Source organism: Clostridium cuniculi (genome assembly GCF_004353185.1).
GTDB lineage: Bacteria > Bacillota > Clostridia > Clostridiales > Clostridiaceae > Clostridium > Clostridium cuniculi.
The window spans coordinates 1-57671 of record NZ_SMUS01000015.1; the positions used below are offsets into that span (position 1 = coordinate 1).

General features: G+C 26.8%; 55 protein-coding genes, 1 pseudogene, 2 riboswitches and 1 other annotated feature (1 of these 59 running past the window's edge). Of the genes and pseudogenes, 54 read left to right on the forward strand and 2 right to left on the reverse strand.

Annotated elements, in window-relative coordinates:
- The 46 genes from EJJ37_RS09210 to EJJ37_RS09435 all read left to right on the forward strand — a co-directional run.
- A partial coding sequence (locus tag EJJ37_RS09210) for a sensor histidine kinase (RefSeq protein ID WP_204596857.1) occupies positions 1-1479 on the forward strand: 1479 nt, incomplete at its 5' end.
- 334 nt (positions 1480-1813) lie between these two features.
- Positions 1814-2491, forward strand: a complete 678-nt coding sequence (locus EJJ37_RS09215; protein WP_133015289.1) for a response regulator transcription factor — start codon at positions 1814-1816, stop codon at positions 2489-2491.
- On the forward strand, positions 2484-3539 hold the full coding sequence (locus tag EJJ37_RS09220; protein ID WP_133015290.1) for a HAMP domain-containing sensor histidine kinase: 1056 nt from the start codon (positions 2484-2486) through the stop codon (positions 3537-3539). Before EJJ37_RS09215 ends, EJJ37_RS09220 begins: the two co-directional genes overlap by 8 nt.
- Before the next feature lie 141 nt (positions 3540-3680).
- Complete coding sequence (locus tag EJJ37_RS09225; protein ID WP_133015291.1) at positions 3681-5486, forward strand: ABC transporter ATP-binding protein; 1806 nt, start codon at positions 3681-3683, stop codon at positions 5484-5486.
- A complete protein-coding gene (locus tag EJJ37_RS09230) occupies positions 5486-7246 on the forward strand; it encodes an ABC transporter ATP-binding protein (protein ID WP_133015292.1) in 1761 nt (586 codons plus the stop codon). The genes EJJ37_RS09225 and EJJ37_RS09230 overlap by 1 nt, the downstream gene beginning before the upstream one ends.
- A 203-nt stretch (positions 7247-7449) precedes the next feature.
- Positions 7450-8211 (forward strand): hypothetical protein, encoded by a 762-nt coding sequence (locus EJJ37_RS09235; RefSeq protein WP_133015293.1) that lies wholly within the window; start codon positions 7450-7452, stop codon positions 8209-8211.
- 180 nt (positions 8212-8391) lie between these two features.
- Positions 8392-9069: a hypothetical protein gene (locus tag EJJ37_RS09240; RefSeq protein WP_133015294.1), complete on the forward strand. Its 678-nt coding sequence runs from the start codon at positions 8392-8394 to the stop codon at positions 9067-9069.
- A gap of 92 nt (positions 9070-9161) precedes the next feature.
- Positions 9162-9875 carry an RNA polymerase subunit sigma gene (locus EJJ37_RS09245; protein WP_338032261.1) on the forward strand — a complete coding sequence of 238 codons (714 nt, stop codon included), beginning with the start codon at positions 9162-9164 and terminating at the stop codon, positions 9873-9875.
- 4 nt (positions 9876-9879) lie between these two features.
- Entirely contained in the window at positions 9880-10743 is an 864-nt protein-coding gene (locus EJJ37_RS09250; RefSeq protein WP_133015295.1) for an anti-sigma factor domain-containing protein, read from the forward strand.
- A gap of 171 nt (positions 10744-10914) precedes the next feature.
- Positions 10915-11484: a 50S ribosomal protein L25 gene (locus EJJ37_RS09255; RefSeq protein WP_166484727.1), complete on the forward strand. Its 570-nt coding sequence runs from the start codon at positions 10915-10917 to the stop codon at positions 11482-11484.
- 182 nt (positions 11485-11666) lie between these two features.
- Positions 11667-12977, forward strand: coding sequence for an MATE family efflux transporter (locus EJJ37_RS09260; RefSeq protein ID WP_133015297.1), 1311 nt, complete (start codon positions 11667-11669; stop codon positions 12975-12977).
- A gap of 17 nt (positions 12978-12994) precedes the next feature.
- A complete protein-coding gene (locus tag EJJ37_RS09265) occupies positions 12995-13810 on the forward strand; it encodes a MerR family transcriptional regulator (RefSeq protein WP_133015298.1) in 816 nt (271 codons plus the stop codon).
- Positions 13811-14002: 192 nt separating this feature from the next.
- On the forward strand, positions 14003-14386 hold the full coding sequence (locus EJJ37_RS09270) for a MerR family transcriptional regulator (RefSeq protein ID WP_133015299.1): 384 nt from the start codon (positions 14003-14005) through the stop codon (positions 14384-14386).
- 167 nt (positions 14387-14553) lie between these two features.
- A complete protein-coding gene (locus EJJ37_RS09275) occupies positions 14554-15747 on the forward strand; it encodes an MFS transporter (RefSeq protein WP_133015300.1) in 1194 nt (397 codons plus the stop codon).
- A gap of 73 nt (positions 15748-15820) precedes the next feature.
- Positions 15821-17035, forward strand: a complete 1215-nt coding sequence (locus EJJ37_RS09280; protein WP_133015301.1) for an MFS transporter — start codon at positions 15821-15823, stop codon at positions 17033-17035.
- A gap of 131 nt (positions 17036-17166) precedes the next feature.
- Complete coding sequence (locus tag EJJ37_RS20670) at positions 17167-17760, forward strand: ABC transporter permease (protein ID WP_243124859.1); 594 nt, start codon at positions 17167-17169, stop codon at positions 17758-17760.
- Positions 17760-18656, forward strand: a complete 897-nt coding sequence (locus tag EJJ37_RS20675) for a glycine betaine ABC transporter substrate-binding protein (protein ID WP_338032262.1) — start codon at positions 17760-17762, stop codon at positions 18654-18656. The genes EJJ37_RS20670 and EJJ37_RS20675 overlap by 1 nt, the downstream gene beginning before the upstream one ends.
- Before the next feature lie 19 nt (positions 18657-18675).
- Complete coding sequence (locus tag EJJ37_RS09295) at positions 18676-19407, forward strand: ATP-binding cassette domain-containing protein (RefSeq protein WP_133015303.1); 732 nt, start codon at positions 18676-18678, stop codon at positions 19405-19407.
- A gap of 144 nt (positions 19408-19551) precedes the next feature.
- The gene (locus EJJ37_RS09300; protein ID WP_133015304.1) at positions 19552-19968 is read left to right on the forward strand and encodes a hypothetical protein; all 417 of its coding nucleotides are present in this window, start codon (positions 19552-19554) and stop codon (positions 19966-19968) included.
- A gap of 130 nt (positions 19969-20098) precedes the next feature.
- The gene (locus EJJ37_RS09305; RefSeq protein WP_133015305.1) at positions 20099-20566 is read left to right on the forward strand and encodes a hypothetical protein; all 468 of its coding nucleotides are present in this window, start codon (positions 20099-20101) and stop codon (positions 20564-20566) included.
- 89 nt (positions 20567-20655) lie between these two features.
- Positions 20656-20700, forward strand: a riboswitch (PreQ1 riboswitch).
- Between the two features lie 198 nt (positions 20701-20898).
- On the forward strand, positions 20899-21873 hold the full coding sequence (locus EJJ37_RS09310; protein ID WP_133015306.1) for a nucleoside hydrolase: 975 nt from the start codon (positions 20899-20901) through the stop codon (positions 21871-21873).
- Positions 21874-21903: 30 nt separating this feature from the next.
- A complete protein-coding gene (locus EJJ37_RS09315) occupies positions 21904-22458 on the forward strand; it encodes an ECF transporter S component (RefSeq protein ID WP_133015307.1) in 555 nt (184 codons plus the stop codon).
- 141 nt (positions 22459-22599) lie between these two features.
- On the forward strand, positions 22600-23070 hold the full coding sequence (locus EJJ37_RS09320) for a UPF0158 family protein (RefSeq protein ID WP_243124860.1): 471 nt from the start codon (positions 22600-22602) through the stop codon (positions 23068-23070).
- A gap of 672 nt (positions 23071-23742) precedes the next feature.
- Positions 23743-24201 (forward strand): hypothetical protein, encoded by a 459-nt coding sequence (locus EJJ37_RS09325; RefSeq protein WP_133015308.1) that lies wholly within the window; start codon positions 23743-23745, stop codon positions 24199-24201.
- 67 nt (positions 24202-24268) lie between these two features.
- Positions 24269-24949 carry a CPBP family intramembrane glutamic endopeptidase gene (locus tag EJJ37_RS09330; RefSeq protein WP_133015309.1) on the forward strand — a complete coding sequence of 227 codons (681 nt, stop codon included), beginning with the start codon at positions 24269-24271 and terminating at the stop codon, positions 24947-24949.
- A gap of 37 nt (positions 24950-24986) precedes the next feature.
- On the forward strand, positions 24987-25298 hold the full coding sequence (locus EJJ37_RS09335) for a heavy metal-binding domain-containing protein (protein WP_133015310.1): 312 nt from the start codon (positions 24987-24989) through the stop codon (positions 25296-25298).
- A gap of 632 nt (positions 25299-25930) precedes the next feature.
- Complete coding sequence (locus EJJ37_RS09340; RefSeq protein WP_133015311.1) at positions 25931-27184, forward strand: radical SAM/SPASM domain-containing protein; 1254 nt, start codon at positions 25931-25933, stop codon at positions 27182-27184.
- Between the two features lie 48 nt (positions 27185-27232).
- Positions 27233-28759 carry a chondroitinase-B domain-containing protein gene (locus EJJ37_RS09345; protein WP_133015312.1) on the forward strand — a complete coding sequence of 509 codons (1527 nt, stop codon included), beginning with the start codon at positions 27233-27235 and terminating at the stop codon, positions 28757-28759.
- A gap of 126 nt (positions 28760-28885) precedes the next feature.
- A complete protein-coding gene (locus tag EJJ37_RS09350) occupies positions 28886-29086 on the forward strand; it encodes a hypothetical protein (protein WP_133015313.1) in 201 nt (66 codons plus the stop codon).
- On the forward strand, positions 29067-32156 hold the full coding sequence (locus EJJ37_RS09355; RefSeq protein ID WP_133015314.1) for a Cna B-type domain-containing protein: 3090 nt from the start codon (positions 29067-29069) through the stop codon (positions 32154-32156). Before EJJ37_RS09350 ends, EJJ37_RS09355 begins: the two co-directional genes overlap by 20 nt.
- A 320-nt stretch (positions 32157-32476) precedes the next feature.
- Positions 32477-32887, forward strand: a complete 411-nt coding sequence (locus EJJ37_RS09360) for a peptide deformylase (protein WP_133015315.1) — start codon at positions 32477-32479, stop codon at positions 32885-32887.
- A gap of 61 nt (positions 32888-32948) precedes the next feature.
- On the forward strand, positions 32949-33578 hold the full coding sequence (locus EJJ37_RS09365; protein WP_133015316.1) for an NUDIX hydrolase N-terminal domain-containing protein: 630 nt from the start codon (positions 32949-32951) through the stop codon (positions 33576-33578).
- Positions 33579-33810: 232 nt separating this feature from the next.
- Positions 33811-33957, forward strand: coding sequence for a YezD family protein (locus EJJ37_RS09370; RefSeq protein ID WP_193553919.1), 147 nt, complete (start codon positions 33811-33813; stop codon positions 33955-33957).
- Between the two features lie 15 nt (positions 33958-33972).
- Positions 33973-34791, forward strand: a complete 819-nt coding sequence (locus EJJ37_RS09375) for an ABC transporter permease (RefSeq protein ID WP_204596858.1) — start codon at positions 33973-33975, stop codon at positions 34789-34791.
- 10 nt (positions 34792-34801) lie between these two features.
- Positions 34802-35575, forward strand: coding sequence for an ABC transporter ATP-binding protein (locus tag EJJ37_RS09380; RefSeq protein ID WP_133015318.1), 774 nt, complete (start codon positions 34802-34804; stop codon positions 35573-35575).
- A 128-nt stretch (positions 35576-35703) separates the two neighbouring features.
- Positions 35704-36696, forward strand: coding sequence for an ABC transporter substrate-binding protein (locus tag EJJ37_RS09385; RefSeq protein ID WP_133015319.1), 993 nt, complete (start codon positions 35704-35706; stop codon positions 36694-36696).
- 22 nt (positions 36697-36718) lie between these two features.
- The gene (locus EJJ37_RS09390; RefSeq protein ID WP_133015320.1) at positions 36719-38152 is read left to right on the forward strand and encodes an aryl-sulfate sulfotransferase; all 1434 of its coding nucleotides are present in this window, start codon (positions 36719-36721) and stop codon (positions 38150-38152) included.
- 53 nt (positions 38153-38205) lie between these two features.
- Positions 38206-38478 (forward strand) — a binding site (T-box leader).
- 63 nt (positions 38479-38541) lie between these two features.
- Positions 38542-40515, forward strand: a complete 1974-nt coding sequence (locus EJJ37_RS09395) for a class I tRNA ligase family protein (protein ID WP_133015321.1) — start codon at positions 38542-38544, stop codon at positions 40513-40515.
- 183 nt (positions 40516-40698) lie between these two features.
- A complete protein-coding gene (locus EJJ37_RS09400; protein ID WP_133015322.1) occupies positions 40699-41547 on the forward strand; it encodes an NAD(P)-dependent oxidoreductase in 849 nt (282 codons plus the stop codon).
- 142 nt (positions 41548-41689) lie between these two features.
- A complete protein-coding gene (locus EJJ37_RS09405) occupies positions 41690-42307 on the forward strand; it encodes a flavodoxin family protein (RefSeq protein WP_133015323.1) in 618 nt (205 codons plus the stop codon).
- Positions 42308-42368: 61 nt separating this feature from the next.
- Positions 42369-42483: riboswitch (FMN riboswitch) on the forward strand.
- A gap of 282 nt (positions 42484-42765) precedes the next feature.
- Entirely contained in the window at positions 42766-43848 is a 1083-nt protein-coding gene (gene ribD / locus EJJ37_RS09410) for a bifunctional diaminohydroxyphosphoribosylaminopyrimidine deaminase/5-amino-6-(5-phosphoribosylamino)uracil reductase RibD (RefSeq protein ID WP_133015324.1), read from the forward strand.
- Between the two features lie 11 nt (positions 43849-43859).
- Positions 43860-44516 carry a riboflavin synthase gene (locus EJJ37_RS09415; RefSeq protein ID WP_133015325.1) on the forward strand — a complete coding sequence of 219 codons (657 nt, stop codon included), beginning with the start codon at positions 43860-43862 and terminating at the stop codon, positions 44514-44516.
- A gap of 21 nt (positions 44517-44537) precedes the next feature.
- A complete protein-coding gene (locus EJJ37_RS09420; protein ID WP_133015326.1) occupies positions 44538-45740 on the forward strand; it encodes a bifunctional 3,4-dihydroxy-2-butanone-4-phosphate synthase/GTP cyclohydrolase II in 1203 nt (400 codons plus the stop codon).
- A 66-nt stretch (positions 45741-45806) separates the two neighbouring features.
- A complete protein-coding gene (gene ribH, locus EJJ37_RS09425) occupies positions 45807-46268 on the forward strand; it encodes a 6,7-dimethyl-8-ribityllumazine synthase (RefSeq protein ID WP_133015327.1) in 462 nt (153 codons plus the stop codon).
- A 3-nt stretch (positions 46269-46271) separates the two neighbouring features.
- Entirely contained in the window at positions 46272-46919 is a 648-nt protein-coding gene (locus tag EJJ37_RS09430; RefSeq protein ID WP_133015328.1) for an HAD family hydrolase, read from the forward strand.
- A 116-nt stretch (positions 46920-47035) separates the two neighbouring features.
- Positions 47036-47806, forward strand: coding sequence for a nucleoside phosphorylase (locus tag EJJ37_RS09435; RefSeq protein ID WP_133015329.1), 771 nt, complete (start codon positions 47036-47038; stop codon positions 47804-47806).
- 144 nt (positions 47807-47950) lie between these two features.
- Here EJJ37_RS09435 and EJJ37_RS09440 read toward each other — a convergent pair whose 3' ends face one another.
- Positions 47951-48928 (reverse strand): biotin--[acetyl-CoA-carboxylase] ligase, encoded by a 978-nt coding sequence (locus EJJ37_RS09440; RefSeq protein WP_243124861.1) that lies wholly within the window; start codon positions 48926-48928, stop codon positions 47951-47953.
- Positions 48929-48995: 67 nt separating this feature from the next.
- Between EJJ37_RS09440 and EJJ37_RS09445 the strand changes: the two are divergent.
- From EJJ37_RS09445 to metH, 5 genes and pseudogenes are all read left to right on the forward strand, one after another.
- A pseudogene (locus tag EJJ37_RS09445) lies at positions 48996-49385 on the forward strand (tryptophan--tRNA ligase); the annotation flags it as partial.
- Positions 49386-49460: 75 nt separating this feature from the next.
- The gene (locus EJJ37_RS09450; protein ID WP_133015332.1) at positions 49461-49877 is read left to right on the forward strand and encodes a C-GCAxxG-C-C family protein; all 417 of its coding nucleotides are present in this window, start codon (positions 49461-49463) and stop codon (positions 49875-49877) included.
- A gap of 137 nt (positions 49878-50014) precedes the next feature.
- Positions 50015-50215 carry a hypothetical protein gene (locus EJJ37_RS09455; protein ID WP_133015333.1) on the forward strand — a complete coding sequence of 67 codons (201 nt, stop codon included), beginning with the start codon at positions 50015-50017 and terminating at the stop codon, positions 50213-50215.
- 193 nt (positions 50216-50408) lie between these two features.
- Positions 50409-50726 carry a nucleotide pyrophosphohydrolase gene (locus EJJ37_RS09460; RefSeq protein ID WP_133015334.1) on the forward strand — a complete coding sequence of 106 codons (318 nt, stop codon included), beginning with the start codon at positions 50409-50411 and terminating at the stop codon, positions 50724-50726.
- Positions 50727-50809: 83 nt separating this feature from the next.
- The gene (gene metH / locus EJJ37_RS09465; protein WP_133015335.1) at positions 50810-54469 is read left to right on the forward strand and encodes a methionine synthase; all 3660 of its coding nucleotides are present in this window, start codon (positions 50810-50812) and stop codon (positions 54467-54469) included.
- Positions 54470-54604: 135 nt separating this feature from the next.
- Here metH and EJJ37_RS09470 read toward each other — a convergent pair whose 3' ends face one another.
- Positions 54605-54976, reverse strand: coding sequence for a hypothetical protein (locus EJJ37_RS09470; RefSeq protein WP_133015336.1), 372 nt, complete (start codon positions 54974-54976; stop codon positions 54605-54607).
- Positions 54977-55364: 388 nt separating this feature from the next.
- Here EJJ37_RS09470 and EJJ37_RS09475 point away from each other — a divergent pair, with 388 nt between their 5' ends.
- The 3 genes in view from EJJ37_RS09475 to hydG are tightly spaced (at most 19 nt apart) and all read left to right on the forward strand, a layout consistent with a single transcriptional unit that may run on beyond the window.
- Positions 55365-55613: a TM1266 family iron-only hydrogenase system putative regulator gene (locus tag EJJ37_RS09475; RefSeq protein WP_133015337.1), complete on the forward strand. Its 249-nt coding sequence runs from the start codon at positions 55365-55367 to the stop codon at positions 55611-55613.
- A gap of 8 nt (positions 55614-55621) precedes the next feature.
- The gene (gene hydE, locus EJJ37_RS09480) at positions 55622-56752 is read left to right on the forward strand and encodes a [FeFe] hydrogenase H-cluster radical SAM maturase HydE (protein WP_133015338.1); all 1131 of its coding nucleotides are present in this window, start codon (positions 55622-55624) and stop codon (positions 56750-56752) included.
- A 19-nt stretch (positions 56753-56771) separates the two neighbouring features.
- A protein-coding gene (gene hydG / locus EJJ37_RS09485; RefSeq protein WP_133015339.1) for a [FeFe] hydrogenase H-cluster radical SAM maturase HydG crosses the window boundary here: on the forward strand, positions 56772-57671 show its 5' portion. Its footprint extends 477 nt past the window's final position; only the first 900 of its 1377 coding nucleotides appear in the window; it begins with the start codon at positions 56772-56774; its stop codon lies off the right edge, out of view.

Below are 57671 nucleotides of genomic sequence, written 5' to 3' on the forward strand. Positions count from 1 at the left end.
CATAATATTAAATTTTATGGACTATATCATTCAAATTTTATTTTTGTAAATTATAATAGACTATTAATTATAATTTATATATTATGTTCAATTAAGCTATTTATTAAGGGGATAAAAGAGAAAGAATATTTATTTGTGGTTTTATCATTAAGTATATCTATGCTTTCTGTTAAAGCAATGATAGCTATATATGGAGTAAACAATATATCATTTTATTTGAAATTAGTTTCAGTATCAATAACATATATTAGCTTTTTAATAGTTATTTGCGGTGCGTTTATAGAATTATATATGTATATATGTAAGACAAGAATATTAAATAATAATTTTAAAATATTTTATAATTTAGTTGAAAATAATAAGCATAGTTTTATGTTTATATGTAAAGAGAATGGAGAATTATTATATGCTAATAAAAAACTGAAGAGTGAGGGATTACTAGGTAATGATATAAATTTATATAAATTTGAAGAATTGATTAAAATGAGAAATGGATCACTAGAGTCAGATGAAATTATTAAATTACTTCATGAGAATAAAGGATGGAGAGGGATAATAAAAGATGAAGCTGAGGATATAACTGTTGATTGCACTGTTCAATTAATAGAAATGGATGAGGAAAGTGCTATATCTGTTTCATTTATGGATATTTCTGATGAGATAAAAATGGAATTAGAATTTGAAAAATTAAAAGTGTATGATAAATCTAAAAATGAATTCTTTTCAAATGTTTCTCATGAATTAAGAACCCCTTTGAATGTGGTATACTCTACACTTCAATTATTAAATATGTATAGTAAAAATGAAAGTATTGATTTTAAGGAAATATATGAGAAATATAAAAAACCTTTAGATATAAATTGTAAGAGAATGCAAAGGTTAATAAATAATATTGTTGATATATCAAAGATAGATAAAGGGATTTTAAGTGCTAATTTTGGAAATTATAATATTATTGCTATTGTAGAAGATGTAACATTATCAGTTGTAAATTATGCATTATTAAAAAATATTAATATACAATTTGATACTAATATTGAAGAGCATATTATAAAATGTGATGCAACTATGATTGAACGAGTTATCCTTAATTTATTGTCAAATGCAATAAAGTTTTCTGAGCAGGATACAAACATATTTGTAAATATTTTAGTAAATGAAGAGTGGGTAGAAATAGATATAATAGATGAGGGAATTGGCATTTCAGAAAATAATAAACAGATTATATTTGAAAATTTTGTCCAAGCTGATAAATCTTTTACTCGTATGAATGAAGGTAGTGGAATGGGTCTTGGTATTAGTAAATCTATAATTAATCTTCATTCTGGAGATATAAAACTAGAAAGTACAGTAAATGTAGGCAGTACTTTTAAAATATTATTACCTAATATACAAATTGAATCTTCAGATTTTAAAATTTACAGTATTGATAAACATAATATAGAATTAGAATTATCTGATATTTATGAGGTATCTTAAAATAAATAGTTAAAATCTCAAGGAAACTTATGTATCCTTGAGATTTTTTATATTATTAGATTAAGGCTACTATATAGTAATAGATTTATTTAAGCTTTTTTTTATTTATAATATCATCTGATTTAGAGAATGTAGTAGTTAAAATATTTTTATTGGTGTTAAAGTAGAAAATAAACTAATAGTACAATTTTAAAAGTTTATTTTTAATTTATAATTTAGTATTATTATAAAAGTAAAAATCTATTTATAAAAAATAATTTAGTAAGTAGATTTTATTTAAATATAATTTTTAATAAGAAAATTTAATTTTAATAATACTAAAGGTGGGAAGAGTATGGTTAATATATTAGTTGTTGAAGATGATAAACATACAAGAAAGTTATTAGAAACTATTTTAAAAAGAGAGGGGTATTCAGTTTTAAAAGCTGAAGATGGAATAAAAGCAATGGAAGTATTAGATAATCATCATGTAGATTTGATTATTTTAGATATAATGATGCCTAATATGGATGGATATGAATTTGCACAAGAGCTTAGAGATGCAGATTGTATGATACCAATACTTATGGCTACTGCAAAACAACTCCCGGAAGATAAAAAGAGAGGATTCATAGTAGGAACAGATGATTATATGACAAAACCTATAGATACAGAGGAAATGCTTTTAAGAATTAAAGCACTTCTTAGAAGATCACAAATTGCAAGTGCTAGAAAGCTTACAGTTGGAAAGGTAGTTTTAGATTATGATACTTTAACTGTAACACGTGAAGATGAAAAGCAAACACTTCCTCAAAAGGAGTTTTATTTATTATATAAGCTTTTGTCTTATCCTGATAGAATTTTTACACGTATTCAGTTAATGGATGAAATTTGGGGGATGGAAACAGAAAGTAGTGATACCACAGTAAATGTTCATATTAATAGATTAAGAAAGCGTTTTGATTCTTATCCTGAATTTGAAATAATCTCAGTACGTGGTTTAGGATATAAGGCGGTAAAAAATAATGAATAAGATAAGTAAAAGAATAACTTTATCAATGCATTTTGGAATTTTCATATTTATTATTAATTTAATAACTACATTTATTACAGGTGTTTTAATGTATTTATCATTTTCTATAGGAATTTTAAATGAAAGAAATATTAAAAGTAGAATGGTATTACCTGTAATAACATTAGTTTCCTGTATATTGATAGGGGTTATAGTATCAGCTTGTTCAAGTAGAATGGTATTAAAAAATGTTAGAGAGTTTATTGAGGCAACAGAGAAATTATCTCGTGGAGATTTTTCTGCACGTTTAAATATAAAAAGACCACCAGAATTTCGAATATTATCTAAAAACTTCAATGCTATGGCAGAAGAATTGAGTGGAATTGAAGTATTGCGGACAGATTTTATAAATAATTTTTCACATGAATTTAAAACTCCAATTATATCAATTAAAGGTTTTGCAGAAATTTTAAAGGATGATGATTTATCTAAGGAAGAAAAAAATGAGTATCTAGATATAATTATAGAAGAGTCTAAAAGATTATCTTCTCTTGCTACAAATGTACTAAATCTTTCTAAAATAGAGACTCAGGTTATATTAAATGATATACAAAGATTTAATATTGGAGAACAAATTCGTCAAAGTATTTTGCTATTAGATTCAAAGTTTCAAGCTAAAAATATTTTGTTAGATATTAATATTGAAGATTGTTATATAAATGGTAATAAGGAAATGTTAAATCAAGTATGGGTAAATTTATTGGATAATGCTATTAAATTTAATAATAAAAATGGACTAGTTAGTGTTAATATGAAAAAGGAAGAAGGAAATATTTTTATAAATATTACAGATACAGGACTTGGAATTGTAAGGCAATCTATTCCTAAAATATTTGATAAATTCTATCAAGGAGATACATCTCATGCAACTCATGGAAATGGTTTGGGTCTTGCTATAGTTAAAAAAATAATAGAATTACATGGTGGGACAATAGAATGTGATAGTATTATTTCAAAGGGAACTAAGTTTACAATTATACTTCCTATAGAATCTAATATTAAAGACTAAATTTATGAAAAAAAGATCATACTCATTTAAAGAGAGTATGGTCTTTTTTTAGTTATGAATTAGAGTTTAGTGAAAGTTTATTTTCAGTTAATCTTTCCAATTTAGTATGTAATCAAGACAACAAGGAGGGAGATTTAATATATGTTAAAAATATTTAAGAACTTTAAGGGGAAAGAATGGATAATATTTACCATTAGTATAATCTTTGTAGTTTCACAAGTATGGCTTGATTTAAAATTACCAGATTATATGAGTGAAATTACACAACTTGTCCAAACACCTGGTAGTGAAATGAGTGAAATTTTAACTTCAGGGGGATGGATGTTGCTTTGTGCGTTAGGCAGTTTAATAGCTTCAATTATTGTTGCAGCTTTAGCTGCAACAATAGCTGCAAACTTATCTGCAAGGCTTAGATTCAAGATGTTTGATAAAGTTCAATCATTTTCTATGGAAGAAATAAATAATTTTTCTACAGCAAGCTTAATAACACGTTCTACAAATGATATTACTCAAATTCAAACTTTTATAGTTATGGGATTACAAGCTTTAGTAAAAGCACCTATACTTGCAGTATGGGCAATATTAAAAATTGTAGGTAGAAACTGGCAGTTGTCGTTAACTGTAGCTGCTGCTGTAATTGTATTAATGGTTATTGTTGTTATTTGTATAGTATTAGCGCTTCCAAAGTTTACAATACTTCAGCAATTAACAGATAATTTAAATCGTGTTTCAAGAGAAAATCTTTCAGGTATTTCTGTTACTCGTGCATATAATGCAGAAAAATACCAAGAAGATAAATTTGAAGTTGCCAATAATGATCTTACAAAGGTTAACTTATTTACTAATAGAGTTATGGCAATGCTTATGCCGACTATTACTTTTATAATGAGTGGTGTTAGCCTTGCAATTTACTGGGTAGGAGCAATACTAATTCAAAATGCTGCTCTTCCAGATAAGATGGGATTATTTTCTGATGTGATAGTATTTTCGTCCTATGCAATACAAGTAATAATGGCATTTATGATGCTAGTTATGGTGTTTATTTTGATGCCACGTGCTACTGTAGCTGCAAAAAGAATTAATGAGGTATTAGATACTAAGGCAACAATAAAAAACGGTACAATAACACAATCTCCAGTTGGAGTACTTGGAGAAGTAGAGTTTAAAAATGTAAGCTTCAAATATCCAGATGCAGATGATTATGTTATAAAGAATATTAGTTTTAAAGCTAATAGAGGAGAAACAATTGCATTTATTGGAGCAACAGGTGCAGGAAAAAGTACATTAATTAATCTTATTCCGCGTTTTTATGATACTACAGAAGGTGAAGTATTAGTTGATGGAGTTAATGTAAAAGAGTATGATCAAAAGTATCTTAGAAATAAGTTAGGATATGTTTCTCAAAAAGTTACTTTATTTGAAGGGACAATTGAATCAAATGTAGCTTTTGGAGAAAATGGAAAAGCTGAAATTACAAAAAATGATGTTGTTTATGGTGTGTATGCAGCACAAGCATCTGAGTTTGTAGAAAAATTAGAGGGTGAATATGAGGCACATATTTCAGAAGGTGGTACTAATCTTTCTGGAGGGCAAAAGCAACGTATATCTATAGCAAGAGCAATAGCTCGTTATCCAGAAATATTAATTTTTGATGACTCTTTTTCAGCACTTGATTATAAAACAGATAGTAAACTTCGTAAGTTCTTAAAAAAGGAAAGCATAGGCACAACAATGCTTATAGTTGCACAAAGAATTAGTAGCATAAAAGATGCAGATAAGATTATCGTATTAGAAGATGGTCAAATGGTTGGGATTGGAAAACATGATGATTTAATGAAAACATGTAATGTATATAGAGAAATTGCATATTCACAACTTTCAAAAGAAGAGTTAGCTGTAGATAAAGAAGTAGCTTGTTCAGAAGTTACAAAGGAGGAGGTTGTATAATGGGTAAAAAGAAAAAATCAGAAAAGAACTTAGGTAAACTTATAACTTATTGTAAAAAGTATATTCCAGTAATAGTTATTGCTCTTATAAGTTCAGTAATAGGAACTATATTATCTTTAATTGGACCAGATAAGCTTTCAGAAATGACAGATATAATTACAGATGGAATAATGACTAATATTGATTTAGAGAAAATAACGTCTATAGGTTTAACACTAGTTGCTATTTATGTTCTTAGTGCCATTTTAACTTTTTCTCAAGGATATATTATGGCAACTGTTACTCAAAAGGTTTCTAAAGGATTAAGAAGTGATATCTCTAAGAAGATAAATAAATTACCTATGTCATATTATAATAATAACACTACTGGTGATTTACTTTCTCGTGTTACAAATGATGTAGATACAATAGGACAAGCATTAAACCAAAGTGTAGGAACATTAATAAGTGCAATATGTTTATTTTTTGGATCTTTAATTATGATGTTAAAGACAAACGTTATAATGACAGTAGCTGCAATTTTAGCTACTATGATTGGATTTGGATTAATGATTATTATTATGAAAAATTCACAAAAATACTTTAGACGCCAACAAGATTATCTTGGTAAAATAAATGGTCATATTGAAGAGGTATATTCAGGTCATACTGTTATAAAAGCATATAATGCAGAAAAACAAATGGATAGTAAATTTAGAGATTTAAATTCTAGACTTAAAAATAGTACCTTTAGAGCACAATTTTTATCTGGACTTATGATGCCTATTATGACTTTTATAGGTAATTTAGGTTATGTTGTAGTTTGTATAGTTGGTGCAGCACTTGCAATGAATGGAAATATTTCATTTGGGGTAATTGTAGCATTTATAATGTATGTTAGATACTTTACTCAGCCTTTAGCTCAAATGGCACAAGCAGTACAAAATTTACAATCAGCAGCGGCTGCAAGTCATCGTGTATTTGAATTTTTAGAAGCAAAAGAAATGGAAGATGAAAGTCATAAGACGCTTTCTCTTGAAAATGCTAAAGGAAAAGTAGAATTTAAAAATGTTAAGTTTGGATATGAAGGTTCAGATAGAATTATAATAAATGACTTTTCTACAATTGCAAAACCTGGTCAAAAGGTTGCTATTGTTGGACCTACAGGAGCTGGTAAATCAACACTAGTAAATTTATTAATGCGTTTTAATGAAATAAATAGTGGAGAAATTTTAATTGATGATATTTCTACAAAGGATTTAACAAGGGAAAATATTCATGATTTATTTTGTATGGTACTACAAGATACATGGCTATTTGAAGGTACAATTAGAGAAAATTTAGTATATAACAAAAAAGATGTTTCTGACGAAGCAATTAAAAAGGCATGTAGGGCAGTTGGATTAGATCACTTTATTGAAACATTACATGATGGATATGATACTATTTTAAATGATAAAGTTAATTTATCCGCAGGTCAAAAACAACAGCTTACAATTGCAAGAGCAATGATTAAAGATGCTCCAATGTTAATTTTAGATGAAGCTACAAGTTCAGTAGATACAAGAACAGAACTTTTAATTCAAAATGCAATGGATAAACTTATGGAAGGTAGAACTTCATTTGTAATTGCTCATAGACTTTCAACTATAAAGAATGCTGATGTTATTCTTGTATTAAAGGATGGAGATATTTTAGAGAGTGGTAATCACGATGAACTTATTGCTAAGGATGGATTCTATGCTGAATTATATAATAGCCAATTTGAACAAGCAGCTTAAATTAAAAGCATTAAGGGATAAGATTTAAAGGATAAAAAGAGGTAATAGGTTGTCTTAATAGAAACAGCATATAATCTCTTTTTATTATTTATTTAAAGAGAAGTATTAGATATAAGTGTTTTATATGGATAATAATCTGAAAAGGTAGTAAAATAGTATTAAAGATTTTTGGGGTAAACCTAATATAAAAGTGGGTGAGCATTTTGAACAAGTCAGTTAAAGAGTTTCTGGAATGGATTCTAAAATATTTAGTAATTATTGTGACTACTATAGCTTTAGTTCTAGGAGGAAATTTATTATTTATTGAAACTCATAAAGTAATTTCTCAAAAAAAATCATTTATACTTTATACTATATCTTCAGAGAGTATGGCAGCGATTATGGTGCTTATTGCTTCGGTTATATGTATAATAATATTTAAACTTAATAGAAGATTTTTAACTAAAAAGGTATCTTCTAAGAGTAAGGGAAAGCTAATATATGATAATATGGACTCCTATAGTCCTTTAGTAAGATGGACTATAAAGGTTGATAGAGATATAAATAAGTTTGCAAAAAGTAATTTAATAAAAGTATTATATATTGTTTTTGTAGTTGGAATTATTGTATTTAGCTATACTAACTATACTGCAGTAACAAATAATGAAATAATTCATAAAACAGTATTTTCAGATAAGGTATATTATTATGATGATGTAGAAAAACTAGAATTAGGCTTCACTAAAGGTAAAGAAAGTAATGTATACTATAATTTAGTTATGAGTGATGGTACAAAAATAAGCTTAATTGGAGGATCTATTGAAGTAGTTGATGAAAATTATGAGAATGTTATATATGAAATAGATAGTAAATTGAAAAGTTTGGGAAAAGATAAAGTAGTTGATAAATTTTATATAGAAGATTTTAAAAATCAAGGTTATAGTCAAGATTATGTAGAAAGAGTACTAAGGTTATTTGAAGAATAATTAAAAAAATTATCTCATTAAAATTATGAGATAATTTTTTTATTTTTAAAATAGTCAAACTTAAAAAATAGTAAAAATAAAAAAGAGCATGAATTTATAATTTTTATTTAAGTATTTTTGGGTTTTATATGTCTATGTTATAATTGTTAAAAATAATAGATAGATAAAAAGAGGTATATTATGAAAAGAAAAAGAAATGTAGTTATATTAATATTAATTTTCTTATTTATTATAGGAAGTATATCATTTATTATTATGAATAAGCGAAATAATCCAATAATAAATGAAGAAATAAAAAGTGAAACTATAGATAATGAAGAAATAACTGAAGGGCTAGAATTTTTAAATGCTATCTCTGGTGTTAAAGCTGAAAATTTAGAAATAATAAATAACCCTGTAATTGGAGTTAGAGGAAAAATTTTTGCACCTAAAATAGCCATATTAAATGGGATAAATTATTTTTTAGATAATACTAATAATGATAAAATGAAAAACATTGAACTTGATATACAAAATAATAGCATTGATATTTATGTAAATTATGCAGTTACAGATAAGATTGATACGCCAATTAAAGTTAACATAACTCCATCTTTAAACAATAATAATGATTTAGTCATTGATATTGTTTCAGTTAAGATTCTTGATTTGAAGCTAGCAGATTTTTTTGTAAATTTAGCTTTAAAGACATTTGTAAAAGATTGGTTTATTAGTAGTGATATTAAGGTTGAATATGAAAATAGCAAAGTAATTCTTTCTAAAGAAAACTTTAATGGAATAACACTGAACTCTATTTTAGTCAAGGATGATGGAATATCTTTAGATATGATAATTGAAGCAGAAAAGTTAATTAAGTAATATTAAAAAAGTACCTAAGATAAAAAGTATAATTGTATCTAATAATATAAAAGAGTGATATATATGAACTACTTATATACAGAAGGAATCAAATGATATTTCAAGGTTTTAAAATAGGAGGTGATCAAGTTATTATTATGAACGGATTTTTTCAAGATAATATAAATGATATTAATGGAAAGGATATAAATATTTTAATTGATAATTACATGCCACTTATAATAAAGACTGTAAGTTCAATTACGGGAAGATATGTGTCAGTTAAAAATGATGATGAGTTTAGTATTGCATTAATGGCTTTTAAAGAAGCTGTTGATAAATATGATGAAAATAAAGGGATATTTTCATCATTTGCAAAGCTTGTAATTAGCAGCAGAGTCAAAAATCATCTTGTTAGAGAAAATAAACATAATAAAGTAGAATCTATAGAGGAGTTAAGTGAAAGTGGAATTAATATTGAAGATATTTATCATACTGAAATAGAAGGCAGTGATGAAATTTCAATAGAAATAGGTAAGCTTAAAGATGAAATAAATAAGTTTGGATTTTCTTTTGAGGATCTGGTAGAAGAGGCACCAAAGCATGATGATACTAGAAAAAGAGCAATATCAATTTCTGAAAAAGTTAATGATGAAGTTATATTAAAGAATTTTATGTATGAAAAAAGAAGATTGCCAATAAAACAAATTTCTTTAAAGTTTTCTGTTACAGAAAAAATACTTAAAAGAAGTAAAAGATTTATTATTTCGGTAGTAATAATATTAGATAAGAATTTTAGAAACTTAAAGTTATGGGTAAGGAGGTGAAAATATGTTTAAAGCAATTGTTATGGAAATAAAAGAGAAGTATATAATTGTTATGAAAGAGGGAGGCGAAATAGTTAGAGTAAATAAAAAAGAGGGGTTAAAAGTAGGAGAAATAATATTTTGTTTAGATGAAGATATTTATAATGTAAAAGTAGAATCTAAAAATAAAACTTTAAAAACTTGGTTAATTCCTTTAGGGGCAGTTGCTGCACTTATAATTATTTTAATTAATCCAATATTTAATATGTTTTCACCTAGCTTAAATACCACTTATGCAGTATTAACTTTTGATGTTAATCCTAGTATTGAGTTTGATTTAGATAATGAAGGAAAAATACTAAATGTTAAAGGTATAAATAATGATGCAAACATGTTAAATATAGAAGTTATAAAAGGATTAACAGTAGAGGAAGGTGCTATTAAATTAAAGGAAATTTTGACTAGTGAGAATTACCTTGGTAATGGCAATTCTATTTTAGTTGGATTCTCATTCTTAGGTGGAGATAATCTTGAATATGAAGAGAGAGTTCAAAATATAGTAAAAACTACTTTTACTGATACAAATATAGCATTTATTAAAGGAAATGAAGAAAGTTTAGCTAAAGCAGAAGAGCAAGGTATAAGTTTAGGTAAATATGAAGCTATAGCAAAGCTCGATGAAGATGGAGTTGAGGAAGCTTTTGAAAATTTAAGTACTCAAGAACTACTAGAACTACTAAAAGCTAATAATAGTAATGTATTTTTAAATGAAGATGCACTAGATGAGCTTCAAGATGAGATTGAAGATAGATTAGAAGATGAAACTGAAGATAAAGAAGATGATGATCATGAAGATTATGAAGATGAAGAATATGATGATCATGATTAATAAAAAAATCGTACTATTTTTATAGTGCGATTTTTTTTTATGTTTTAAAAGTAAATAATATATTATTAATTATGACTATAAACAAACAGTAATATTGAATAATTATATTGAATAAAATAGTATATACAAATAAAAAAATTATATAATATGAAAGATAAAGGAAGGATTGTAATGGATAATTTAGTATTCAACATATGTGAAAGAAGTGAAAAGGGAAACAAATTAAGAAGAAATGGAGAAATTCCATGTATTATTTATGGAAATGACCGTAATAAATCTTTAGCTGTTAAAATGACTAAAAAAGAAATGATTAGATTATTAAAATATCCTAAAAGTTCAATTGTATCTTTAAGGTTAAATGGAGTTTTGAAAAAATGTATAGTTAAGGAAATGCAACAAGATGCTTTTGGAAAGATAATTCATATAGATTTCCAAAGTATAAATAAAGGTGATGTAGTTAAATTGAAAATTCCAGTAAATTTTGTTGGACAAGAAGCTTTAGATTCTAAAGGTTTATTATTAGAGTCTTTTATTACAGATGTTGAATTACAAGGAGAGGCAGATAAATTTCCAGATACTTTAACTGTGGACGTATCAAAATTAGAAGAAGGAAGTCAAATTTTTATTAAGGATTTATCTATACCAAGTGAAATTGTATTAGAAAGTAATGGTGACTTAGCAGTGGCTAAAATAAGTTATAATTCTAGGAATAAAGATGTAAATCAAGAGCAAATAGAATAATATTATTTTAGAAGATTTATTATTTAAAATATTTATAATTTGAAATAAGTTGAGGAAGCTTCTGTAAAGTTTTTTACTTTTACGGAAGTTTTCTTATTTTTATAAAATTTGAAATAACTATTGACTCTATAGTTACTATAGAGTTTATCATGATTAAGGAAACAAAATATGGAGGTATAATCATGATAAAAGAGTTTTTTAAATATGCACTTCCTTCAGCTGTAGCCATGTTTGTTTCATCACTATATACAATAATTGATGGGATTTTTGTTGGACAAGGTGTTGGAGATTCTGCGTTAGCAGCAGTTAATATAGTTATGCCATTTACTATAATGCTATTTGGAATTGCAACAATGTTTGCAGTTGGTGGTGGAGACCTTGTATCAAAGAATATAGGGAGTAATAATAAAGATAAAGCATTAAAGATATTTAGACAAGTTTTTAAGTTTTTACTAATTTTAAGTATATGTATAAGCTTAATTTCTATAGTATTTTCAAAAGGAATAGTAAAAATATTAGGTGCTACAGATAATTTAGTTCCACTAGCTTCAACTTATTTAAAATATTATAGTTTATTCTGTATTCCAAATTTAATAGGAATTGCTTTAAATAGTTTTGTTAGAAATGATGGTAGACCAAAGCTTGCAATGATATCGACTTTATCAGGTGCAGTAACTAATATAGTTTTAGATTATATATTTATATTTCCATTAAGTCTTGGAATAAAAGGTGCTGCTATTGCAACTGGACTTGGGCAAATAGTTACTATAGCTATATTAATACCTCATTTTATAAGTAATAAAGGGATTTTAAAATTTGGAAATGTTAGATTAGAAAAAGAAACAATAAAAGAATTCATAAATATAGGTTTTCCATCTTTCTTTGCAGAAGTAAGTTTTTCTATAATAATATTCTTTATGAATTTAGCCTTGGTTAACTATGGGGGAGAAACTTCCTTATCGTCATTTGCAATAATTAATTATATAACAACTAATATTTATATGGTATTATTAGGATTATCCCTTGGTGTACAACCATTGTTAAGTTATAACTATGGAGCAAAAAAATCAGATAAAATGCTGGAATACTACTCTATAACAATGAAAACAGCATTTATAATAAATATAGTGTTTATAGGTGTATGCTTTGTGTTTGGAAAGAGTATGATATCAATTTTTACTTCAGACTCAACAATTGCTAATATTGCATATATAGGTTTAAACTTAATAAATATTGCATTTATTATGGTAGGTTTTAATTTAACAAGTACAGTCTATTATCAAGCAATAAGTAAACCTAAAATTTCAAATATTTTCTGTATTTGTAGAAGTATATTATTACTTCCTATATCATTATTTATTTTATCTAAATTGCTAGGAATTAATGGTATATGGATTAGTTTATTTATTTCTGAGTTGCTAACTTTTATTATATTGAGGTATTCTATTAATATTAAGTCTTATACTATAAAGGCTATTGAAAATTCAAATTAACTTAGGAGACTTTTAAGATGGAAACTTATTTTTCAGTTGGAGAAATATCTAAATTAACCAATGTTCCAATTCAAACATTAAGATATTATGATAAAATGGGACTTCTTAAGCCAGCTTATATAAATGAACAAAATAATTATAGGTATTATTCATTAAATCAATTTATAAAGATTGATTTATTAAAGCAGTGCAAGCTTATAGGATTGTCATTAAAGGAAATAGAAGAGCTATTAAGAAATGAAGTATCAGTAGATTCTATGTTGAAGCTAATTGATAAACAAAGAAGGGTATTAGATGAAAAAATCAAGGAACTTGAAGTTGTTAAATCCTATATTAACTTTTTAGATGATAGATTAAAAGAAACTAAAGAGGTTGAAGAAAATAAAATATTTATTAAGTATAATGATGAAAGAGTAGTTAAAAAGTATGAATGTATATTAAAAGACGAAAAAGATATAGAATTAAATTTAAGAAAAATTTTACTTGAGTCAGAAAAAGATAATTGGATGTTACATTCTGAATTAGTATTTCGAGCATCATTAGATATATTACAAGTAGAAGATAAGGTGGTTTATAATGCTATAATGCTTTATAAACATGAAAATATATGTGAAGAGACTGGAAATGTAATACTACCAAGAGGGAATTACCTTACCATGTATTATGATGATGGATATAAGAATAATTTAAGATATTACAAAATGATGCTTGATTATATTAATAAGAATAATATAGAAACAGTCGGTGATTTTAATGAATTTTCTATATTATCAAGAGTAAATACTAAAGAGGCTGAAAAATCTATAATTCAACTAGAAATACAAATTAAATAATAGTATAAGAATTATTATATAAATAAACCTAACGAAGTGAATATTTTCTTTAGGTTTATTATTTTTTATAATTTAATAAAATTATTGCGTTGGAGTTAACTCTAAGTGATATTATATTAATATAAAGGTTTTAAGAGTGAAATTAAAGTATAATAAATATGAAAAATTAATATAGATTAAGGGGAAGATTAAATGACAATTACAGAGGTTAGTAAAAAGTATGGATTATCAGCAGATACATTACGTTATTATGAAAGGATTGGACTAATTCCACCAGTACATAGAAATAGCAGTGGTAATAGAGATTATACAGAAAATGACTGTAAATGGGTAAAATTCATAAAGTGTCTTAGAAGCGCAGGCCTTTCTATTGAAATTCTTATTGAGTATGTTGATTTATTTCAAAAAGGTAGTGATACAATTTCAGCAAGAAAAGAATTATTATTTGAGCAAAGGAAGCAAATTGCTGAAAAAATTAATGAATTACAAGATACATTAAAGTTTTTAGATAAAAAGATAGATGGATATGAAGAGCGTATGTTGAAATTTGAAGAGGAATTAAAAATAAGTGATTAGTGAAAAGGTATTAGAAAAATAAAGTTACATATCATCCCATAAGAAGTTCATTGGAGTAATTTCTTATGGGATTTTTATTTTTTAATTAAAAGCAAGTTATTAATAATATTAAACATAATTGAATAAATATAATATTATTTAACTATGTTTAAGGAGCAAATAAAAATATGAATGATGAATTTTTATTAAATAATAAAGAGTTTAGAGGATTTTGCATATATCGGCTAATTTTTGGAATTAGTTATAGTTTGTTAATACCAATTATACCGTTGTTTTTTAAATCTATTGGTATGGGAACTGTAACAATAGGAATAGTAATTTCGTTATATGGAGTTAGTAAAACCTTAATTCAAATTCCATTTGGAATTATTTCTAATAATATAGGAGACAAATTAACATTAAAGTTAAGTTTAATATTAATGTCCTTAATTCCAATTGCTTATGTATTATTTGGTACAAGCTTTAAAGCAGGTACTATTTATGTTCTTCAGGGGGCTATACTTGGAATAGCCGCACCAGCAACATATTCTATATTAGCTAGAACTTTGGATCCAAAAAGGAGAGGAGCATGTACGGGATTAGCATCAGCAGTATTTACATTAGGAGGTGGTATAGGTGCAGCAATAGCAGGGTATATATTAGCAAAAGCAAAAAGCTTTAATGTTATATTTTATATATCATCAGTAGGTATATTTTTTACTTTAGTATATGTAACATTTAGAGTTAAAAAAGTTAAAAATATAAATGTAAAAGTTAAAAATAATGATAATATAAATGATATTTTATATGAAATAAAAATAAGAAATTTAAGTTATAAGATTATTATTTTAGCAGCAAGTGCATTTTTAGGGGATTATATATATTCATGTGTAGTAGCGTTAATTCATTTTTATGGACAAGAAGTATTAGGGGTATCAACTATTTATACATCTTCAATAATATCAACATATTTATTAGTTTTTGGTTTAGCTGCACCTATAGCAGGATGGGTTAGTGATAGAATTGGAAATAGAAAGCAATTTATTTTATCATTTTCTATAATGAATTTAACATTATTAGGATTAATAATAACTCGAAATATAACAATTTTTACTGTAATAATTGTTATATATTTTTTAGGAGCTACTTTTCTTAATGCGGTAGTACAAAGTTCCCTTTCAGAATTTGGATCTATTCCTAAAATTCAAGGTTTTGTATTTGGATTTGTAGGAGCATCTGAATCATTAGGTTATGCCGTTGGTCCATTAATATCATCCTGGATTTATAACTTTAATAAAAACTATTTATTTTTAGGTTTATTAATAGTATCTATTTTAGTTACGTTGATATATGTTTTTTTATATTCTAAATCCAATAAATAATATATGAATAATAAAAACTATAGTAATAAATACTAAAATAAGAGTATTTTGTTTTATTGTATAGGAGTATATTATGAGTATAAAAGATAATATAGTATTTAAGAAAAAAGAATTATTGTATTTTTGTATTCAGAGACTTTTATTTGGATTTAGTTATAGCTTAATGATACCAATAATTCCATTATACTTTAATACATTAGGATTAGGCACATTTATAATAGGTATAGTAATGTCTGTATATGGCATCTCAAAGGCTCTTGCTCAAGTTTTAGTTGGGATTGTATGTGATAAATTAGGAGATAAATTAGTATTAATAATTTCTTTTGGATTGATGACCTTAGTTCCTTTATTATATACATTTACTAATAGTGGTTTTATGGCTAGTATTATTTATATACTTCAAGGCGCTGTTCTTGGCATATCTGCTCCAGCAACATTTTCATTATTATCAAGATCATTAGATGAAGATAAAAGAGGCGAATGTACAGGATATGCATCAGCTGTTTTTACTCTTGGCGGTGCAATTGGAGCTATTATTGGAGGTTTTATATTTACAAAATTAAATAACTATAAATTAGTATTTTATTTAACTTCAATTGGAATTTTATTAACAATAATATTTATAATTATAAAAATTAGAAAAGCTAAATTTGTTAACAAGTGTAAAAAAGAGAAAGAAAGTATTAGTTGTAAAATAAAAGGAATAATAGAAACAATAAAAAATGAAAGACTATTAGCTAAAATAATTCTTTTAGGTTGTATTGCTTTATTAGGTGATTTTATTTATGGAGCTATAGTATCTATTTTTCCTTTTTATGGGCAAGAAGTGTTAAATTCTACTCCTTTTTATACATCAGTAATAATTTCAATTTACTTATTTGTATTTGGAATTTTTGCACCTTTAGGTGGAGTGACTAGTGATAAAATAGGTGTAAAGAAGCAATTAATTATATCATTTATGGTTATGATAATATCTTTATTTACATTATCAATGGTAAAAAGTATAGTAGTATTTACCATAGTAATCATTATATATTTTTTAGGTGCAACTTTTTTAAATTCAGCTCTTCAAAACTCTCTACTTAAGTTTGGAGAAAATGAAAAAATTAAAGGAATAGTTTTTGGAGTTGTAGGTGCATGTGAATCTCTAGGATATGCAATAGCACCTATTATATCATCTTGTATATATGAATTAAATAAAAGATATTTTTTCCCTATATTATTAATTTCAACAGTAATAATTTATGTTATTTTTTTATTATTAAAAAAGAAAGTTTTTAGTGCATAAATTTCCTAAATTTATTTTTTTAGGAAATTTTTTTGTTTTATTAAGAGTATTATATAAAGAATAGTGAAAATATGGAGGTGTAAAAAATTAGAGATTTAATATATCTATATATTGAAAGACGAGATTTCTTTTTGGAGTTAACATTAGAACATCTAAAGATTTCAGGAATATCTATATTTATAGCAACTGTTTTAGGTGGAATATTAGGTATTATAATAAGTGAATATAAAAAGACATCAACTTTAGTTCTATCAATAACAAATTTTCTTTATACCATTCCATCAATATCTTTACTTGGATTTTTAATACCTTTTTCGGGGATTGGAAATACTACAGCAGTTATAGCCCTTACAATATATGCATTGTTACCAATGATTAGAAATACATATACAGGAATAGATAATATAGATCCATCTATTATAGAATCCGCAAGGGGAATGGGCAGTACTGAGTTTCAAATATTATATAAAGTTAAAATTCCATTAGCTACTACAGTAATTTTAGCTGGCTTTAAAAATATGGTTGTTATGACAATTGCTCTTACAGGTATTGCTTCTTTTATTGGAGCAGGAGGATTAGGTGTTGCAGTTTATAGAGGAATTACAACAAATAATTCAACACTAACAATAGCAGGAAGTTTGTTAATTGCATTATTAGCTTTAATAGCTGATTTCTTAATTGGTGAAATTGAAAAGAAAATAAAAAAAAGCTGGAGGTTAGGTTAATGAAATATATGAAAAGATTTCTAGTTATTATATTAATTGCACTACTATCTATACCATCATTTGGTTGTTCTAATAAAAGTGATACTATTAAAATTGCGACAAAGCCAATGACAGAACAATTTATATTGGGTGAAATGATAAAATTACTTATTGAAGATAATACAGATTTAAATGTAGAAATTACAAAAGGAATAGGTGGAGGTACTAGTAATATACATCCAGCAATAGTAAAGGGAGATTTTGATCTTTATCCAGAGTACACAGGTACAGGTTGGAGTTTCGTATTAAAGGAAGATGGAATTCCAGATGATGAAACTTTATATAAGGAATTACAAGAAAAATATAAAAATAATTATGATTTAAGTTGGATTGGATTATATGGATTTAATAATACTTATGGATTAGTAATAAGAAAAGATTTGTCAGAAAAATATAATATAAAAACTTATTCAGATTTAGCAAAATACTCAGAAGATTTAACTTTTGGAGCTGAGTATGATTTTTATGAAAGAGAAGATGGTTTTGATGCTTTATGTGAAGAGTATGGAATGAGTTTTAAAAAATCTGTAGATTTAGATATAGGTCTTAAGTATAATGCTATAAATTCTAAAGAAATAGATGTAATGAATGTTTTCACAACAGATGGACAACTAGCTGATTCTGATGTTGTGTTGTTAGAAGATGATAAAAATTTCTATCAAACCTATTATTGTGGAACTGTTATACGTAACGATATACTAAAAAAGTATCCAGAACTTGAAGAGGTATTAATGAAAATGAATAATATTTTAACAGAAAGTGAGATGGCTGAATTAAATTATAGGGTTGAATCTAAAAAAGAAGATGAAAAGAAAGTTGCAGAAGATTTCTTAAGAGATAAGGGATTGTTAAAGTAATATTTAATAGGGGAGAATAATGAAGGAAAGAAGTCTTATAGAAGTAGAAAATGTAAAAAAAGTATATGGAGATAAATTGATATTAAAAAATATTAATTTAAAGATTGATAAAGGGGAATTTGTTACTATTATTGGAAGTTCAGGATGTGGTAAAACTACTTTTTTAAAATTAATTAATGGATTAGTTAAGCCGGATTTTGGACAAGTCTATGTAAATAATTATGATATATCTACGATAGATAAAATAGCTTTAAGAAGAGGGATAGGCTATGTAATACAAGAGATTGGATTATTTCCACATATGAATGTAAGAAAAAATATATCGTATATTCCCAATTTAATAAAAAAAGATAGTAAAGAAAAAGTTGAAAATAGGGTTAAGGAGTTAATAAAAGTTGTAGGATTAAAAGAAGATATGTTAGATAGATATCCAAATGAACTGTCAGGTGGACAGAGACAAAGAGTTGGAATTGCAAGAGCATTAGCTAGTGATCCAAAGATTTTACTTATGGATGAACCTTTCGGAGCTATAGATGAAATAACAAGAAGACTTTTACAAGATGAAATATTACGTATATATAAGCAGTTCAATATGACTATTATATTTATAACACATGATATTAAGGAAGCATTAAAATTAGGGACTAGAGTAATTGTGATGGATAAAGGTGAGATAGTTCAAAATGATACGCCAGAGGAAGTAGTAAGAAATCCAAAAACAAGTTTTGTTAGAAATTTAATTGGAGCATAATTTTTTTAGAAAGCTTATTTCATAGATAAGTAAACTTTAAATTTTACTTATTATGAAATAGCTTTTTTTATTTGGAAAAGGTACCTAAAATTAAAAATATTAATGTATTTAATAGTGAATAAAGAAATCGGAGGAATTTAAATTATGAAAAAATTAATGATTGGTTTAGTATTAACAGCTGTATGTGGAGTAGGAGTAACAACTTGGGCAGCAACAAATAATAGGATGATAAATAATGATAAAAGTTATGTAGGAGTTACACCAGTAAATAATACTGCTAATGAAAATATTGAAGTCTTAAAATCTGAAATAGAAAGTTATATAAATAATAAGTATGGTTCTAATTGGGCAGTAGATTTATATGAAAAGAATGGCGAAGAGTGGGATGATATTTTAGAAAATGAGTTAGAAGTTCAATTTGGAAAGAAATATGATGATATAATAGAAAATATAATAGAGTTAAAGGAAAGAGAATTAGGTTTAGGCAAGGATTTAGATGATATATACGATAAGTATGATGATAACTACGATTTTGATGATAAGTATGATGACAATGATTAAGATGACATGTATGATTATGATGAGGATAATGATTTAGATGATATTGATAATATAATATTTTAAGATAGGATACACTATAATAAACGGAAGATTTTTTTATACTAAAATAAGATAACGGATGTGATTTATAGTGGATAAACTTAAAGATATAAATATTTTTAGATGCTATACTTTAGACTATATTGGAAAATATCGTTTTTATGAGGAAGAAGAATTTATAGAAGCTGTTAAAGATGGAGAATATATTTTAGAAAATCTAAAAGAGAGTAATAGATTTGATTATAATCAAGCATCATACACATTTACTAAGTTTGGAAATATAAGCGAAGGAATAACTGAAAAGAATGTTACATTAGAGATAGAAAAAGATAATATAAATGTAATGCTTAATGGAAAAATAACTCATTTAGACTTAATATATAAAATGGAAGTTAAGAAACTTGAAGATCATTATAGAGTGGCAACAAGAATAAGTGAAAAAGGCGAAAATGTTTCAGCTCTATTATATATTAATCTAAATGATGGTGATGAATGTTTAAAAGCATTAGAATCTGTAAAAGAATTTCAAGAGAATTTAAAAAATTCATCTAATAAGTAAATAATTTAATTGCAAATAAAGTTTAATATTGATAAATTTTCAAAAAACATATATACTAAATATGTAAAATTTATATACTCAGAGTAATTCTGAGAGAGGTTCGTAACCATCCCTCTATAAAAAACTAGGACCCCTAATAAACTTTAAGTTTCTTAAAGATGTTAGGATAATTTTGTTGTGAAAATTTCAATAAAATAATACTAGATTTTAATATATGAGGGAGCTATTAAGTATAGCTCCCTTTATTTTGTGATGGAATGAACTATAGGTTTATTCCTTTTTTTATTTACTCAATATAAATTTTATATTTATTTAGTAAAGGAGCAGATAAAATGAAAAAGAAAGTAATAATTGATTGTGATCCAGGTATAGATGATTCATTAGCTTTAATTTTAGCATTGAATTCACCTGAACTAGAAATTGTAGGGATTACTACAGTTTCAGGAAATGTTAAAGCAGATCAAGGTGCAAAAAATGCATTAAAGGTATTGAAGATTATGAATAGAGAAGATATACCTGTATATATTGGAGAAGAGGTTCCATTAGAGAGAGAACTTATAACAGCTCAAGATACACATGGAGAAGATGGCCTTGGTGAAACTAATTATGAAGAGGCAGATGTAAAAATTAATTATGGTGGTGTTGACTTCATTTTAGAGAATTCAAGGAAAGGAGATATAAGTGTAATTGCATTAGGTCCATTAACTAATCTGGCAAAAGCAATAGAAAGAGATGAAGAAGGATTTAATATGATAAATGAAATAGTTTCAATGGGAGGAGCTTTTAGATCTCATGGAAATTGTTCGCAAGTTGCAGAGTTTAATTATTGGGTAGACCCTCATGGGGTTAAAGAGGTTTTTGATAGAAGTAAAGTACCTTTTTCAATGGTTGGATTAGATGTTACTAGGGAAATAATATTAACCCCTAACCTTATAGAACTTATTAAGCAAATAGGAGGGGATATAGCTAATTTTATTGTAGATATAACTAGGTTTTATGTTGATTTTCATTGGAAGCAGGAAAGAACTTTAGGCTGTGTAATAAATGATCCTTTAGCAGTAGCTTATTTTATAGATAGGACTCTTTGTGACGGTTTTACATCTTATTTAGATATAGTCACAGATGGAAAAGCAGTAGGACAAACTTTAGTTGATGTAGGAAATTTCTATAGAAAAGAGCATAATGGTCGTATATTGACAAAAGTAGATTCTAAAAGATTTATGAAAATGTTTCTTGAAAGAATATTTCCAGAAAGTAAAAATGATATTGCAATAGTGCTTAATAATCCTAAGTATGGAGTTAACTAATTAAAATATAAATAAGTGGGGGATTTTATTATGAAAAGAAGTAATACCTTTAAAATTACAATTATGTCTATAGCTGTTGTAATAAATATTGTAGGTGCATTTATTGCTACAACATTAAAATTACCAATATTTATTGATACAATAGGAACATTTTTATCTGCATTTTTATTTGGACCTGTTAGTGGAATGTTAACAGGAATGGTAACTTCATTAATTAATGGATTAACTTTTGATCCATATTCACTATATTTTATTCCAGTTCAAGCAATTATAGGTTTAATGGCAGGAATATGTTATAAAAAGAATTTATTTAAAGGTAAATTTTTAATTTTAGGAATTATAATAACAACTGTAATGGGATCCATTGTAGCATCATTAATTTCAGCTTTTGTTTTTGGTGGTATAACTTCTTCTGGTACTTCTTTTATTGTAATGTACTTAAAGGAAGCTGGAGTAAATATAGTAACAAGTGTATTTTCTACACAAATATTATTTGATTTAATAGATAAGGGAATTACAGTTTTACTTGTATTAACAATACTAAAAGCGTTGCCTGCAAATATAAAGGTTACAAGCCGAGTATAAGATATAAAATAATCATACTGAAATTATATATATGATTTTGGTATGATTATTTTTATATTTTATTGAGATACTATGAATAATCTAATATAATAATGTTAATTAATTTTAAGAAAAAGTAATAAATAAGAAAGATGTGATTATTTGAGTAATAAATTAAAAGTAGATTTAAGCGATGTAATAGAATGTATAGAATTTGAAGGAGAATTATTACAACATTACTATAATAAAAATACAGGTGTTATAATGTATATAGAGGATAGTAGTACTGCGACTTACAAAGCTGATGATATACATAATTTAGATAATTTTGAAGAGTGGGAAAAAGAACTTATACTTTCACTTCATGATTTTAGGGAAAATCCAAGTGACTATATTCAACTTCCATCTCATGAGGATATTAATGAGTATGGTATGATGATTGAGTTTTGTAATAATATAGAGGATATAGAATTAAGGAATAAAATATTAAACAGTAAAGATTCTTTTAGCGAGTTAAGGCAATCAATTGAAAATGAAGGTCTTATTAATGAATGGTATGATTATAGAGAAGATGCTGAAAGAAATTTAGCTATTAAGTGGTGTAATGATAATAACATAAAATTTCAATATTAGCTTAAAATAGAATTGGGGATAAAAAAAGCAATGTATCAATATATTTAGATAGATTAAATATATTGATACATTGTTCTTTTTTATTAAATAAATTAACGTATTTTTAGTGTTAATAGAGTATTAAATTTTTTTAAAAAGAATATTATGCAAGATAGATTGCTAGAAAGTTAAATAGAACTAAAGGAGCAGTTGATAAGAGAATACAAAAATTTAAGCGAGAGGGGAGAATAATATAATTAAAAGAAAAAAGTTATAGATAGTAGACCAAATGGAATATTAAGTAGCAGAACAAAGTGAGTAAGTTAATGTGGAATGAGATAGTGGTTTTATTTGAAATAAATGTAAATATATAGGGAAATTTATTTATTAAAATGATCAACTTGATTCTTCAAAAAATATAAAAGTTAATATTGATGAATTTATTGATAGTATGAAATTCATTAATGAGATGCTAAAAAGTAATAGAGAGTAAAAGTATTATTTAGAGACATATTTTTATATAAAATAAATATTTTAAATTTTAACTAGGTGAAGATATGAATATCTATAAAAATAGGTTTTTACTACAAAGTTTTAAGTGTTTACAACGAATAATTACTTTTGTAATGAAATTAATATATTATTACAGTTGAAATATTATGATATAAATAAAAAAATAGGAGGATTAAAATTATGGAGAGTTTATTAATTATGTTATTAATATTTGCTTTTGGAACAATTATATTTGGAATAATAACATATGTTTTCATGGGATTATCTTTATTCAGTGCAGCAGAACTCGAAGGAATAGAGAAAAAATGGTTTGCTTGGATACCACTATTAAATACGATTATCTTATTAAAAGTTGGAAATAGAGATATAAGGTACATTTGGGTTTTTGTTGGAGTAACAATAGTAAACTTCTTAACGGAGTTTACTGATAGTGGTTTTTTACTTCTACTAAATATAGCATTAATTATATGGTCTATTGTCATACAGATACAAGCATATTTGGGGATAGCTAATAAATATGAAGTGAAACCAGCTTGGTTTATTGTAGGAGTATTTATATTGCCTATAATGTTAGTAGCATACATACTTTTTTATAAAAAAGTTAAAAATTTAAAGCTAATAAGAGCAAGTTTAAAATAAAAGAAAAATATATAACTTTTTCATAATTAATTTTGAATATATAATTATGAAAAATAGGAGGGCTTAAATGTTAAGAAAATACAAAATACAGATATTATTAATTTACTATTTAGTTTTTATGATAATTTTGATAAATTTACCAATTACAGCAAATATAATGATTTTTATTGCTAAAGATAATGTTATAAAAGCAAGCGAATACTTAACAATAATTTTTTATTTTAGCCACTTTATTTTATTTATTATTGGTTTTTTATCTTTTAGAGGAGAAATAAAAATCAAACTAAAAGATTTTGCTTTAAATTGGAAAAAGAATTTAAAGTATATTGCTATTGGATTTATTTCAATAATAATTGCAAATATTATAGTTGGAATGTTTATACAACAACAGGGAAGCAACCAAGAAACTCTTAGTTATATGCAACAAGGATCAGCAAAATTAATGCTTATATGTTTTTATCTTGTAACAGTAATTATTGGACCAATAAATGAGGAATTAATATTTAGAAGAATTTTTATTGGAGAAGGTAGAAAATATTTATCAATATTTAGTGTTTTAATTTTATCATCAGTTATTTTCGGATTAATTCATATACATAATATTAAAGAAATAATTGTAGTTATACCATATATATGTACAGGTCTTATATTAGGATTCATATACTATAAAAGTGATAATGTTATAACTAGTAGTTTATTACATATATTAAATAATTTAATTGGGATAATTATTTTAGCAATTGCATAAATAATGATTGGTTATATAAATAAAGGAGTGATTTTAAATGATTATATTGACAATTGATAATATACCAGGAAAAGAAATAAAAGAGATTAAGGGATTAGTAAAGGGAAGTACTATAAGATGCAAACATATAGGAAAAGATATTGGTTCTTCTTTAAAAAATCTTGTAGGTGGAGAAATGGTAGGATATAACGAAATGTTAACTGAAGCTAGAAAAATAGCAATAGAACGAATGATTTGTGAAGCAGAGAAGTTAGGAGCTAATGCAATTATAGGAATGAGATTAATGTCATCATCAGTAACAACAGGAGCAGCAGAAATGGTTGCATATGGAACAGCTGTATTGGTTTAATTGAAAGATATAAAACATTTATGATCTTATTTAAAAAATACATATATAGTGTTTAATAAAAAGAACTCTAATTTAGTATTTTCTAAATTAAAGTTCTTTTTATTTTATAAATAGCGATTTTTTATATATGGAGTTATTAGTCACAATATTCAGCGACTACTGTATCGCCAACTTTTGAGTTCTAGCACTATCTTTGTAAACTGTTGTGTAAGTTTTTTCTGCTCTAGGTAGAGGGGGGATCTGTCCCTTTTAAATACTTATAATAAATACTGGTCCAATTTATTCAAATATTTTTGTACTATTATATATAATTAGTTAAAAATACTAAAAAGTTTTTTATAACATAAAAAATGGTTTTTACAACATATACTGTCTTTATTAAAAATAAAATTGGTAGAATAAAATCGTAATTTAACAATACTAATAAATGATATTAGTATAGTTGAAAGGAGGGAAGTTTTATGAAAAAATCAAGAAGAATAGTTGTTTTAGAAAAGCAACCAATCAATATGAATGAACCTAATTTCTGTTGTGCTTTTACTAGCGAAATAAAATAATTTAATCTTTATCAAAGAAACTCCGTTGATATATATTTAGCGGAGTTTTGTTTTAAGTTTTTTGGAGGAAATAAAATGAAAAAATCTAAGTATAATATAGAAATTTTAGGTAAAAAAGATGTAGCTATTTATAATTTATTAAATCGAAGTATAATATTATTGGACAAAGATATATATAATAGTTATCTTATAAACACATTAGAAGATGAAGAGATTAAATATCTTTCTGAAATTGGAATATTAATTGAAGATGGAATAGATGAAGTAGAGGTGATGAAGCAAAAAATAAATTCTGCAAAGTATTCACCAAAAGCCATGACTATTTTTTTATCATTAACTCAAAAATGTAATTTGAAATGTATATATTGTTATCAAGATTCAATAAGAGAAAAAAATATAGGTAATTATATAGACGAAAAAAATATAGAGAAAATATTTTTAATGTTAAAAAAGAAGTCTTCTGAAATGAGAAGTTTAAATATTGTGTTATTTGGTGGTGAGCCATTATTAAATAAAGAAAAGATATTAAGCATAATAAGTAATTTAAATGAATTAAGAACTGAAAGTTTGAAGGTGCATATAAGTTTAATAACTAATGGTGTTGAATTAACACAGGAATTTTTAAATAGTACAAATAAATATTTAAATACAATTCAAATAACAATAGATGGGAAAAAGGAAATACATGATTCTATGAGAATATTCCCAAATGGAGATGGAAGTTTTGATATAATATATCAAAATTTAAAGAAAGCTAGTAAATTATTTAAGGGACGTGTTGCTTTAAGAATAAATGTAAATAAAAACTCTATCTCTCATGTATATGATTTTATAGAGCAATTAGAAAAAGATAATCTAATGGAGTATATATCTATTAGTATAGTTCCTATCTTTGATAATCAAACTACCATATCACTAGGGTGCAATAAAGGGATAGAAAAAGAAATTTTAGAGGAAGTAAATAATATATATATGTATTTAGCTAAAAAGAAGTTTAAGTTTGAAAAAGATTTTGTTGAAGGACCTTGTATGGTTAGGCATTTTAATAGTTTTGCTGTTGATGAGGAGTTGAATATTTATGAGTGTCCAGGAGTTTTATATAACAAATCATCAGGTAAAATAACTAATACGGGTGATTTGAAAATCTTAGATTCTAGATTTTATAAATTTGTTAATGAAGAAAAAAAATGTATTAATACTTGTGAATATGCACCAATATGTTTCGGGGGATGTTCATGGCAAAATCGATGTAATAAAAATGAACTATCAATGACATTAATACCACAATTAAAAGCATATTTAGTATCTAGATATAATTTTGAATTATAGTAAATATAAAAAATAATTTTTATTATATAAAGAGAGAAGTGGTGTTTTATGACTAAATACAAACAGATCAATAGTTTTTTAATAAGTAGTATTATTTTTACAATGGCTTTTATTTTAAAATCTAATATAGTTAAAGCTGAAATATATAGTGTATCGCCAGAAAATATTAATGATTTACAAAAACAAGTTGATAGTTTATTACCAGGAGATAAACTCTTATTAAATAATGGAGAATATAAAGATTTAAAGCTTATAATAAATAATTCAGGGGAAATGGATAATCCAATAGTTATAGAAGCTGTAGATAAGGGAAATGTTATTTTTTCTGGTGATTCAAAAGTTGAAATTAGAGGTAACTATATAGAGTTAAATGGTATATATTTTAGAGATGGAGCTAGAAAAAAGAAAGAATGGAAAACACATGGGCCAGGATTAATAAGTATATATGGTGATTATAATAGAATAACCAATATAGCTATACATAATTTTGACAATGTGGATTCAGCATGGATAACTACAGAGCTAGACTCACAAGGGCATGTTCCAAAATATAACCGAATAGATCATTGTAGTTTTACTGGAAAAACTACAAGGGATCAGGTAATAAATTTAAATAATAGTAAAGATAAAAATGGGATGGGTGAAGCTCAGTATAATCGAATAGATCATTGTTATTTTTCTAATCCTAAAAAGAAAGGTAATTCAGGTGGTGCCATACGTATAGGATACTATAGAAATGATATTGGTAGATGCTTAGTAGATAATAATTTATTTGAGAATCAAGATTCCGAAGCAGAAATAATAACAAGTAAATCACAAGAGAATATTTATTTAAATAATACGATTAAAAACTCTCAGGGAACATTAAATTTTAGACATGGAGATAATCAAGTAGCTATAGGAAATTACTTTATTGGAACAAATCCTAAAAAAGAAGCAGGTGGAATGTTTATTTGGGGTAGCGGGCATATAATAGCTAATAATTATTTTTCATTAAAAAAGACTATAACTAGTAGAGGGAATGCGGCTATATATTTAAACCCTGGCGAACCTGAATCAGAACATGCTCTTGCATATAATAATATAATAGCAAATAATATATTCTTTGATAATCAAGAATATTGTATAAGTTTAGATGCGCTTTATACTCGTAGAATAAATGAAAATAGTTTAACTGAAAATACAAAAGAAAATAAGTTTATAAATAATATTTTTATATCTAATGGAAATACTAAATTGGCATTTGATAATCAATTTAAAGAGATTGAAAGACAAGATGTATTAGAGAACAATGTTTATTGTAATTTGGAAAATGGATATGATAATAATGAAACTGTTAATACGTCTAATTTAAAATATAGAATTAAAAATAATATTTGTATAATAGATAGAAATAGTATTCCTAATTATAATGAGGTTGAGTTTTTTGTTAAAGAAATTGATGGAATAGAAAATATTCAAGGATTAGAAAATGGTTTAAACTTAAATGAGTTAGCATATAGGTCTATATATGAGAATAAGCCTCTAGATTTTAATCAAGTAGGTCCAAATTGGTTATTATCAATTCCTAATTGATAATTTTTTTGAGAACAATTATTTAGTTAATAAGGTTTGGACAATAAAAATAATATAAGAGGGGATAATTAAAAGTAAAAAAATATAGAATATAAATATTATTAATCTATCAATTATGTAGATAATATGATTAATTTAGAGGATGGTGAATTGGATGTAATTAAGGCAATTTTAGGTAAGTTATATTTAGAAAGTGGACTTACAGAAGAGGTAATTTTATTAAATAGGATTGTAGATAAAGTTATATTATATGGTTATGGTGAATTACAGTTTGATAATAATAGAGAAAGGAATGATGTTATAAGTTATGAGAACAAAGGTAAATAAAAGCTTAGCGTTTATAATAGGAATGATTATGATTTTTAGTATATTAACTAATGGGTTAAGTGTATATGTACAGGCTACAATCAATAATTCGCAAGGATTATTTAAAAGTGTAGAGAGTAATAATTCAGAAGAAAATTTACTAAAAAAATCTGATATTACTATATATAATGATAAAGATAATAATGGTTGGTATTACATTATTGAAAATGGAGTTAAAAAAACTGTTTACTGTTATCAGCAAAATAAAATACAACCATCTATAAATGGAACAAGTGGGTACTCAAAGGTTGACTTTTTTTCATCTGATGTAACAGAGCCTACAAGTAAAGTAACAAAGGAAATGATTGCAACACTACTATATTTAGGATTTCCTTCAAATGCAACAGGGCTTCAAGAAGAGTGGGGAATTGATGATTCAAGAGCAGATTATCTTACTCAACAGACTATATGGGATTTTATAAAAGGAAATGTAGTGACTTATTTGAAGGATACTGCATACGAGTATGATTTAAGTTATTATGCAGGTAGTCCTGATAGTCCTTACTTTGAGAAATATGGATATAATGGAGATGTCATAATTGATAATGATGTTGTATTAAATGAAGTAGATGGAGTATGGAAATCTGATACTTTAGCTATTGGTGGAAATTATAATGGAGAAATATCATTTAATAATTTACCGGAAAATGTTAAAGTTTATGATGCTAGTACTAATATTGAAATTAATTCGACTGTAAAAGTTGGAGATTCAATTTACATAGTTTATTCAGGCATAGTACAAGATGATTTTTTAGCAACAGTAGGTTATGAATATAGTACAACTAGTACTGTATATTATAAAGCAGCAGATAGTACATATCAGGATATGATAGGCTTTGAGGAAATTTTAAATCAAGGTAATATATCTATTAGTGCTAAAAATCAAAATAAAGAATTACCATCTAAAAATACTAATGCTAATGTAGTTATTGATAAAGTAGAAAAAGGAACAGATAATAAGTTAATTGGTGCAGTATTAAGCTTGTATGAAGGCACTTCTGAAAGTGGAAAGTTAATAGAAGAGTGGACAACAACTGGTGAGGCAAAGAAAATTCAAGTGGAATATGGAAAAACATATACTCTTATTGAAAAATCTGCTCCAGAAGGGTATGAAATAGCAGATCCTATTACTTTTACAGTAAAAGGTAATAATACAATTAATACAGGAAATATTAGTGTTATTGGAGATACTACAGATTATGTTGGATATAGATATAATAGCGAAAGATATGTTACAGATGGAAAAAATTCAAGTATAGTTTACTGTATTAATCATGATTTAGATAACCCAGAAGTAGTATTAAATCCTACGTTACCATCATTATCAGACAAAACATATCCACACTATAAACATTGGATATTAAGTGATGTAAATGATGAGATATTAAGAGAAAATCAAACAGTAGATTTTACTCGTGAACAGTTAGCGGAATTATTATTAGCAGGATATCCAACAGATTATTATGGATATCAACAAAAATATAATTTAACTAATAGTGAAGCATATTCTAGAACACAAGCTGTATTAGATGCTGTACTTTCAGGAAATACTAAATTGCAAAATACAAATGGATTAACAGATAAATATCTTGATTTAGCAAATTATTATAATGATTTAGTTAATGCATATTTAAATCCTAAAGCTGAAAATGCAAGCTCAGTTGTAGATTTTTTTAGTTGGATTGATGGGACTGGAAAAGACGGAAAAACTTATCAAAACTTAGTTGGGATTACATTTGCTTCAAATGATATTACTATAGAAGTAACTATGGAAGATGCTAAAAAAGAAATCATAGAAACGCCTAAAATATCTATACCAGTAGAGAAAAAATGGGTTGGAGATGCAGCCGAAAGTGCAACTGTTAGATTATTTGCTGATGGAGTCGAAGTTGATTCAGTAGAGTTAACAAAAGATAATAATTGGAAGCATACCTTTAGTGGACTAGCTAAGTATGATCAAACAACAGGAAATGAAATTAGTTACTCAATAAAAGAAGATGCTGTAGCAGGATATAATAGTGTTATTACAGGAAATGCTGAGTTAGGATTTACAGTTACAAATACTATTACAGGAAAAACTTCTGTAGGAGTAACAAAAGAATGGATTGGACCAGCAGCGAAAAGTGTAACTGTTAACTTATTAGCAGATGGCAAAAAAGTTGATACTCAAGAATTAAATGAACAAAATAATTGGCAATATACTTTTACTAATTTAGAAAAGTATAAAGATGGACAAGAAATTACATATACTATTGAAGAAGTTTCACTTCAAGGTTATGACTCTTTAATTTCAGGAGATAGTCAAAATGGTTTTGTTATAACAAATACGAATACAGAAACTATAGATATTCCTGTAACTAAAAAATGGGTTGGAGATGCAGCCGAAAGTGCAACTGTTAGATTATTTGCTGATGGAGTCGAAGTTGATTCAGTAAAGTTAACAAAAGATAATAATTGGAAGCATACTTTTAGTGGACTAACTAAGTATGATCAAACAACTGGAGATGAAATTAATTATTCAATAAAAGAAGATGTTGTAACTGGATATGATAGTGTTATTATAGGAAATGCTGAGTTAGGATTCACAGTTACAAATATAAAGATCGTAGGAAAGTTAGAAATAACAAAAACAGATGTAGCAGATGGAACATTATTACCTAACGCTGGATTTAGAATATACGATGAAAATAAGAATGTAATATCAGAGGGAAGAACGGACGAGAAAGGGATTGCAACATTTGAGCTAGGATACGGAAAGTACTACTATCAAGAATTCGATGCACCGGAAGGATACGTAATAGATGAAACATTATTCCCATTTGAAATTAAAACAAATGGAGAAATAGTAAAAGCTGAAATGACAAATACTAAAAAACAAATAATAATAGATGAAGAAGATCTAAAAGATCAAAAAGATAATAATAATATTTTACCAAAAACAGGAAATTTATCGAATGTTGGATATTTATTATTATCACTAGTTATTATTTTATATGGGAAAATACTAATTACTAGAAAAGAAAATTATTAATATTAGGGAGAGTAAATGTATTTGTATAAAACACAAATCTATCTACTCTCTCTATTAAAGTAGTGTAAATTGGTAGAGTGTAATATAAAGCGTTATATAACTGAATTTGAAGAGGAGAGTTATCAATCTATAGTAAGGATGTAATGGGCACATTAATATTAAAAGTCATTAAAATTGATTTAATTTAGTAAATAAAAATGAAGAATATGAAATCACAATTTGTATATTATAAAAAAACGGAGAAAAATAGAGCATTTAAGAAAATAGTGTAGAATTATTAAGGAGAGTATTAAATTGAAATTAGAAAGGTTGAAATAAAAATGATAAAACCAATTGTTAAAGATATATTATTTTTAAGTCAAAAATCAGAGCCAGCTACTAAAGATGATATAGAGGTTATAGATGATTTGACAGATACATTAAGAGCAAATTTAGAATATTGTGTTGGTATGGCAGCTAATATGATAGGGGTTAAAAAGCGTATATTAGTATTTACTATAGATGATCTTATTATACCTATGATAAATCCAGTTATATTAAATAAAGAGAACAGTTATGAGACTGAGGAATGTTGTTTATCATTAATTGGATTTAGAAAAACAACTAGATATGAAAAAATAGAAGTGGAATATTTAGATAGAAACTTTAAGAAACAAAGACAGATATTTAAAGGATTTACAGCACAAATAATACAGCATGAAATTGATCATTTTGAAGGCATAATAATATAGGTTAGAAATTAGATTTTAGTGATAAAAAATTTTTAGAGTGAGTTTAATAATTGGAGGATTTATGAATAATACATTTTTAAAAGAACCATGGTTGAAATGGGCTATTGAAATACAAAGCATTGCCCAATGTGGATTAACATATACTAAGGATGTATATGATAAAGAACGATATGAACAGTTGAGGAATATTGCAGCTGAAATGTTAAGTTATAAAACTGAAATTCCAGTTAATAAAATTAAAAATTTGTTTTGCAATGAAGAAGGGTATCAAACTCCTAAATTAGATACTAGAGCAGCAATTTTTAAAGATGGGAAAATACTATTGGTTCATGAAAAAAGTGGTACTTGGTCATTGCCTGGTGGCTGGGTTGATGTATTGGAATCAATAGAGTCAAATACTATAAAAGAAGTAAAAGAAGAAGCTGGTCTTGATGTTATTGCTAAGAAAATTATAGCTATTCAAGATAGAAATAAACATAATACTCCCCTTTATCCATATGGGGTATGTAAGATTTTTGTTCAATGCGATCTTATTGGTGGAGAGTTTATTGAAAATATAGAGACTATAGAAATAGGGTATTTTTCACTTGATAATTTACCTAATCTTTCTGATGAAAAATCTAATTTTGAGCAAATAGAGATGTGCTTTAAAGCAAAAGAAGATGAAAATTGGACAGTCGTCTTTGATTAAATTCTAATTAATTGTAAAAATTAAAGGATAATATAAAATAAATATTAATTATAAGGATTGAAACTCAAGGAATTAAAAATAATTTCTTGAGTTTTTTATTTCTAAAAAATATAAATTTCTAAAAAAATACATTTAAATCATTGACAGGAAAAGGCAATATACATATAATGTATATTATAAAAACTAGTAAACCTATAGGAAAACTACATTTTATTATAAAGGGGGCATTATAATGAATAATGTAAAAAGTAATTTATCTAGTGAAAGCTTAAATGTGATACTAAATATTCTAAATGAAATTAAGTATGGAACCTTAACTTTAGTTGTACAAGATGGAAAAGTAATTCAAATTGAAAGAAGTGAAAAAATAAGAGTATAATGGAGGAAGTTAAAGTTGCAGAAAGTAAAAATTAATAACAGAGCAAATTACAGTAAAAAATTAAATTATTATTTCCACATAATCAATAGTAAATTCTTATCACTATTTTTGCCTATTACGATTTTAATAGTTTGGTTTGTAATAGCAAAATTGCGGATTTTTTCAAGTGCAATATTGCCTAATATAGGACAAGTTATAGAGTCTTTTGTAAATCAATTAACTAGTGGACAACTGATAAATGATATATTAACAAGTTTTATTAGAGTTATACAAGGATATTTGATAGCGGTAATACTAGGTGTTTTTTTAGGAGTATTGATGGGAATAAATAAAAATATAAATTCATTTTTCTATTTAACTCTTACATCTATTAGACAAATACCAATGCTTGCATGGATTCCTCTAATAGTTTTATGGTTTGGAATTGGGGAAACATCAAAAATTATTGTTATTGTGTTAGCTGCCTTTTTTCCTATACTTATTAATACTATAAGCGGTATTAAGAGCACAGATCCTAAGCTAATAGAAGTAGGTAAAATGTATAATTTAAGTAAGCTTAAATTATTTATAAAGATATATTTACCTTCAGCAATTCCTTCAATATTTGTTGGTTTGAAACTAGGTCTTGGAGTATCATGGATGGCTGTAGTTGGAGCTGAAATAATTGCTGCAACATCTGGTATAGGATATAGAATTAATGATGCTCGAAGCCTTATGCAACCAGAAGTTGTTTTTGTTGGAATGATTGTGATTGCTATAATTGGCTTATTAATGGAGCAAATACTAAATAGGATTTCTAAAATACTTACTCCATGGATGAATAAGAAAGCGTAGGTGATTTTATATGAACAAAGGAACTCTTTTTATAAATAATATAAATAAAAGTTTCAATATTGATAATAAAGATATAGAAATTCTTAAAGATATAAATTTTAAAATAGATGAAGGAGAATTTGTTGTAATAGTAGGGCATAGTGGATGTGGTAAAAGTACACTTTTAAAAATTATTGCTGGTTTAATAACAGAATATAATGGAAATGTTACTTTAGATGGTGAAGTAATATGCAAACCAGATAAAGATAGAGCTATGATTTTTCAAGAGCATAGACTATTTCCATGGTTAACTATAAGAGATAATATATCATTAGGTTTAGATAAAAGTAATAAAGAAGAAAATGATGAATTAATTAGAGAACATTTAAAAATGGTAAAATTAGAAGAGTTTGAAAATGCATATCCAAATCAATTGTCTGGAGGAATGTCACAAAGAGCAGCTATTGCAAGAGCATTAATAAATAATCCTAAGGTATTATTACTAGATGAACCTTTTGGAGCGTTAGATGCTTTAACTAAAATTCAATTACAAAATGAAATTTTGAAAATTTGGCAAAAAGAAAAAACTACAATGATTATGGTTACACATGATATTGAAGAAGCTATTTATTTAGCTGATAGAATAATAGTAATGTCTTCTAGACCAGGTAAAATAAAGGAAATTATAAATGTAGACATTGGTAAACCAAGGGATAGAAGTAGTTATGATTTTGCAACTATTAAGAAGCGAGTATATAAACATTTTTTTGATACTGAGGATATTTCAGTAGAATATACAATTTAAAAGAAAAGGAATTGAATAATGATTATACAATTAATTGACCAGAAAAACTGGAGGTTAATCTTATAAATTTTATTAGTTTAAAATTTATAATTTTAGCCTCCTTATTTTATTTGAAAGGAGAAATAAAAATGAAAAAGTTTATATTACAATTAGTCTTAATAATTGCTTTACTAACTTTAGTTAGTTGTGGGAATAGTTCAAAGACAAGCGATAAAAAAGTGTTTAGAATTGGATATCCAGGAACCCAAAGTGCTCTTGCTGGAGTTGCTGGAATAGCTCAAGAAAAGGGATATATAGACGCGTATTTAAAAGAACTTGGATATAGTGTTGAATATATAAGTTTTCCATCTGCTGGACCAGGAGTAAATGAGGCATTAGCATCAAATGAAATTGATATTGCAATATATGCTGATTTCCCAGGTATATTAATAGAATCCAAAGGTGTGGATACAAGTTTAATAGGTATTACAGATAATTATAGCACTTCAGCTATAGTTGTTAGAACTGACTCAGATATATCATCTGTAAAAGATCTTAAAGGAAAAAGGATAGGATTTACAAAGGGGACATATATGCATAAGTATATTTACGAGATATTAGCTTTGAACGGCATAAAATTAGATGAAGTTGAGTTAATAAATACTACAGATGGTGAATCAGCGTTACAAGGTAATTCTATAGATGCTATAGTAACTACCGATTGGGGCGAAGGGGTATTAGTACAAACCAAGAAAATTGCTAAGACATTAGATTCATCTAAAGATCATGAAGATATTACAGCTCAAACTGTAATTGTCGGTAATAAAAAATATTTAAATAAAAATGAAGATGCAGTTGTAGCATTTTTGAAAGCTTTAATAAAAGGTAAGGAGTTTTTAATAGAAAATCCTGATGAGGCATTTGATATATTAACTAATACAGGCTATAGCAAAGAAGTTATTTCTACTTTAATGGGAAAAGATGATAATAAATTTGACTTTGTTTCTTTAGATATTACAGAAGATTCAATAAAAAAATTAGAAACAAGTAAGGATTTTATGTTAAATAACGATATCATATCTAAAGATTTTGATATAAATTCATGGATTGATAGATCTTTTTATGAAAAAGCAAATAAATAATATATTAAGGGAGGAATTAAAAATGGGACATCCAACTATTTATCCAACAGGAGTAACAGTATACAATAAGGAAAAAGCATGGGGAGGATATACTTTATTACAAGTAAATGAGTTAGGTGCATTATTAATAGATATGAATGGTAGAGAGGTTCAATTATGGAAGGGGTTAAAAGGCTTTCCTAATAAGCTTTTACCAGGTGGTTTTGTAATTGGAAGTACAGGAGAAAGAAATCCTGAATATGGTATGCAAGATATGCTTGATTTAATTCAAGTAGATTTAGAAGGTAATATTATTTGGAAGTTTAATAAAACAGAGTATATAGAAGATAAAGGTGAAATGCCACAATGGATGGCAAGACAGCATCATGATTATCAAAGAGAAGGTAGTTCAGTTGGTTATTATTCACCTAATAGTGAACCACTTGTTGATAGAGGAAATACATTAATTTTATGTCATGAAAATCTTATAAACAATGAGATATCACAACAACTACTTTTAGATGATAAAATAATTGAAGTTAATTGGGAAGGAGAAATAATATGGGAATGGAAGGCTAATGAACATTTTAATGAATTGAATTTTGATGAAGCTGCAAAAAATATTCTTTATAGAGATCCTAATATGAGACCAGCTAGTGGAGGAATGGGTGATTGGCTTCATATAAATTCAATGTCAACACTTGGACCAAACAAATGGTATGATAAGGGTGATGAGAGATTTAATCCAGGAAATATAATATGGGATAGTCGTGAGGCAAATATAATAGCAATAATTGAAAAAAGCACAGGAAAAATAGTATGGAAATTAGGACCAAATTATAATGAAAATGAAGAAGTAAGAAAAATAGGATGGATTATAGGCCAACACCATGTTCATATGATTCCAAGGGGATTACCGGGTGAAGGGAATATACTTATTTTTGATAATGGTGGATGGGCTGGATATGGAGCTCCAAATCCAAGTTCTCCTACTGGAAGACAAAATGCAAAAAGAGATTATTCAAGGGTATTAGAAATAGATCCAACTACATTAGAAATTGTATGGCAATATACACCTGCTGAAGCTGGCTTAATTGAGCCTTTAGATTCTAGTAGATTTTATAGTCCATTTGTAAGTGGCGCTCAAAGATTACCTAATGGTAATACATTAATAACTGAGGGCTCAGATGGAAGAATTTTTGAAGTAACAAAAGAACATGAAATAGTTTGGGAATTTATTAATCCTTATAAAAATAAAATCAATATGAATATGGTTTATAGAAGTTATAGATATCCATATGATTGGGTGCCACAGTTTGGAAAACCAGAAGAAATATCTATAGAAAAAATAGATATTAAAAACTTTAGAGTTCCAGGTGCTGCATCTAGTGGTGCGATGAAAGTTTCTATTATTGAAGGAGCTAAAGAGTATGATAGTAAAGGAGCTTTTTGTGTAATATCTAGTAATGAGAAATAAATATTAAGTTATAAAATATGTTTGACAGGTAATACTATAAGATATATAATTATCAAAAAGCTATGAAGAGAAGAGTAATTATGAATGATTACACAGAGAGTTTCCAGTTGCTGAAAGGAAATTATGAGGTCATAATGAAACAAGGCTCGGAGCTGCATACGGATCTTATAATATTAAATTATAAGTGATGCTATGACGTAGGTTCACGTTACAGAACTAGAGTATGATTTATATAACTTTAGATAATGGTGTACTTGAAGAGCTTAAAATGGTAACATTTTAAGAAAATAAGGGTGGTACCGCGAAATAGAGTTTTCGCCCCTGTAGAATTTTATTCTACAGGGGCTTTTTGACGTTCAATTATAAACAAATAAAAAGGAGTATATAATATGATAAGTAAAAGATTAGAAAAAAATGAAAGCCCAATTTTCCCTAAAAGGGCTGTTGTTACAGCTGGGATGCCTTATGGAAATAAAAATCTCCACTTTGGGCATGTTGGAGGTATGTTTATTCATGCAGATATATTTGCAAGATTTTTAAGAGATCGAATAGGCAAAGAAAATGTTATTTTTGTATCTGGTACAGATTGTTATGGCTCACCTATACTTGAAAGTTATAGAAAATTAAAAGAAGAAGGATATAAAGATACTATAGAAGAGTATGTTAAAACTAATCATTTAAGTCAAAAGAAAACCTTAGAAGATTATGATATTAGTTTAAATATATTTGGAGCTTCAGCTCTTGGAAGATCTGGAGAAATTCATAATGAAGTTTCTGAAGAAATATTTAATACTTTATTTGAAAATGGTTATATAGAAAAGATGTCAGCATTACAATTTTATGATGAAGATAAAAAAACTTTTCTTAATGGAAGGCAAGTTACTGGAAAATGTCCCATTTCAGGCTGTAATTCTGATAAAGCATATGCTGAGGAATGTTCATTAGGACATCAATATATGGCATCTGAGCTTATTAATCCCATTAGTACATTATCTGGAAAGAAGCCAATATTAAGAAGTGTAGATAATTGGTATTTTACTTTAGATGAGTCTATAGAAATTATGAAGGGACTTAATGATTTTTTAAAGAAAAATACAAATAGAAGAAAATATGAAATTAAGGCTATAGAAGAGTTTTTAAAGAATCCATTAATATATGTTCCAAGAAAATATATTGATAATCTTAATGAGTTAGAGAAAAGATTACCAAAGCATGAAACTATAGATGAAGAGAAAAAATCATCAATCTCTTTTGTTTTTGAAAACCTTGAGTATAGAGATATAGCTAAGGAAGTACTTGATAGCTTAAACATTCACTATACAAGTGGGAAGACATTAGTTCCATTTAGATTATCAGGAAATATTTCTTGGGGAGTAAAGGTGCCAGATAAAGATGATTTAAAAAATCTTACATTTTGGGTATGGCCAGAATCGTTATGGGCTCCAATTTCTTTTACTAAAACTTATTTAGAGTCAATGGGAGAGGATACAAATAAGTGGAAAAGTTATTGGGAAGATGATAATTCAATGGTATATCAATTTATAGGAGAAGATAATATTTACTTTTACTCTATTGCAGAAATGGCTATGTTTATTGGATTAAATTTTGCAAAGGGAGAGAATGTAGATATTACTAAAGTAAAATTACCTCATATAGTTGCTAATAAACACATCCTATTTATGGATAAAAAAGCAAGTAGTAGTTCTGATATTAAACCTCCAATGGCCGATGAGTTGTTAAAGTTTTATACTAAAGATCAATTACGTATGCATTTTATGAGCTTAGGATTATCATCTAAAAGTGTTGGATTTAAGCCACAAGTTTATATGAAGGAAGAAGAAAAAGTAGGTGCTGATCCAGTTCTAAAAGAAGGTAATCTTTTAACAAATGTATTTAATAGACTTATTCGTTCATGCTTTTATACACTTCAAAATATGAATGAACGAATTCCAATGAATGAAGTTAGTGAAAAGATTAAATTATTAACTGAAAAAGCAGTATATGAGTATGAAAGGCATATGTATAATCAAGATTTTCACAGAATAGCCTATGTTTTAGATGAATATATAAGAGAAGTAAATAAGCATTGGACAAATAATATCAAAAATCAGGAATTAAAGGCCAATGTATTAGCAGATTGTTTTTATGCATGTAAAGTTATTTCAATATTAGTTCATCCAATAGCACCAGAGGGTTGTGAAATGTTTAAGGAGTATTTAAATATAAGTGATGAATTGTGGAATTGGGATAAAATACTAGACCCTATTACATCGTATTTTGATGATGTTAATACTCATAGTTTTAAGTTCCTTGAACCAAAGGTGGATTTCTTTAAAAAAATGGATCATCAATTTAATCAATAAATAGGTTTAATAGAAAAAGTCATAGAGTAATTAGATACTATTTTTAAATTTAAAAATAGCTAATTTGAAACTCTGTGACTTTTATATAGGTATTTAGAAAGTATGGAAAATAATTGTTGAAAATGATAAAATTATTATCATAGTGTGAAAAATATATAATATTTTAAAATATGGAGGTAAAAAATGAATATAGCTTGGATTGGAACTGGAGTCATGGGAAGTGCTATGGCTAAAAACTTATCAAAAAGTGGACATAATGTTTCTGTTTTTAGCAGAACAATTTCAAAGTGTGAACCATTAAAGGAATTTGGAATAGAGGTTAAAGATAGTATTAAAGAATGTGTAAAAAATGCAGATGCAATATTTACTATTGTAGGTTATCCAAAAGATGTTGAAGAGGTCTATTTAGGTGAAGAAGGAATTTTTAAATATGCAAAGGAAGGTGCGTATTTAGTTGACATGACTACTTCATCACCAATTCTTGCTAAAAGGTTATATGAATTAGGTGATAAATTTCATATTTTAGATGCACCTGTTTCAGGTGGGGATATTGGTGCACAAAATGCTACATTATCAATTATGGTAGGTGGAAATAAAGAGGATTTTGAATATATGTATAGTATATTTGAATGTATGGGTAAAAATATAATTTATTTAGGTGAAGCCGGTAGTGGACAAAACTGTAAGGCAAGTAATCAAGTTGCTATAGCAGGTACAGTAGCGGCAGTAGCTGAATCAATTACGTATGCAAAAAAATCTGGTCTAGATCCTAAAACTGTTTTAGATGCTATATCAAAAGGGGCTGCTGGAAGTTGGCAACTTCAAAACAATGGGTATAAGATGATTGAAAAAGATTATGCACCTGGATTCTTTAATAAGCATTTTATAAAGGATATGAAAATAGCTAAGGAAGTTATGGAGGAAAAAGGTGAAGATTTACCTATTCTTAACAAGGTGTTAGAGATGTATGAGGAATTAGAGAAAAATGGTTTCGGAGATTATGGTACTCAAAGTATAATAGAAAAATATTAGTAAATAGATTTACGTAGTTGTTTTAGATAGATAGGTATTAACTTATAGTACTTAAATAATTAAATTTTCATATAATTTATTAGTTATAAATAAATTAAAGTTTTATATATAGTTATAAAAATTTTCTAGAGGAGAGTTTTAAATGAAGGTAATATTACTTAATGGAAGTCCAAAATCTAAAGGATGCACATATACAGCATTAAAGATAATTGAAAAAGAGTTAATTAATGAGGGAATAGAAGTTAAATTCTATGAGGTTGGAAATAAACCAGTAATAGGTTGTATTGGATGCAATGGATGTAGAAAGCTTGGAAAATGTATTCATAATGATTTGGTTAATGAAGTAAGTAAAGAAATGGAAAGTGCAGATGGGTTTATTGTAGGTTCACCTGTACATTATGCATCTGCAAGTGGAGCAGTAACTTCATTCTTAGATAGACTTTTTTACTCAACAGACAAAAATTATTTAAGGCATATGTTTGGTGCTAGTATTGTTTCATGTCGTAGAGGAGGAGCTAGCGCTGCCTTTGATCAGTTAAATAAATACTTTACAATAAATGAGATGCCTATAGTATCATCTGTTTATTGGAATCAAATACATGGAAATACTCCAGAAGAAGTTGTACAAGATTTAGAAGGTGTAAGAACAATGAAGGTATTAGCTAGAAATATGGCTTATTTAATTAAGTGTAAAGAAGCTGCTAAAAATGTACCACTTCCTGAATTAGTTCCAGTTGAAAGAACAAATTTTATTAGATAAAAATAAATTAAATAACATTTGACAAAAAATAGTATTTGTAATAATATTTAATTATAATTTAATAAATCTTCAGGGCAGGGTGAAATTCCCTACCGGCGGTAAAGCCCGCGAGCTATTTTAGCAGATTCGGTGAAATTCCGAGGCCGACAGTAAAGTCTGGATGAAAGAAGATAAATGAAAATATAGTATTTTTAATTACTATATTAGTTTTGTGTATTTATGCTCTGAAATATTTTATATTTCAGAGCTTTTATATTTTCACAAAATTTATATGATTTATTTTTATAAACTTTGTTTTTTATAGTTATATTTATTAAGTATTTTTATTAAATCTAATTGTAAATAAATTGATAATATAAAAGCAATTGTAAAATAAAAGCCCTGAGTTATTTACTCAGGGTTTTTATTTTTTGAAAGATTTATTAAATTTAAATTAATTTTATTGTGAGGTGATAAATTTGGATGAAAAATTTATGGAATTAGTAATTGAATTAGCCAAAAGAGGTGAAGGAAAAGTAAATCCAAATCCAATGGTTGGAGCTGTAATTGTTAAGGATGGGACTATAATTGGAGAAGGATATCATGAAAAGTACGGAGAAGGACATGCTGAAGTAAATGCATTTGAAAGTTTAAAGGAAGATCCAAGTGGAGCTACTATGTATGTGACTTTAGAGCCATGCTCTCATTATGGCAAAACACCACCATGTGTAGATAAAATAATTCAAAGTAAGATTAAGAGGGTAGTTATTGGAATGATTGATCCTAATCCATTAGTGGCTGGAAATGGATTAGATAAATTAAAAAGGGCTGGTATAGAAGTAAAGGTTGGTGTATTAGAAGATAAATGTAAAAAGCTTAACGAGATATTTATAAAATATATATTGACTAAAAAGCCGTATGTGGTATTAAAAACTGCAATGTCTTTAGATGGGAAAATAGCCACAAGAAATGGTGAATCTAAATGGATTAGTTCTGAAAAATCAAGATTACAAGTTCATAATTTAAGAAATAAATTTTCAGCAATTATGGTAGGAGTAAATACTGTAATTAAAGATAATCCAGAATTAACTTGTAGAATAAAAAATGGAAATGATCCAATAAGAATTATTGTTGATAGTACATTAAGAATACCTATCAATTCTAAGGTATTACAAAATAAAGATAATAAAACAATAATAGTAACTACTAAAAGAGCAAATATAAATAGTATGCAAGAGTTATTAAAGAAAAATATTAAGGTGATAATTATAGATGAAAAGAATGGACAAGTTGATTTAAATGCTCTTATTAAAAAGCTTGGAGAATTAGGTATAGATAGTATTTTGTTAGAAGGAGGAGCAACACTTAATTATTCTGCTTTAGAAGAAAATATAGTTGATAAAGTAATGATTTATATAGCTCCTAAAATTATAGGTGGAGAATCTTCTAAAACTCCAGTAGGTGGGAGAGGAATAGATAAATTAAAAGATGCTTTTAAATTGAAAAACATTGCTATCAATATTCTGGATGAAGATATTTTAGTTGAAGGATATATAGATTAGGTGGTGATTATATGTTTACAGGTATAATTGAAGAATTAGGTATTATACAGGAAATAAAAAAAGGTAGCAAATCTTCAAAATTATTAATTAAAGCAAATAAGGTTTTAGAGAATACAAAGATAGGAGATAGTATTTGTACTAATGGGGTATGCCTTACTGTAGCATCTTTAAAAACAAATAGTTTTGAAGCCGATGTTATGGCTGAAACATTAAGAAGAAGCAATTTAGGAGATTTAAAGGTAGGAAGTAAAGTTAACTTAGAAAGAGCATTGTCGTTACAAAGTAGATTAGGTGGTCATATTGTAAGTGGACATATAGATGGAACTGGCGAAATTATTTCATCAATAAAAGAAGATAATGCTACTTGGGTTACTATAAAAACTACAAATAATATTTTAAGATATATAGTTTTAAAAGGTTCAATAACCATTGATGGTATAAGTTTAACAGTTGCATATGTAGATGATAAAAGCTTTAAGGTTTCAATAATACCACATACTGCACAGGAAACTACATTATTAAATAAAACTAACGGTGATACAGTTAATCTTGAATGTGATGTTATTTCTAAATATGTTGAAAAGCTTATGGAGCTTGCACCTATGGATAAATGTAATAAAAGTGCATCAATAACAGAAGATTTTTTGAAGATAAATGGATTTTTTTAAAGTGAAAGGAAGTATGTAAATATGTATAAATTTAATACAATTGAAGATGCGATTAAAGAGATAAAGGAAGGAAAAATTATTATTGTTGTTGATAATCCAGATAGAGAAAACGAAGGAGACTTATTAATGGCAGCAGAAAAAGTTACAGGTGAAGCTATAAACTTTATGGCTAAATATGGACGTGGACTTATTTGTATGCCAGTTGAAGAAAAAAGATTAAAGAGACTAAAAATAGGACCAATGGTTGAAAAAAATACAGATAATCATGAAACTGCTTTTACCGTGGCTATTGATCATATTGATACAACTACCGGTATATCTGCTTTTGAAAGAGCCTTAACAATTCAAAAGGTATTAGATGAAAGCTCAAAACCAGATGATTTTAGGAGACCAGGACATGTATTTCCTTTAATAGCTAAAAAAGGTGGGGTATTAGAAAGAAATGGTCATACAGAAGCAGCAGTAGATTTGCCTAAACTTGCTGGATTAAAAGGTGCTGGAGTTATATGTGAAATTATGAAGGATGATGGGACCATGGCTAGAACATCAGATTTAATAAAATTTGCAAATGAGCATAATTTGAAAATAATTACAATTAAAAACTTAATTGAATATAGAAGAAAAATGGAGGAGAAAGAAACTTTAGTAGAAAGAGTAGTAGAAACTAAAATGCCAACTAGATATGGTGATTTTAAAATGTTTGGCTTTATAAATAAGTTAAATGGTGAACATCATGTTGCTTTAGTTAAGGGTGAAATAAATAAAAAGACTGAAGTATTAACTAGAGTACATTCTGAATGTTTAACAGGAGATGCTCTAGGCTCTAAGAGATGTGATTGTGGAGAACAATATGATGCAGCTATGAAGAGAATTGCTGAAGAAGGCTGCGGAATTTTACTTTATATGAGGCAAGAGGGAAGAGGAATAGGACTTATAAATAAATTAAAGGCTTATTCACTTCAAGATAAAGGATTTGACACTGTAGAAGCAAATGAAATGTTAGGTTTTCCCGCAGACATGAGAAGTTACGATGTTGCAGCTGCAATTTTAAAGGATTTAGGTGTTTCTAAAGTTAATTTAATGACTAATAATCCAAGAAAGATAGATGGATTAGAAAGGTATGGCATAGAAATTGTAAATAGAGTTCCAATTAAAATGAATCACAACGAAAAAAATGAGTTTTACTTGCAAACTAAAAAAGAAAAACTTGGACATATACTTTAAAATTATTAGATAAATTATGAATTAAAAATTTATATAAAATAAATTAAATTTTAGGAGGAAAAATAAATGAGAATATTAGAAGGAAATTTAGTGGCACAAGGGCTTAAAGTTGGAATAGTGGTAGGAAGATTTAATGAATTTATAGTATCAAAGTTATTAGGTGGAGCTTTAGATGGATTAAAAAGACATGGAGTAGATGAAAATAATATTGATGTTGCGTGGGTTCCAGGAGCATTTGAGATACCATTAGTAGCAAAGAAAATGGCAAAAAATGATAAATATGATGTAGTAATTTGCTTAGGTGCAGTTATAAAGGGATTAACTCCTCATTTTGATTATGTTTGTGCTGAAGCTTCAAAAGGAATTGCAAGTGTATCACTTCAAACTGAAAAGCCAGTAATATTTGGAGTATTAACTACAGATAGCATAGAACAAGCTATAGAAAGAGCTGGTACTAAATCAGGTAATAAGGGATACGATGCAGCGGTTACGGCTATTGAAATGGTTAACCTTTTAAAGAACTTCTAGTCTATGAAATACATTATTTTTGATTATGATGGCACTCTGCATAATAGTATAAAAATATATAAACCTTCTTTTATGAAAGCTTATGATTATTTAGTTGCTAATGGTTATGCAAAGAAAAGAGAGTTTGAAGAAGAAGAAATAAGTAAGTTTCTTGGTTTAAGTGCAAAGGATATGTGGAATACATTTATGCCTAATCTGCCAAAGTGTGAAAAAGAGAAGTGTAGTTCAATTATAGGACAAGCTATGATTGAATATATAGATAAAGGAGAAGCTCAGTTATATGATGGTGCTATTGAAACACTTAATAAATTAAATGAATATGGATATAAATTAATATTTTTAAGTAATTGTAAGTCTAGTTATATGAATAAACATATAGAAAAATTTAATTTAAATAAGTATTTTATAGATTTTTATTGTAGTGAAGATTTTGACTTTATTCCTAAGTATGAAATTTTTAAGTTTATTAAGGAAAAGTACCAAGGAGATTTTATTGTTGTTGGTGATAGATTTGTTGATGTAGAATTGGCAAAAAAGCATAATTTATTTTCTATTGGTTGTAGTTATGGCTATGGAAATGATGATGAACTTAAAGATGCTGATTATATTATAGAGAATATTAAGGATATTATCCATATATTAGGGATATAGCTTTTATTAGCTATATCTCTTTTAAAAAAGTTAATAGTAGATATATTAAAGGAATAATGGTAGTACATGTAGAATAAAAGAAATATGGTATATGGGTGTTTATAAGGAGGTGTATTATGACAATTATTAAAAATGAAATACCAATATTAGAATATGATGATAATGAACTTTCAGTTATAATGCCTAATCATGAGAAATTAGAGTTAAAACTACCTAAGAAAGCAGTCTTTGCTTTTTTAGGTAAGCATATTGATGAGTATGCTAATAAACACAATTGTAAGGTAGTTGCCGAATTTGAATCAGCAACTAAATCATATCCTATATACATAACTAATTATAAAGGCTATGAAATATGTTTATGTCAAGCTCCTGTAGGTTCTGCACCAGCAACTCAAATATTAGATTGGTTAATTAGTTATGGAGTTAAAGAAGTAATATCGGCTGGTTCATGTGGTGCGTTGATTGATATACCAGAAAACACTTTTTTAGTTCCAACAAAGGCATTAAGAGATGAGGGAACTTCATATCATTATTTAAAACCTTCAAGATTTATTGAGTTAAATCCAATTGGATTAAAAGCTATTGAATTTGCATTAAATGAAAATAATTATTCATATATAGAATGCATAACATGGAGTACTGATGGTTTTTTTAGAGAGACTAAAGATAAGGTTGATTATAGAAGAAGTGAGGGGTGCTCTGTTGTTGAAATGGAATGCTCAGCCTTAGCAGCATGTTCTAGTTTTAGGAACATAATATTTGGACAAATTTTATTTACAGCAGATACATTGGCTGATATAGAAAATTATGATGAGAGAGGCTGGGGTGGAGATTCATTTGAGATTGCTTTATCTTTATGCCTAGATTCTGTTATTAGTATAAAATGATTTAAATATTTAAATTACTTTGATCATTCCAAAGAAGTCTGTATCAAAACTTATATATAAGTATTTTGATGCAGACTCTATTTATATTGTTTTTGAATTTTCATTAACATAATGGATAATTTGAATAACAATAAACTTTTCTATTTAACTCAACCTCCTAATACTTATTTCACCTGAATTTAATATTTTTATAGAGCCATCATCATGTTTTATTACTAAAGAACCATCATTATTTATATCAATAGCCCTACCCTTGGAATAAATTCCACCACTTGTATACATTATCTCTTGATTTAGAATAATACTTCTTTTCTTATATTCTGAAATAAAGTTATATTCTTTAATTTTGGGAATAATACTTAAAATATTATTTAGTATTTCTGCACAAAGTATATTTCTATTTATACCATTACTATTACCTTTATAAAGAGAGTCTGCGATTTCTTTAAGGTCATCTGGGAAATTATCCTTAGGATTATTAAAATTAATTCCTATTCCTAAAATTAAGTAGTCGATAGTTCCACTTTCAAAATTAGTTGAAGCTTCAGTTAAGATACCTCCTACTTTTTTATTATTTATATAAATATCATTTATCCATTTAATTTGACATTCTATACCTGTAACTTTATGTATTGCATCACATATGGCTACAGATGAAGAGGTTGTAATTAGTACTGAATCCATTGCTGTTAGATTTGGACGTAATACAATACTCATATAAATACCTGTATTAGCTGGAGAGTAAAATGTTCTTCCCATTCTACCTTTACCTGCTGTTTGTTCTTCTGAAATAACAACAGTTCCGTGTTTGGCCCCAGTTAAAACTAATTTTTTTGCAACTTCATTAGTAGAGGAAGTTGTTTTATAAGTATATATATCTATATTTGAAAATTCTTTATTTAAATATAGAGAAATACCTTCTTTAGATATAAGATCAGTATTATCAGCTAGAGAATAACCTCTATTTGTTACAGCATTAATATTATATCCATCATCTCTTAATGAATTTATAGCTTTCCAAATTGAAGTTCTTGATAGATTTAAAGTTTTGGCGATTTCAGCACCAGAAACTGTTTTTCCTTTATTTTCTTCTAAAACTTTTAAAACTTTACTTTTTAACATAATAAATTACCTCCTAGAAAAAAATTATATCGACTCAAAAATATTTCGTCAATCAAAATATTAAAAATGGTTAACAATAAAAAGTGAATATATAAAAAAGAAGATTATGTCTATGTATACTGATCCTAATCATATAAGTGTAAATGATCCTGGAAATGTTGAAAATAATATTGTCTTTACTTATCTAGATGCATTTTGTAGAGAAAAAGATAAATTAAAGGAAATGAAGGAACATTATCAAAGGGGTGGGCTTGGTGATGTAAAAGTAAAAAAATATTTAAATGAAATAATTCAAGCAGAATTGAAGCCAATAAGAAATAATCGAAAAATGTATGAAAGTGACATCGGTTATGTATATGATATTTTAAAGGAAGGGAGTATTAATGCTAGAGAGTTAGCTTCAAATACTTTATTAGAAGTTAGGAAAGCAATAGGATTAGAGTATTTTACAAAATAGTATTAATGTGACAACATCAAAAAAAATCTATATAATATTAACTGAAGTAAAGATAAAAGAGAGGTATGATTTAAAATGGGAATAAGAAAAAATAAAGCAATAGAGTTGCATAGTAATAGATACACATGTTCTCAAGCTGTAGCATGTGCTTTTTGTGATTTGGTTGATGTAGATGAAACTACAATGAAAGAAGTAGTTAAAAGATATAGTGGTGGAGCATATAAAGTATGTGGAGCTGTAATGGGAGCATATGTAATAGTTAACTATTTAAATGGAAATGTGAATCCAGAAAATCCTGCAGAACCAATTAAAGATGATATGGAGCTTTTAAATGAAATTGAAAGAAGATTTAAGGAAAAAAATACTTCAGTTATGTGTAAAGAGTTAAAGGGTATTACTACAGGAACAATTTTACGTTCTTGTAGAGGTTGTGTAGAAGATGCAGCAGAAATTCTAGAAGAATTAGTAGATGAGAAATTGAATATGTATTAATTCTTTTATAGTTATAATATTAGTATAGATTTTATTTTAAATAGAAAAATAAAGAAATTAATGGAACTTTTTATGTAATATATACGTCTAATAAGTATAAATTAAATTTTTTGTTGTAATTATGGGGTGTAAGAGGCGTGTGGAAGAAATTAATTTTATCAGAGAAAGATTATGAATATTTAACAAAAGGATTAGCTAGTGGAGTTGGGATAGGAATAATAATAGGAGCTTTAGTAGGAGATGTTTTATTTTTCTTTGCACTTGGAGGCGTTTTAGGAATAATAGGATCAGGTATATTTTCATTTTATAAAAAGTTTAAAGTAGAGAATAAAATTTAATATTATTTATAAAAAATAGATTATATTTGGTAATTATTTGTTAGTAAATATAATCTTTTTTTATTTATATAAATAAAGAATGTTTTAAGTTAATCTAATTAACATATAAAATTAATATATAGGATCCAATATGATTATTTTAATAATTTGTGGTAAAATATATAAAATTATAGTAAAAAAGGAGAAATAAAAAATGGAAAATACTATAAATAGAATAAGAAAATTCAGAACAGATAGAGAATGGGATCAATTTCATTCACCATCTAATTTAGCAAAGGCAATTTCTATAGAAGCTGCAGAGCTATTAGAGGAGTTTTTGTGGGATAATGAAAATTATAATAAACAAAATGTTGAAGAAGAATTAGCTGATGTTATGGTCTATTGTTTACATATGGCTGATGCTTTAAATGTTGATATTAATGAAATTATTAATAAAAAGATGGATAAAAACGAGAAAAAATATCCAGTTGAAAAAGCTAAAGGAAATAGTAAAAAGTATACTGAATTATAATTTTATATTTATATATATATTGTAAATAAAATTAAAGAAATGTATAATTATTCTAAAATTTAAAAGTAAAGGCAGGAAAGCAAATGAATAGGGGCAATTTAATTGATATTTTAAAAAAGAAAATAGTAGTTCTTGATGGAGCTATGGGAACAAGTATACAAAGTTTCAAGTTAACTGAAGAAGATTACAGAGGGGAACTTCTTAAAAATTTTAATAAAGAACAAAAAGGTAATAATGATTTATTATCTATAACAAAACCAGAAGTTATAAAGGAAATACATAGGGGATTTTTAGAGGCTGGCTCAGATATAATTGAAACAAATACGTTTAGTTCAACTAGTATTTCTCAGGCAGATTATGAATTAACTCATTTAGTTTATGATTTAAACTACAAATCAGCAAGGCTTGCACGAGAAATAGCTGATGAATTTACAGAAAAAAATCCAGAGAAACCAAGATTTGTTGCTGGGTCTGTAGGACCTACCAATAAAACAGCATCTTTATCACCAGATGTAGAAAATCCAGGTTATAGAAATATAACTTTTGATGAACTTGTGGAAGCGTATAGTGAACAAATTTCTGCACTTATGGATGGTGGGATAGATTGTGTATTAATAGAAACTATTTTTGATACATTAAATGCTAGAGCAGCTATAGTTGCAGCAAATAATGTTTATAAAATAAAAGGAAGAAGTCTTCCTATAATGATTTCAGGTACTTTAACTGATAAATCAGGAAGAACCTTATCAGGTCAAAAATTAGAAGCTTTTGCACAATCAATTAGAAATGAAAATGTTATTTCTATAGGATTAAACTGTTCTTTTGGGGGAGAGGATATAATACCATTTATAAAAGAACTAGCAAATACCCAAGATATGTTTATATCTGTTTATCCTAATGCAGGATTACCTAATATTTTAGGAGAATACGATGAATCACCTAATGTAACGGCAGGGTTTATAAGACAATTAGCTGAAGAAAAGCAAGTTAATATAGTAGGTGGATGCTGTGGAACAACAGCAAGTCATATAAAAGCAATAGCTGATGCTGTAGAGAATTTAGAACCTAGATTAATTCCTGAAATAAAAAAAGAAAGTATATATTGTGGACTTGAAATAGTTAGAAGTAGTAAAGAAAATAACTTCATAAACATAGGGGAAAGAACTAATGTTGCTGGTTCAGCTAAATTTGCAAGACTTATTAGAGAGAAAAAATATGAAGAAGCCTTATCTATAGCAAAAGATCAAGTAGAAAATGGTGCTCAAATAATAGATGTTAATTTTGACGATGGCTTACTAGATAGTGCTAAAGAAATGGAGTATTTTTTAAAACTATTAGCATCTGAACCTGATATATCTTCAAGACCTATAATGATAGATTCATCAAGATGGGAAGTTATTGAAGCTGGTCTTAAAAGTATTCAAGGAAAACCTATAGTAAACTCTATTTCTTTAAAAAACGGAGAAGAAGAATTCCTAAATCATGCAAAAGTTATTAAAGAATTTGGAGCAGCTGTTGTAGTAATGGCATTTGATGAAAATGGACAGGCAGATACTTTTGAAAGAAAAAAGGAAATATGTGCTAGGGCATATGATTTATTAGTTAATAAATTAAATTTTCCACCACAAGATATAATCTTTGATCCAAATATTTTAGCAATTGCTACAGGAATAGAGGAGCATGATAATTATGCTGTTGATTTTATAAATGCAACTAAATGGATAAAAGAAAATCTTCCATATGCTAAAGTTTCAGGAGGAGTTTCTAATTTATCATTCTCATTTAGAGGTAATAATACCATAAGAGAAGCTATGCATTCAGTATTTTTATATCATGCAATAGAAGCAGGAATGGATATGGGAATTGTAAATCCAGGAATGATACAAATTTACGATGATATTCCAAAAGATTTATTAGAACTAGTTGAAGATGTAGTCTTAAATAGACGTAAAGATGCGTCAGAAAGATTATTAGATAAAGCAGAGGAGTATAAAAACGGAGCTACCATAACCCAAAACAATAAAAATGCATGGAGAGAAAAAACTTTAGATGAGCGATTAAGTTATTCATTAGTTAAAGGTATAACTGAATATATTGATGAAGATTTAAAAGAAGCTATTAACAAGTATCCTAAAGCTCTTAATATTATAGAAGGGCCATTAATGAATGGTATGAATAAAGTTGGAGATCTATTTGGAGATGGAAAAATGTTTTTACCCCAAGTTGTTAAGTCAGCTAGAGTTATGAAAAAAGCTGTTTCATTTTTACTTCCATATATAGAAAAAGATAAAGAACAAGGTGAAACATCTAAAGCAGGAAAAATTCTTTTAGCCACAGTTAAAGGTGATGTTCATGACATTGGTAAAAATATTGTTGGTGTAGTTCTTGCTTGTAATAACTTTGAAATAATAGACTTAGGAGTTATGGTTCCTTGCGAAGAAATAATAGAAACTGCTATTAAAGAAAATGTAGATATAATCGGTCTAAGTGGTCTTATTACTCCTTCTTTAGATGAAATGTGTCATATAGCATCTGAGATGGAAAAAAGGAATATGAATATACCAATAATAATTGGAGGCGCTACAACATCAAAACCACATACAGCATTAAAAATAGATCCTAATTATAGTGGCGCAATTGTCTATGGATATGATGCTTCAAAAACAGTTGAAATATGCAAGAATCTTTTAGGGAAAAATAAATATGAATATATTAAGTCTGTTAAAAAAGAGTATGAAGAAATAAGACTGACTTATAATAAATATGAAAAGAAAATGATATCACTAGAAGAAGCTAGAGAAAAGAGACTTAAAATAGATTGGAATAATAGAAAGATTTCTAAACCTAATTTTATTGGAATAAAAGAGGTTACTAATTATAAAATATCAGATTTAAGACCTTATATTGATTGGACATTCTTCTTTGTAGCATGGGAAATGAAAAAGTTATATCCAGAAATTTTAGAAGATCAAAACTATGGAAAAGAAGCTAAAAAGATATTTGATGATGCTAATAGAATGTTAGATTTTATTGAAAAAGATAATATTGTAAATATTAAAGGTGTCTTTGGAATTTTTGAGGCCAATTCAAATGGAGATAATATTGAGATATATAATAAAGATAAGAGTTTAGCTACAACATTAAATCTGTTTAGAGAACAAAGAGAAAAAAGTAAAGGTGAGTATTTATGTCTTTCAGATTTTATTGCACCTAAAGAGTTACAAAAAGAAGATTATATTGGAGGATTTATTGTAACAGCGGGACTTGGGGCAAATGAATATGCTAAAAAGTTGGAATTAGAAGGTGATTCTTACAATTCAATTATGTTAAAACTTGTATGTGATAGATTAGCTGAAGCCTTTGCTGAAAAGCTACATGAAGATATAAGAAAAGATTATTGGGGATATGAACCAGATGAAAACTTAACTATGAAGGAAATATTAAAAGGTAGCTATAGAGGAATAAGGCCTGCTTTTGGATATCCATCGCTTATTGATCAAAGTCAAATGAAAAGATTATTTGATGTTTTAGATGGTGAAAATATAACTGGAGTAAAACTTACTGAAAATTATATGATGGATCCAGTAGCTTCAGTGTGTGGATTATATTTTGCTTCAGAAGACTCAAGATATTTTAATTCTAATTTAATAGATAAAGATCAAGCTGAAGATTATGCAAGAAGATGTGGATGGACTACAGAAGAGTTAGAGAATACTTTACCTAATATATTATCATATAAATAAAATCAGCAAAGGAAATTGCTGAAAAATAGAATAAATATAATAGAAGAGTTTTTAAATAAATTTTATCCTGAATAGAGTTTTAATTTACAGAATGGTTAATATAAAAAACAGAGTTGAAATTTTCAACTCTGTTTTTTATATTATATAATTAATTATGATACAAGCTATACCAGCAAGTATTAATGATACTGTATTAATACTTATACTTATAGTATTTTTGAAATTAGATTTATTAGTATTCTCCATTTTTGAAACTTCTAAATTAGTATTAGTATTATATTGAGTATTGTTTTGCCCCAATGATTGTAATGATAATCCCATTGGATTTCCACCAATACATGCAAATACACCTAACATTATAAATATAATTCCTTCAATAAAAAGTACATCTTTTAGTAAAAAACCTTTTAAATTCACTAGTATATTACCAATAATAAAAAGAATAATAGTCCAAATTATTCCCCATAATATACATTTTCCTAAAGATTTTAATAATATTTTATTCATAGAAACATCCCCCTTTTTTTAATAATTATATAATATCATTTGTAATTATTAAACAAAAATAATGTATTTATTATAATTTTCAAAAATAATCCATAAAAATAGTTTTAATACTAAACATTAATATTAAAATTATTTTTATTGACAAGTATTTTAAATAGGTATATGATTGAGATATGAATATATTTACAAAAATATTACAATATGTAAGAATTATTGGTGAAATCTGATAGAAAAGTTAATTCTGATCTAAAAGAGAGTGATTAATAAATTACGTTAAAATATATATAAATGCCTCTTTTCGTTTATATATATTATTTAGCTAGCTTTCTTTTAATCTTAAGAAAGCTAGCTTTTTTATTTATACTACAAATAATGGAGGAGTAGAATTATGAAAAAAATAGCTGTTATAAGTGCAATCTTAGAAGAACCAAAAGAATGTCAAGAAAAATTTAATAGTGTAGTTTCAGGCTTTAGAGGAAGTATAAAAGGTAGAATGGGAATACCCTTTGAAGAGGGAATCTCAGTTATAAGTATTACTGTAGTTGGTACATTAGAAGAGATAAATAGTTTGACAGGTAAGCTAGGAAATATTGATGGTGTAGTAGTAAAAACAGCTATTGCTAAAAGGGAGATTTAAGGGAAAATATGCAAGTAAGAAACATTATAGACAAGCTATACAATACAACTAATGCATCAAGAGAAGAACTTTTATTTCTTTTAGATAATTTGTCTGAAGAAAATAAAGAATACTTAATAGAAAAATCTCATGAAGTTGCTCTAAAAAATTATGGCAATAATATTTACATAAGAGGTCTTATTGAATTTACAAATCATTGTATAAGGGACTGTAGATATTGTGGAATAAGAAAATCTAATGATAAGGCTGATAGATATCGACTTACTGTGGAAGAAATTTTAGAGTGTGCAGATATAGGAGATAGATTAGGATATAAGACATATGTATTGCAAGGCGGAGAAGATCCGTATTTTACTGATGAAAAAATGGTTGAAATAATAAAGAAGATAAAAGAAAAATATCCTAACAATGCTATAACTTTATCTTTAGGTGAACGTTCATATAAATCATATGAGCTTATGTTTAATGCAGGTGCTGATAGGTATCTATTAAGACATGAAACTGCTAGTAGGAGATTGTATGAATCATTGCATCCAAATTCAAAATTTGAAAATAGAATACAATGTCTTAGAAACTTAAAAGAAATAGGATATCAGATAGGGGCAGGCTTTATGGTTGGCCTTCCTAATCAAAATAATAGTGACTTAGTTGAAGATCTGATTTTCTTAAAGGAGCTTAATCCACATATGTGTGGAATCGGTCCATTTATACCACATAAGGATACCCCACTTGCTAATGAACAAGGTGGAACTCTTGAAAAAACTACAACTATGTTAGCTTTAATTAGATTAATGTTGCCTAAGATATTATTACCAGCAACAACAGCCCTTGGAAGTATTGATCCACTTGGGCGTGAAAAAGGTCTTAAAGCTGGCGGTAATGTTGTGATGCCAAATCTTTCTCCAACTAGTGTTAGAGAAAAGTACTCGTTGTATGATGGGAAAATATGTACTGGAGATGAAGCTGCAGAATGTAGAGCTTGTATTGAGAGAAGAATTAATAATGCAGGATTTAATTTAGAAATTACGCGAGGAGATAGCTTAGTATTAAGTGATAAGGAAAGAGAAAAGATAAATAATAAATTGATTAATAACAAAAACAATGAAATTAGGTTAGATAATATATTTTTAATAAATTAATAAGGAAGTGGAAAAATTTATGTATATTAATCATGAAGAGGTATATGAATTACTAGAAGAAGGAAAGAAGGCAACTAGAGAAGATATAATAAACATTTTAGAAAAAGCAAGAAAGAAAAAGGGAATTTCTCATAAAGATATTGCTGCACTACTTCAATTAGAGGATAAAGAATTAGAAAAAGAAATGTTTAAAGTTGCTGGAGAAATAAAAAAATCTATTTATGGAAAAAGGGTAGTTTTATTTGCACCATTATATATAAGTGATTACTGTGTTAATAATTGTGTTTATTGTGGTTATAAAAAGTGTAATAGCTTTAATAGAAGAAAGTTAACTCAAGATGAAATAAAAGAAGAAGTTAAGATATTAGAAAAGATGGGACATAAGAGGTTAGCATTAGAACTTGGTGAAGATCCAGTAAATGCACCAATAGATTATGTTTTAGAAAGTTTAGACACAATTTATAAAACTCAAAATGAAAATGGAAATATAAGAAGAGTTAATGTAAATATTGCAGCAACTACAGTTGAAAATTATAAAAAGCTTAAAGATGCAAATATAGGTACTTATATTTTATTCCAAGAAACATATCATAAACCAACTTATGATGTAATGCATCCTAAATCATTAAAATCTAGTTATGAATATCATTTAAATGCTTTTGATAGAGCAATGGAAGCTGGAATTGAAGATGTTGGTGGAGGTGTATTATTTGGACTATCAGATCCTAAATTTGAAGTTTTATCATTAATGATGCACAATGAACATCTTGAAAAAGAATTCGGAGTAGGTTTCCATACTATATCAGTTCCAAGACTTAGAGAAGCTGAAGGGGTTACCTTAGAAAATTTCCCTAATCTTTTAAGTGACGAAATGTTTAAAAAAGTGGTTGCTATAATTAGAATTGCGGTACCTTTTACA

Excerpts from the sequence above, each read along its gene's own strand:
- EJJ37_RS09360 (WP_133015315.1), top strand. The coding sequence starts at position 32,477 with ATGATAAAACCAATTGTTAAAGATATATTATTTTTAAGTCAAAAATCA.
- EJJ37_RS09250 (WP_133015295.1), top strand. The coding sequence starts at position 9,880 with ATGTTTAAAGCAATTGTTATGGAAATAAAAGAGAAGTATATAATTGTT.
- EJJ37_RS09415 (WP_133015325.1), top strand. The coding sequence starts at position 43,860 with ATGTTTACAGGTATAATTGAAGAATTAGGTATTATACAGGAAATAAAA.
- EJJ37_RS09260 (WP_133015297.1), top strand. The coding sequence starts at position 11,667 with ATGATAAAAGAGTTTTTTAAATATGCACTTCCTTCAGCTGTAGCCATG.
- EJJ37_RS09355 (WP_133015314.1), top strand. The coding sequence starts at position 29,067 with ATGAGAACAAAGGTAAATAAAAGCTTAGCGTTTATAATAGGAATGATT.
- EJJ37_RS09295 (WP_133015303.1), top strand. The coding sequence starts at position 18,676 with ATGAAGGAAAGAAGTCTTATAGAAGTAGAAAATGTAAAAAAAGTATAT.
- EJJ37_RS09370 (WP_193553919.1), top strand. The coding sequence starts at position 33,811 with ATGAATAATGTAAAAAGTAATTTATCTAGTGAAAGCTTAAATGTGATA.
- EJJ37_RS09390 (WP_133015320.1), top strand. The coding sequence starts at position 36,719 with ATGGGACATCCAACTATTTATCCAACAGGAGTAACAGTATACAATAAG.
- EJJ37_RS09310 (WP_133015306.1), top strand. The coding sequence starts at position 20,899 with ATGAAAAAGAAAGTAATAATTGATTGTGATCCAGGTATAGATGATTCA.
- EJJ37_RS09265 (WP_133015298.1), top strand. The coding sequence starts at position 12,995 with ATGGAAACTTATTTTTCAGTTGGAGAAATATCTAAATTAACCAATGTT.
- EJJ37_RS09315 (WP_133015307.1), top strand. The coding sequence starts at position 21,904 with ATGAAAAGAAGTAATACCTTTAAAATTACAATTATGTCTATAGCTGTT.
- EJJ37_RS20675 (WP_338032262.1), top strand. The coding sequence starts at position 17,760 with ATGAAATATATGAAAAGATTTCTAGTTATTATATTAATTGCACTACTA.
- EJJ37_RS09385 (WP_133015319.1), top strand. The coding sequence starts at position 35,704 with ATGAAAAAGTTTATATTACAATTAGTCTTAATAATTGCTTTACTAACT.
- EJJ37_RS09220 (WP_133015290.1), top strand. The coding sequence starts at position 2,484 with ATGAATAAGATAAGTAAAAGAATAACTTTATCAATGCATTTTGGAATT.
- EJJ37_RS09245 (WP_338032261.1), top strand. The coding sequence starts at position 9,162 with ATGATATTTCAAGGTTTTAAAATAGGAGGTGATCAAGTTATTATTATG.
- EJJ37_RS09225 (WP_133015291.1), top strand. The coding sequence starts at position 3,681 with ATGTTAAAAATATTTAAGAACTTTAAGGGGAAAGAATGGATAATATTT.
- EJJ37_RS09300 (WP_133015304.1), top strand. The coding sequence starts at position 19,552 with ATGAAAAAATTAATGATTGGTTTAGTATTAACAGCTGTATGTGGAGTA.
- EJJ37_RS09230 (WP_133015292.1), top strand. The coding sequence starts at position 5,486 with ATGGGTAAAAAGAAAAAATCAGAAAAGAACTTAGGTAAACTTATAACT.
- EJJ37_RS09365 (WP_133015316.1), top strand. The coding sequence starts at position 32,949 with ATGAATAATACATTTTTAAAAGAACCATGGTTGAAATGGGCTATTGAA.
- EJJ37_RS09280 (WP_133015301.1), top strand. The coding sequence starts at position 15,821 with ATGAGTATAAAAGATAATATAGTATTTAAGAAAAAAGAATTATTGTAT.
- EJJ37_RS09340 (WP_133015311.1), top strand. The coding sequence starts at position 25,931 with ATGAAAAAATCTAAGTATAATATAGAAATTTTAGGTAAAAAAGATGTA.
- EJJ37_RS09420 (WP_133015326.1), top strand. The coding sequence starts at position 44,538 with ATGTATAAATTTAATACAATTGAAGATGCGATTAAAGAGATAAAGGAA.
- EJJ37_RS09395 (WP_133015321.1), top strand. The coding sequence starts at position 38,542 with ATGATAAGTAAAAGATTAGAAAAAAATGAAAGCCCAATTTTCCCTAAA.
- EJJ37_RS09335 (WP_133015310.1), top strand. The coding sequence starts at position 24,987 with ATGATTATATTGACAATTGATAATATACCAGGAAAAGAAATAAAAGAG.
- EJJ37_RS09270 (WP_133015299.1), top strand. The coding sequence starts at position 14,003 with ATGACAATTACAGAGGTTAGTAAAAAGTATGGATTATCAGCAGATACA.
- metH (WP_133015335.1), top strand. The coding sequence starts at position 50,810 with ATGAATAGGGGCAATTTAATTGATATTTTAAAAAAGAAAATAGTAGTT.
- EJJ37_RS09330 (WP_133015309.1), top strand. The coding sequence starts at position 24,269 with ATGTTAAGAAAATACAAAATACAGATATTATTAATTTACTATTTAGTT.
- EJJ37_RS09400 (WP_133015322.1), top strand. The coding sequence starts at position 40,699 with ATGAATATAGCTTGGATTGGAACTGGAGTCATGGGAAGTGCTATGGCT.
- EJJ37_RS09275 (WP_133015300.1), top strand. The coding sequence starts at position 14,554 with ATGAATGATGAATTTTTATTAAATAATAAAGAGTTTAGAGGATTTTGC.
- EJJ37_RS09470 (WP_133015336.1), bottom strand. The coding sequence starts at position 54,976 with ATGAATAAAATATTATTAAAATCTTTAGGAAAATGTATATTATGGGGA.
- EJJ37_RS09350 (WP_133015313.1), top strand. The coding sequence starts at position 28,886 with ATGATTAATTTAGAGGATGGTGAATTGGATGTAATTAAGGCAATTTTA.
- EJJ37_RS09240 (WP_133015294.1), top strand. The coding sequence starts at position 8,392 with ATGAAAAGAAAAAGAAATGTAGTTATATTAATATTAATTTTCTTATTT.
- EJJ37_RS09325 (WP_133015308.1), top strand. The coding sequence starts at position 23,743 with ATGGAGAGTTTATTAATTATGTTATTAATATTTGCTTTTGGAACAATT.
- hydE (WP_133015338.1), top strand. The coding sequence starts at position 55,622 with ATGCAAGTAAGAAACATTATAGACAAGCTATACAATACAACTAATGCA.
- EJJ37_RS09345 (WP_133015312.1), top strand. The coding sequence starts at position 27,233 with ATGACTAAATACAAACAGATCAATAGTTTTTTAATAAGTAGTATTATT.
- ribH (WP_133015327.1), top strand. The coding sequence starts at position 45,807 with ATGAGAATATTAGAAGGAAATTTAGTGGCACAAGGGCTTAAAGTTGGA.
- EJJ37_RS09380 (WP_133015318.1), top strand. The coding sequence starts at position 34,802 with ATGAACAAAGGAACTCTTTTTATAAATAATATAAATAAAAGTTTCAAT.
- EJJ37_RS09450 (WP_133015332.1), top strand. The coding sequence starts at position 49,461 with ATGGGAATAAGAAAAAATAAAGCAATAGAGTTGCATAGTAATAGATAC.
- EJJ37_RS09405 (WP_133015323.1), top strand. The coding sequence starts at position 41,690 with ATGAAGGTAATATTACTTAATGGAAGTCCAAAATCTAAAGGATGCACA.
- EJJ37_RS09255 (WP_166484727.1), top strand. The coding sequence starts at position 10,915 with ATGGATAATTTAGTATTCAACATATGTGAAAGAAGTGAAAAGGGAAAC.
- EJJ37_RS09215 (WP_133015289.1), top strand. The coding sequence starts at position 1,814 with ATGGTTAATATATTAGTTGTTGAAGATGATAAACATACAAGAAAGTTA.
- EJJ37_RS09440 (WP_243124861.1), bottom strand. The coding sequence starts at position 48,928 with ATGTTAAAAAGTAAAGTTTTAAAAGTTTTAGAAGAAAATAAAGGAAAA.
- EJJ37_RS09430 (WP_133015328.1), top strand. The coding sequence starts at position 46,272 with ATGAAATACATTATTTTTGATTATGATGGCACTCTGCATAATAGTATA.
- EJJ37_RS09475 (WP_133015337.1), top strand. The coding sequence starts at position 55,365 with ATGAAAAAAATAGCTGTTATAAGTGCAATCTTAGAAGAACCAAAAGAA.
- EJJ37_RS09460 (WP_133015334.1), top strand. The coding sequence starts at position 50,409 with ATGGAAAATACTATAAATAGAATAAGAAAATTCAGAACAGATAGAGAA.
- EJJ37_RS09435 (WP_133015329.1), top strand. The coding sequence starts at position 47,036 with ATGACAATTATTAAAAATGAAATACCAATATTAGAATATGATGATAAT.